The sequence below is a fragment of the Aurantimonas coralicida DSM 14790 genome, assembly GCF_000421645.1.
GTDB lineage: Bacteria > Pseudomonadota > Alphaproteobacteria > Rhizobiales > Rhizobiaceae > Aurantimonas > Aurantimonas coralicida.
This window is the reverse complement of sequence record NZ_ATXK01000002.1, coordinates 57,080-114,277: the sequence shown is the minus strand read 5'-3', so window position 1 is coordinate 114,277 and position 57,198 is coordinate 57,080. Positions and strand designations below refer to the sequence as shown.

Here is a 57,198-nt window from a genome sequence, read left to right as displayed (position 1 = left end):
TCCGCCGGCGACCTCATTGCGGCGACCTTTCCGGGCGGCTCGATCACCGGCGCGCCGAAAATCCGGGCCATGGACATCATCACCGAGATCGAGAACACCGCCCGTGGCCCCTATTGCGGCGCCATCGGCTATCTCGGCTTCGACGGGGCGATGGACCTCAACATCGCCATCCGCACCGTCAGCTTCGAGGCCGGCACGGCGCGGCTGTCGGCCGGTGGCGGCATCACCGTCCTGTCGGACCCTGCGGCCGAATACGAGGAGACCTTCACCAAGGCGACCCGCGTCTTCGCGGCCTTCGACGCGGACGACGGGAACGGTGCGAAGGACAATCCGCGATGATCCTCGTCGTCGACAATTACGACAGCTTCGTCTTCAACGTCGCCCGCTATCTCGAACGGCTGGGCGGCGCCATCGAGGTCGTGCGCAACGATGCCGTCACACTGCCGGAGATCGACGCGCTCGCGCCATCGGCGGTGATCATCTCGCCAGGGCCCTGTTCGCCGCGCGAGGCCGGCATCTCGCTCGACCTGGTGCGGCAATTGTCCGGCCGCGTGCCGATCCTCGGCGTCTGCCTCGGCCATCAGGTCATCGGCGAGGCCTTTGGCGGCACCGTGACCCGGGCCCTCAAGCCCATGCACGGCCGCGCCTCGCGGATCGCCCATGACGCGGCGAACCTCTTCGACGGATTGCCACAACCGACCATGGTCGGGCGCTATCATTCGCTGATCGTCGAGGAAACGCCGGCGATGCGCGATCACCTCGCCATCGACGCCCGTTCGGACGAGGGCGAGATCATGGCCCTGTCGCACCACACGCACCCGACCTGGGGCATCCAGTTCCACCCCGAATCCGTTTTGACCGATCGCGGCGAGCGGATCTTCGAGAATTTCCTGTCCCTGGCGGAGCGTTGGCGTGGACGAGATCTGGATTGACGGCGGCTTTGCGCCGGCCCCCGGTGCCGTTGCCGCGAACGACCGCGGCCTGACCCTTGCCGACGGGGTGTTCGACACGTCGCTGGTTCTCGGCGGCAGGGTGTTTCGCCAACAGGCTCATCTCGACCGGCTGATGGCCGCAGCGGCCAGCCTCGCCATTCCGGCGGACCGCGCGGCGCTTGAACTGGCGATGACGGCGCTGGCCGAGCGACGCGGCGACGGGGCGATCCGCCTGACGCTGACCCGCGGCCCCGGCGCACGCGGCCTCGCCTTTCCCGCCGATCCGCAGCCGACGCTGATCGGCACCACGGCGCCGCTCGCCGCCGCGATGATGTTCGCGCCGCTGCGGCTTCAGGTCTCTGATATCCGCCGCAACGAGACCTCGCCGACGGCGCGGGTCAAATCGCTGGCCTATCTCGACAGCGTCCTTGCCAACCATGCCGCAAGGCAGGCCGGCGCCGACGAGGCGCTGTTCCTCAACGGGGCGGCCCGTGTCGCCTGTTCGGCGCTGGCGAATGTCTTCGTCCTGGCGGGGACCGAGATCGTCACGCCGCCACGCGACGACGGCGTCCTCGACGGCATCGTGCGGGGCTGGATCCTCGACAATGCCGGCGCGTTCGGCATGTCGGCGGTCGAAAGGCCCCTGACGCTCCCCGATCTCGCGGCGGGTCAGATCGTCCTCACCAACAGCCTGCGCCTCGTCGCGCCGGCCAGCCTCGATGGGCCGGCGCCGGCCATGCCGGCCCCGATATTGCGCGCGCTGATGGAAGGGCTCTGCGCTGCCATCGCGGAGGAATGCGGCGTCGATCCGCGCGAGCGCGGAGCGGTGCTGCCCGGCTGAACCGAGCCGCCCGCCTCAGCGCTGCGTGGTACCGCCGGCCAGGAGCCAGGCCGGATCGAACCAGGTATCGGCCTCGCCGTCATAGGGCAGCGTGTTGATGTCCCAGTGGCGCACATAGCGCGCATAGACGTCCCAGACCGCCGGGCCGCCGCCGATATAGACCACCCGCTCGCCGAAGCTCTCCAGTACCGTCTGGGGATCGTCGGCCGAGCGGATTTCCACGATGGTGCGGTCCTTGCGGGCGAAGTCCGGGAAGGAGGCAACGGTCTTCGGCCCGGCGATCAGCACATGACCGCGGGTGATCTCGAAAAAGCGCTCGACATCCTCGGTGTAGACGCGCTCGGGACGCCCCTCCCACGGCATGCCGCCATCGAGGCCGAGTTGTCCGCTCCGGCCGATCGCGCAGATGACCCTGACGTCGGGCATGCGTCCCGCTCCTCTGTGCCGCACGTCGACCGACGACGCGCTCCGGTTGTGGACTGATGCCCGATTCGGCGTGGCGAGACCATTGTTCACCGGGAACCGATCGCGGAATTTCTCGTTCGAGAAACACCGCGGACCCCGCGTCAGCAACGTTCGGGCCGTGCCGGCCGCCCGTCGCGCGCCACGAACTGCCAGCCTTGCGGATACTATGTATGGCTGTCTTTTTCGTGCGAAGAATATAGCAGTTTAAGGACCGGCCCTCGGCTAACGGTTAACCGGGATCATGGATACGAACACACAGACAACAGCATCGGTCCACACCGATCCTTCGACGATGATGACGCCGGTGATCGTGCCGTCGCTCCTGTCGATCGCCAAGTCCACCCGGGCCTTTCTCGCCCTGCTTCTTGCCGATATCGGACTGCACCCCGGCCAGGACCAGCTCCTCGACCGTCTCGATCCCCTTGCCCCGGTCAGCGTGTCGGCGCTGGCCGAACAGCTTTCGGTGCGACCCTCGACGGTGTCCAAGATGCTGGACCGGTTGATCGAGAAGGGGCTCGTCGCCCGCTCGGCCAACAGTGCCGATGCGCGCCGCACGATGGTGCAGCTGACCCCGGATGGCGAGCGGGTGCAGGCGACCGTACGGAACGTCTGGCAGCGGCTCGAGATCGACCTCGCCCAGTCCCTGACGCAGGACGAGTTGCAGGTGCTGCAGAGTTCCTTGACGCGCACCGGCGATATCCTCACCCAGAAGCTGCGACGCCTGCGCTAGGCGCGCGGCTGCCACGCGGGCGCTCGATTGACGCGCGCCCCGGCACTGCCTATTCCGCGATCGCCGGCTTGCGGCAGCGGAGGGGACAATGCCGATGAGCGAGTTCGTGACGATTGCCGGCGGCGGCCTCAGCGCCGAGATCGCGACAGCCGGCGCAGCGGTCCGGGCCGTTCACCTCGACGGATTTGCCCATTCGCTGGTCGTCGGCGCCGCCGACCCCGAGCATTACACCGCCGGCAACCGCGAATATCTCGGCGCCACCATCGGCCGCTTCGCCAATCGGATCGGCGAAGGTCGCTTCACCATTGACGGCCGGGGCTCCCAGCTTGCCCGCAACGACCCGCCCAATCATCTGCATGGCGGTCCGAAGGGCTTCTCGACGCGCATCTGGACCATCGTCGAGCGCGCCCCGGACGCGCTGACCCTGAGCCTCGTGTCGGCCGATGGCGACGAGGGCTATCCCGGGACCGTCGACATCACCGCCCGCTTCGCGATCCTGCCGGACCAGACGCTGTCGGTGAGCTACGAGGCGACCAGCGATCGCCCGACCCCGGTGAATCTGACGACGCATTTCTACTTCAATCTCGACGGCAGCGACGACATTCGCGGCCACCGGCTGACGCTGACGGCGGATCGCTATCTGCCGATCGACGCCGCGGCGCTTCCAACCGGGGCGATTGCACCGGTGGCGGACACACCGTTCGACTTCGGCGCGGGCCGGCTGGTGGGCGAGGCCCCCGATCCGCTCGACCACAATTTCTGCCTGGCCGATGCGCCGGAGGCCGCGCCGCGCCTTGCCGCCCGGCTCGCGGGCGCGGCGAGCGGCATCACCCTGGCGCTCTCTACCACCGAGCCCGGCCTGCAGGTCTATGACGGCGCCAAGCTGGATGGCTCGATCATGGGCCATGGCGGGGTGCCGATCGGCAGCCGCTCGGCCCTGGCGCTGGAGCCGCAGGGCTGGCCGGATTCGCCCAATCGGCCCGAGTTTCCCCAGACGATCCTGCGGCCGAGCGAGACCTATCGCCATCACAGCCTCTACCGTTTTTCCGCCGGCTGACACACGCCCTGCCCTCGTCAGGAAGCGTTCATCATCCGGGCCTACAAGCCTGTGCGCGGCGGCTATGTAATCGCCGCAATTGTGCCTATGCTCACGCCTTCGTGTCTGTTCTCAAACTCACAAGCAGCCCGTGAATCACAAGAGTTTTGCGTCCCGCCGTACCGCGCTGAAGACAGGTGTGGCCCTCACCCTCGCAGCGCTTCTGCCCCGTCCGGGCTTTGCCCAGGAGACGGAGGCTCCCACGCCGCCGGCCCGCCAGCCGGCAACCGTCGGCGCGCCCGATGCGCCGTTCACCTTCGATGAGCTGGCCGCGCGCATGCAGCAGCGCGCCGGGGAATCCTACAGCGCGCCGGCCAACGAGCTGCCGCAGGAAATCCTCGACCTCAATTACGACGAGCACCGGGCGATCCGCTTCCGGCCGGACCACGCCCTGTGGCGCGCCGAGCCGGTGGAGTTCCACCTGCAGGCCTTCTATCCAGGCTGGGTGTTCAAGGAGACAACCAAGGTCTTCGTCGGGCAGAATGGCGTCTACAATCGCCACGATTTCGCGCCGTCGGACTTCGAATACCGGCCGCCGCTGGATCCCTCGAAATTCCAGGACCTGCCGCTGGACGGCGTCGCCGGGTTCCGGATCCATGCGCCGATCGAACGGCCGGACTATTTCGACGAGCTGGTGACCTTCCTGGGCGCGAGCTATTTCCGCGCGCTGGGCACCGGCACCCGCTACGGGCTGTCGGCGCGCGGCCTCGCCATCAACACGGCGACCAGCGAGACCGAGGAATTCCCGCGTTTCAGCGCCTTCTACATCGACGCGCCGAAGCCGGGCGATTCGCGCATCCGGCTGATGGCGGAGCTCGACAGCCCGAGCCTCACCGGCGCCTATTCCTTCCTGATCACGCCGGGCCCGCAGACCACCATCGACGTGACCACCCGGCTGTTCTTCCGCACCGACGTCAACCGCGTCGGCATCGCGCCGCTGACATCCATGTACACTTTCGGCGAGAACGACCGCTTCGGTCGCGACGACTTCCGCCCCGAGGTCCATGACAGCGACGGCCTGTGCATTCGCCGGGCCGATGGCGAGAAGCTGTGGCGGCCGCTGAAGAACCCCGAAAACCTGGCGATGTCCTATTTCCAGGAGACCAGTCCGCGCGGCTTCGGCCTCCTGCAGCGCGATCGCGACTTCTCCCATTACGAGGACATCGAGGCCCGGTACGAACTGCGGCCGTCGCTGATGATCGAGCCGCTGGGCGACTGGGGCAAGGGTACCGTCGAGCTCGTCGAGATCCCGACGGATTCGGAAGCCAACGACAACATCGTCGCCTTCTGGGTGCCCGAGGCCAAGGCCGAAGCCGGCGGCGCGATGGAGTTCAGCTACCGGATGCACTGGGGCCTCGACGTCGAGCCCGAGGACAACCAGGCCAAGGTCACCGGCACCTTCATCGGCGTCGGCGGCAACGCGGCGGATGCCGACCTGTCGACCCATCGCATCGCCATCAATTTCGAGGGCGGCAGCATTGCCAAGCTGCCCGCTGATGCCCAGATCGAGCCCCTGATCGACGTGCCGGACAACACCCGGCTGATCCATTCGGGAATCGCGCGGCTGCCCAATGGCGGCTGGCGCGTCGCCCTGGAACTCGAGAAGACCGATTCACAGCCTGCTGAACTTCGCGTGAAACTTTCGATGCTGCAGCGCATTGTCAGTGAGACGTGGCTCTATCAATGGACGAACAGGACATGACCGTTTTTGCAACGGAAGACCGCCGCTCCATGCAGGAGACCAATGCCGGCCGGCTGATCGGCCGGGCCGATCTGGACGACGATGTCGTACTGGACGCCGTGCGCACGCGCCTTGCCGCGAGCGGACGCGCCGACGATGCCGAACGCGTGCTGGCCGCTGCCATGCAGGGCGATGCGGCGTCGCTGGCCTTCGTGCGCACGGTCGCCGTCCCGCCGCCCGTGGCGCGGCTGACAATGCCGATCCAGCCGCTGACTGGCCGGCCGCTGCGCTTCCCGACGATCTCGCTCGGCCGCCTTTCCGCCGACCGCAATTGATCACCATGCCTGAACGGCCCGGTGTGATCCGGGCCGTGGCACCATCTCACCGACGGACACCGCGTTGATCACGGCTCAGCGTCTTCTCTTCGCCCTGGCCTCCGTCGTGCTGGCGGCGATCGCAGCTTCGCTGTTCTTCATCGTCGTGACGGTGAACGGGGTGACCTATCTGCACATCGTGCAGATCAGCCTGCTCGTGCTGTGCTGCCTCTGGCTCGCCTGGGGCTTCAACATGGCGCTGGCCGGCATCATGTCGTCCGGCGCGCCGCCGCGCCGCCGGGCGCTGCCCGGCCATGTCAGCCGCACCGCCATCCTTGTTCCCGTCTACAACGAGGACGCGGAGGCTGTGCTGGCGCGCGTCGGTGCCATGTATGAGGGCCTGCGCAGCATCGGCGGGCTCGATGCCTTCGACTTCTACATCCTCAGCGATTCCACCCGGGCCGAGAACGTCGCCGCCGAACGGCGCGGCGTCGATATGCTGCTATCCGAACTCGGCGCGGCCGGCCGCCTCTACTACCGCAACCGCGAGAAGAATGTCGGCCGCAAGGCCGGCAACATCGCCGACTTCGTCACCACCAGCGGCGGCGCCTACGACTACATGCTGGTGCTCGACGCCGACAGCCTGATGCGGCCGGAGACCATGGTGGAGATGGCCGCCCGGATGGATGGCGACCCCGAACTCGGCCTGTTGCAGACCCAGCCGCTGATCATCGGCCGGCGCACCCTGTTCGGCCGTGCGCTACAGTTTTCCGCAGCCCTGTTCTCGCCGGTCTTCTCGCGCGGCATCGCGGTGCTGCAGGGCCGCGAGGGGCCGTTCTGGGGCCACAACGCCATCCTGCGCGTGCGTGCCTTCGCGGCGTCATGCGGCCTGCCCGACCTGCACGGCCGTCCGCCCTTCGGCGGCCATATCCTTAGCCATGATTCCGTCGAGGCGGCGCTCTTGGCGCGGGCCGGCTACAAGGTGCAGGTCGATCCGGACCTCGAAGGCTCCTACGAGGAAGCCCCGGCCAACATCATCGAATATGCCAAGCGCGACCGCCGCTGGTGCCAGGGCAATCTGCAGCACGGCAAGCTCCTCGCCGCGCCGGGGCTGAAGCTGTGGAGCTGTGTCTCCCTCGCCAGCGGGATCATGGCCTATGCCGCCTCGCCGATCTGGCTGATGTTCCTGATCGTCAGCCTGCTCGACCCGATCCTGGCGCCGGAGCCGAACTATTTCCCGGCCGATTCCCTGTTCCCGGTGTTCCCGCGGCCCGAGACCGGCAAGGCGCTGCTCCTGCTCTTCGGCATCTTCGTGCTGCTGCTTCTGCCCAAGACGCTGATCGCGGTCGGCAGCGCCTTCACCGCCCGGCGCCGGCGGTTCGGCGGGACGCTCGCTGTGCTGGCCGGCGCGACGGCGGAGCTGGTGATGACCAGCATCCTCGCCCCGGTGATGATGATGTTCCAGTCGAAGGCCGTGGCCGAGATCCTGATCGGCGCCGATGCCGGCTGGCCCTCGACCGAGCGCGCTGACGGCAGCCTGCCGCTCGACGCCGCCTTCAAGGCGAGCTGGTGGATGGTGCTGGCCGGCGGCCTCGTGCTCTTCGCCACGATCAACTACGCCCCGAACCTCGTCCTGTGGACCCTGCCGATCGCGCTGCCGCTCGTCGCGGCCCCGGTCCTGATCAGCGCCACCGGCAATCCGGCGCTGGGCGACTGGGTGCGTCGCCAGCGCCTGTTCGAGACCCCCTTCGAGTCCGATCCCGAGCCGGTGATCCGCAGCTATGCCCTCTGGCAGGAGCGGCTGGCCCGTCTTTCGGCCGGCGGCGACCTTGAGAAAGCCACAGTGTCGGTGGCACCGGTGCTGCCCGATCCCGCATGAGGCTGCCCCCGAGACGATGACCGCTGTCACCCGTACTGCCTTGAAGTCACCCCGCGATTACCGGGTGGACTTCTGGCGCGGCATCGCGCTCGCGATGATCTTCGTCAACCACATCCCGGGCAATGTCTGGGAGAACTTCACCTCCCGCAATTTCGGCTTCTCCGACGCGGCCGAACTGTTCGTCTTTCTGGCGGGCTTCGCCTCGGCCTATGCCTATGCCCCGCTGTTCCTGGCGGGCGAACGGGTCGCGGCGACGCTGAAGGCGTGGCGCCGGGCGGGCGTGCTCTACCTCGTCCACATCACCCTGACCGTGGCTGCCATCGGCATCTTCTCCTGGGCGGCGCTGGCGCTCGGCTATGGCGACATGATGCGCACGATCGGGCTGCGCTCCTTCATCACCATGCCGATGGAGACGATGATCGGCGTTGCCGGCCTCGGCCACCAGCTCGGCTATGTGAACATCCTGCCGATGTATTGCGTGCTCCTGCTGATGCTGCCGCTGCATCTGGCGCTGGCGCAGATCAGCCGCGGCGCGATGCTCGCCGGCGCCGTCCTGATGTGGATCGTGGCCTATGTCTGGGCGATTGACGTGCCGGCCTTCCCGCTGCCCGGCGGCTGGTTCTTCAATCCGTTCTCCTGGCAGCTGATCTTCGCCTTCGGCCTTTATTGCGGCCTGAACCGCCGCGAGACCGGTGTCGCCGTGCCGTACCGGCCGTGGCTCTACGCGCTGGCGCTCGCCTATGCGCTGCTGGCCTTCCTGACCATCCGCTTCGGCCTGTGGTGGATCTGGGGCCAGAGCCCGCTGCCGGTGCTGATCACCGGCTTCGACAAGACCTATGTCAGCCTGACCCGGCTCCTGCACGTGATGGCGATCTGCTACCTCTTCGCCAATGCCGCGGCGACCTCGCCCTTCGCCAACATCTCGCGCGACAACATCTTCACCATGCTGGGGCGCCATTCGCTGCCGGTCTTCGCCGTCGGCACCGTTCTGTCACTGTGCGGCCAGGTGCTGAAGCATGGTTCGGAACCGTCGATCTGGTTCGACACGCCCATGGTGCTGGCCGGTCTCGCGATCCTCTTCGGCCTCGCGCGCTATCTCGACTGGTGGCGCGTTGCCCAGAAGGTCACGGTGCGCAGCAGCGAGGCGGCCGCCGAGAGCGCACGCGGCGCCATGGCCACGCCGGACGAGCCGCTGACGCCGATCCTCAAGACACGCCGCCCGGTCTGACAGTCTTTCCCGACATGCGAAAACGGGCGCCGATGGCGCCCGTTCTGCATTCTGTCGTCTGGATCGGTCCTTACCGCATGACCGGCATGGCGAACTCGGCACCGTCCTTGATGCCCGACGGCCAGCGGCTCGTGACCGTCTTGGTGCGGGTGTAGAAGCGGAAGGCGTCCGGGCCGTGCTGGTTGAGGTCGCCGAAGCCCGAGGCCTTCCAGCCGCCGAAGGTGTAGTAGGCCAGCGGCACCGGGATCGGCACGTTGACGCCAACCATGCCGATATTGATGCGGCTGGCGAAGTCGCGGGCGGCGTCGCCGTCACGGGTGTAGATCGAGACGCCATTGCCGTATTCGTGGCTCATCGGCAGGTCGATCGCTTCCTCATAGTCCTTGGCGCGCACCACCGACAGGACCGGGCCGAAGATCTCGGTCTTGTAGATGTCCATGTCCTTGGTGACGTCGTCGAACAGGCAGGCGCCGACGAAGAAGCCGTTCTCGTAGCCCTGCATCTTGAAGCCGCGGCCGTCGACGGCAAGCTTGGCGCCCTCCTCGACACCCCGGTCGATGAGTCCCAGCACGCGCTGCTGCGCCTCGCGGGTGACCAGCGGTCCCATGTCGACGTCGTCGCCGGCCGTATAGGGCGCGATCTTCAGCGCCTCGACCCGCGGGATCAGCTTCTCCATCAGGCGGTCGGCGGTCTCCTTGCCGACCGGAACGGCCACGGACACGGCCATGCAGCGCTCGCCGGCCGCGCCGTAGCCGGCACCGATCAGGGCGTCGGCCGCCTTGTCGATGTCGGCGTCCGGCATGATGATCATGTGGTTCTTGGCGCCGCCGAAACACTGGACGCGCTTGCCGTTCGCGCAACCGCGCGAATAGATGTACTGGGCGATCGGCGTCGAGCCGACGAAGCCGATGGCCTGGATGTCCGGATCGTCGAGGATCGCGTCCACCGCGCCCTTGTCGCCGTTGACAACGTTGAGGATGCCTTCCGGCAGGCCGGCCTCAATCATCAGCTCGGCCAGCATGATCGGCACCGACGGGTCACGCTCGGACGGCTTCAGGATGAAGGCGTTGCCGGCGGCGATCGCCGGGGCGAACTTCCACATCGGGATCATCGCCGGGAAGTTGAACGGCGTGATGCCGGCCACGACGCCCAGCGCCTGGCGGATCGAATAGAGGTCGATGCCGGGGCCGGCACCCTCGCTGAACTCGCCCTTCAGGAGATGCGGCGCGCCGATGCAGAACTCGGCGACCTCCAGGCCGCGCTGCACGTCGCCCTTGGCGTCGGGAATGGTCTTGCCGTGCTCGCGCGACAGCACCTCGGCCAGCTTGTCCATGTCGCGGTTCAGAAGCTCGACGAACTTCATCATCACGCGGGCGCGGCGCTGCGGGTTGGTCGCCGCCCAGGCCGGCTGCGCCGCCTTGGCATTCGCGACCGCCGCGGTCAGCTCGTCGGCGCTTGCCAGCGCGACCTGGGCCTGGACCTCGCCGGTAGCCGGATTGAAGACGTCGGCCGTGCGGCCGCTCGTGCCGGCGACGCGCTTGCCGCCGATGAAATGTCCGATCTGTTCCATCCGGTTTCCTCCTGTTGCGGGTATTGCCCTCAGTCTTCGCGCAGGCGGCAGTGAAAGCCAATCCTTCGCTTTGCGCATCCGTTGTGCGTAGATTGAAGTCCTGGGCGCGGATTGGAGAGGAACGGACGTGAACTGGGACGATGTCAGGCTGTTTCTCGCGGTGGCGCGGGCCGGCCAGATCCTGGCAGCCGCGCGGCGGCTGGAACTCAATCACGCGACCGTTGGCCGGCGGCTGACGGCGCTCGAAACGGCCCTCGGCGCCCGGCTTCTCGACCGGCGTCCGAATGGCTGCGAGCTGACGCCCACCGGCCGCGACTTCCTCGAACAGGCCGAGCGCATGGAAGCGGTCATGCTGGCGGCGCGTGCCGATATCGGCGCCACCGAACTGGCGCTTTCCGGCACCGTGCGGGTGGGAACGCCCGACGGTTTCGGCACGGCGTTCCTCGCCCCCCGCCTCTGGCGGCTGACCGAACGCCATCCCGACCTCACCGTCCAGCTCGTGCCGGTGCCGCGCGCCTTCTCGATCTCGCGCCGCGAAGCCGACATCGCGATCACCGTCGCCCGCCCCGAGGCCGGGCGGCTCGTCGCCGGCAAGCTCACCGACTATGCGCTCGGTCTCTATGCCTCACGCGGCTACATCGCTGCCCATGGCGCCCCGGCCTCGCTGGCCGAGCTCGGCCGGCACCGTCTCGTCGGCGCGGTGGAGGACCTCCTCTACAGCCCACGGCTCGCCTACCACACCGACATCGTCGCCCACTGGCCGGCGCATTACGAGGTGTCGAGCGCGATCGGCCAGACCGAGGCCGTGGCGGCCGGCGCCGGGATCGGCATCCTGCACGGCTTCATGGCCGCCGACCGCCCCCAGCTCACGCGCATCCTGCCGGAGGAGACGATCCATCGCAGCTACTGGCTGGTCTATCACGAGAGCGTCCGCGACATCCGGCGGATCGCCGCCGTCGCCGACTTCATCCGCGACTGTGTCAGCGCCGAGCGGGCCGCCTTCGCCGCCGGCTGACAGAGCCATCGTCCCCGAGGGTTCGACGCGACGGCCGAGGGTCTTATGTGACCTTGGACCAGCGGACGCACGTCCGGGTCATCGCGAGCACCCGGACGGACACTTGATCGCCGTCAATCCTTCGGCCGCCGCGCCATGCGCATATCGGTCGGAGCCCGAACGCGAAGGAGACCGCCATGTATGCCAGGATCATGATCCCCGTGGACCTCACCCATGTCGACAAGCTCGACAAGGCGCTGAAGACGGCCGCCGGTCTCGCCAGCCTCTACAATATCCCCGTGCACTATGTCGGCGTGACCTCCAACGCGCCGTCCGGCGTCGCCCATACGCCGGAGGAATATGCCGGCAAGCTGGAGGCCTTCGCGGCGGGCCAGGCCCGCGACCACGGCGTCGAGCAGACGTCGAAGGCCTATGTCCGCCACGATCCGAGCGTCGAGCTGGGCCGCACCCTTCTGGACGCGATCGACGAATGCGGCGCGGATCTCGTGGTCATGGCCTCGCATGTTCCGGGGCTGCCGGACCATCTCTTCACATCCCATGCGGGCCATCTGGCCACGCACACCTCCGCATCCGTCTTCGTGGTGCGCTGACCGGGGCGACCTGGGCGCCGCATCCGCTGCAAGCCGCCGCCGCAGTTTTGTGCAGTGGCCGCGCGTCGCACCGCCGATGCCGACACGTTCAGGGAAGAGTTCCGGGCGCCGGCCGGCACGACGGCCATCGCGCCTGACCACCTGTCATTACTGTCAATTTTACATTTCCTTCACGGAAGGGAGGGCAAAGTCCGGCCGTCTTAGTTTCAGCGTCGTGATCGGTTTGCCGATCCAAACGGCCGGATATCGGCGACAGGTGTTTCCTTGGCCGCATTTGGGCAGAACTTTCTCGTCGACCATTCCCTTGGTTTCGTCGCGACGGCACTCGTCGTCTGCGCCATCATGGCCGCGATCGTCCTGACCATTCTCGACCGCGCCAGTTCGGTCGAAGGCGGCCGGCGCTACAAATGGATGGCGGTGAGCGCCGCGGTCGCCGGCCTCGGCGTCTGGACGACCCATTTCGTGGCGATGCTCGGCTTCCGGCCCGACGTCATTCTCGGCTACGATCCCATGGTCACGATCGTGTCGGTGTTCGTCGGCATCCTGTTCGTCGGCCTGCCCCTGGCGGCGACCGTCCTCGTGCATTCGCGGGCCGCCCGGATGGCGCTCGGCGCAATCGCCGGCCTCGGGGTCGGTGCCATGCACTTCACCGGCATGAGCGCGTTGCAGGGGTGCCTCGCCGCCTACGATCCACTGGTCACGCTGATCTCGCTCTTCGCCGGCGCCGGGTTCTTTGCCGCGGCGATGTCGATGCCGCCCCGTGGCAAGCAGCGCCTCGCCGTCGCCACGCTGATGGTGCTGGGCGTCTGCTTCCTGCATTTCATCGCGATTGCGGGCCTGACCCTCAGCGCCGCCCCGGCCGCCGAGGTCTGGATCGTCGAACCGGTGACGCTGTCGGCCTTCGTCGCGCTCGCTGCGCTGATGATCTTCATCACCGCCTTCATCCTGGCCGTGAACGGCGAGAAGCTGGACGCCTCCTCGCGGGCGGCGGCAGCTGACGCGGCGGAGCATCTGCGCGTCCTGTCGGCGGCGCTCCAGAACATGTCGAACGGCCTCGTCATGGTCGGGCCGGACGGGATCATCACGTTGCACAACGAGCGCGCCTACGAGCTGCTCGGCATCGGCCCGAACGAATTGCGCTCAGGGCTGGCCCTGTCGTCCTTCCTCGACAATTTCGGCCACAAGGCGGGCTGGGACGCCGCGCGGATCGACCGAGTGATCGACAACCACACCGTCTGGATGCGCCGCTCCACCATCACCCGGGTCGAACACCACCTCGCCGACGGCCGGGTCATCGGGGTGGCCTGCTGCCCGATGGCCGACGGCGGCGCGATCCTGACCTATGACGACATGACAGAGGCCCGGCAGGTCCAGGCCACGATCACGCACATGGCCTATCACGATGCGCTGACCGGACTGCCGAACCGCCGCAGCTTCCAGGACGAGCTGAAGGCGCGCTTCGATTCGGCCAAGCCGACCACCATCGTGATGATCGACCTCGATCGCTTCAAGGCGGTCAACGACACGCTCGGCCATCCGGTCGGCGACGCGCTGCTCATCCAGGTCGCGGACCGGCTGCGGGCCTGCTGCGATCCGAACGATCTGATCTTCCGCCTCGGTGGCGACGAGCTGGCGATCCTGCCGGGCGACGACGAACACAGCGATACGCTGGCGCGCCGCGTGGTCGAGGGCTTCGAGCGCCCCTTCACGGCCGACAAGCACCGCATCAGCATCGGCTGCAGCGTCGGCCTCGCCACGGCCGACGACGTGGACGACCCGGACCTGGTCGTCCGTCAGGCGGATCTTGCCCTCTACAAGGCCAAGAAGAACGGCCGCAACCGCATCGAGCGCTACGAAAGCGGCATGATGGAGGATGCGGTCAAGCGCCGGGACCTGGAAATGGACATGGTCCGGGCGCTGAAGGAGGGCCAGTTCTCGCTGAATTATCAGCCGCTGTTCAACCTGCCGACGCGCGAACTCGTCGGCTTCGAAGCGCTGATCCGCTGGACCCATCCGACCCTCGGCCTGATCTCGCCCGTCGACTTCATCCCCTTGGCCGAGGAGACCGGGCTGATCACCGAGATCGGCGAATGGGTGCTGAACGAAGCCTGCCGCGAGGCCAGTCGCTGGCCCGGCGAACTCTACGTGTCCGTCAACGTCTCCCCGGTCCAGCTGCACAAGACCGACATGCTGCGGCAGGTGACGAGGGCGCTGGCCGAGCACGGCCTGACGGCGCAGCGCCTGGAGCTGGAGCTGACCGAGACGGCCATGGTCGACGACGGCCGCCGGATCAATGCGACCCTGACCGCCCTGCGCAGCCTCGGCGTGCGCATCGCGATGGACGATTTCGGCACCGGCTATTCGTCGCTGGCGCATCTGCGCGAATTCGATCTCGACCGGATCAAGATCGACCGCAGCTTCATCGATTCCGCGCCCGACGATGTCAGTTCGCTGGCGGTGCTGCGGGCCGTCACCATGATGGCGAAAGACCTGTCGATCGCCACCACCGGCGAAGGCGTGGAAAGCGAGGAGCAGCTGGCCCGCCTGCTCGACCTCGGCTGCGGAACGGCCCAGGGCTATCTCCTCGGCCGCCCCATGACGGCCGAGGCCGCCCGGGCTCTCATGCAAACCAGCGACGCCATACAACAGGCCGTCGCCGGGATCGGCCCCGGCGAGCTGGCGCGCGCCTAGACCCGGTTCGAGACCGCCGCCTGCTCGAAGGTCGCCATGCCGGAATGGCATTCCGCCGCCGCCTTGACGATGCCGGCGGCCAGCGCCGCCCCGGTGCCCTCTCCGAGCCGCATGCCGAGGGCGAGCAGCGGCACCTTGTTCATGGTCTCCAGCGCCCGGATATGTCCCGGCTCGGCCGAGACATGGCCGAACAGGCAATGATCGAGGGCCTGCGGGTCCATGGCGTGGAGCACCGCCGCCGCCGCCGTCGAGACGAAACCGTCGACGATCACCGGCACCTTCTGCATGCGCGCGGCGAGGATCGCACCGGCCATCGCAGCGATCTCGCGTCCGCCGAGGCGCCGCAGCACCTCCAGCGGATCCGACAGATGCCCCGCGTGGCATGCCAGGGCCCGGGCCACGACCTCGGCCTTCTTTTCCACCCCGGCCGAATCCTGTCCCGCGCCGGGGCCGACCCAATCGCGCGGTTCGCCGCCGAACAGCGCCGTGAAGATCGCCGCCGCGACGGTGGTGTTGCCGATGCCCATCTCGCCGATGCACAGGAGGTCGGGCTCGCCGGCCAGCACCTCCATGCCGAAGGCCATGGTGGCGGCGCAGGTGCGCTCGTCCATCGCCGCCTCTTCGGTGATGTCCTTCGTCGGCACTTCCAGCGCCAGGTCGAAGACCTTCAGGCCGAGATCGTAGGCCGCGCAGATCTGGTTGATCGCCGCGCCGCCGGCCGCGAAGTTCGACACCATCTGGGCCGTCACCTCGGGCGGGAAGGGCGACACGCCCTGCCGGGTGACGCCGTGATTGCCGGCAAAGACCGCGACCAGCGGGCGCCGCACCGCCGGCTGGCGCCCCTGCCAGGCGGCCAGCCACTCCGACAGCTCCTCCATGCGGCCGAGCGCGCCGGCCGGCTTGGTCAATTGCGCCTCGCGCTCGCGCTTGGCGTTCACCGCAGCCACGTCGGGGCCGGGCATACGGCGCACCAGATCGCGAATGTCGTCGAAGGGCAGTCCGGTGGTGGACATGGAGCGAATCCTCTAGGTTCCGGAACGTTGACGGCGCGCGGCGCCGCTCGGGAATGGAAAGCGTTGCCGCCGCAATGGCGCAGCCGCGCGCGGGGAGCAAGGGCCGCCATGGAGCGATATGTCGCCGCGACGCTGCGCAGCCTCGCTTTCCTCACCCGCATGCCGCCGGTCCCATGGGCCTTCACCGGCCATCATCCCCTCGGCGACGACACCCACGCCTTTCCCGTGGCGGGCGTCATCGCCGCGCTGCCGGCGGCTGTGGTTCTGATGCTTGCCGCCGCGCTCGGCCTGTCGCCGCTGGTCGCCGCAACGCTCGCCGTCGCCGCGCTGGTGTTCACCACCGGCGCCCTGCACGAGGACGGGCTGGGCGACGTGGCCGACGGGCTCGGCGGCCATCACGAGCGCGAACGCGCACTGGCGATCATGAAGGACAGCCGGGTCGGCAGCTATGGCGCGCTGGCTCTCGTCCTGTCGGTTGTCCTGCGCATCGCCCTCTTCGCCGAACTCGCCGGCACCTACGGAGCCCCCAGCGCGGCGCTGGCGCTCGTCGCCGTCGCGGCGGTCAGTCGCGGCGCCATGGCCTGGCTGTGGTCGTCGCTCGTCTCGGCCGATCCCGGCGGCCTCGCCGACCGCGTCGGCCGCCCCGACACCCGCACCGGCCGGCTGTCGCTCGTGATTGGCACGATCCTCTATCTGGGCGGCGGTCTCATCGCCTGTGGCATCGGGACGACACTGGCCGGCTACGTCTTCGGGGCGTTGACCCTTTTCGGCTTCCGTCGTTTCATCACACGCCGGCTCGGCGGCCAGACCGGCGATTGCCTCGGCGCCGCGCAGCAGCTCGTCGAGCTTTCGGCGCTGACGGGCCTTGCGATCTCCATCGGCTGACAGGCTCACAGGCCAAGGGTCCAGGCTGCGAGCGCGAGGATCGCTGCGATCGACAGGAGAAGATTGGCCATCCCGCCGAACAGGCCGATCGCCGCCGCGATGTCCGTCACATTTGCGGCGCGCCGTCCCGCCGGATTGAGCATCGGCGCATCGACCACGAGTTCGCCGTAGCTTCGCGGGCCGCCCAGCGACAGATCGAGGGAAGCCGCGACCGCCGCCTCGGGCCAGCCGGCATTGGGCGAGCGATGCCGCGGCGCGTCGCGCCGGGCAATCGCCATGACCGATCCGACGAGAGACAGGCTGCGGGCATGAAATGCGGCGACAAGGGCGAAGAGCAGCGCCGTGAGCCGCGCCGCCGGCCAGTTCATGGCGTCGTCGAGCTTCGCCGAGGCGAAACCGAAGGCGCGGTAGCGGGCATTCATGTGGCCGATCATCGAATCGGCAGTGTTGACCGCCTTGTAGGCCAGCAGCCCCGGCAGGCCGAAGACCAGATACCAGAGGAACGGCGCCACCACCCCGTCCGAGGCGTTTTCGGCAAGACTTTCGATGGCCGCCCGGCAGACGCCGGCCTCGTCGAGCGCATCGGGATCGCGGCCGACGATCATCGCCACCGCCCGCCGACCTCCGGCGAGCCCCTCCCCCTCCAGCGCGTCGGCGACGGCGCGCACATGGTCGACAAGGCTCTTCTGGGCGAGAAACACCGCCAGAACGAGGATTTCCAGCACCCAGCCGAGCGGACCCGCCATGGCGAAGACGCGTGACAGAGCGAAGCCGATCGCGGCCGCTCCGACGACGAGGATCGCAGCGGCGACAAAGCCGTTCCGTCGCCGGCGGGCCTGGGAATAGCCCTCGCGGTTGAGCCTCGCATCCAGCGCATCGACGGCCTTGCCGAACAGCACCACCGGATGCGGCAGACGGCGCCAGAGCCAATCCGGGTCGCCCACCAGCCGGTCCAGCCCCGTCCCGGCAAGAAGCAGGGCGAAATGCAGGCTCATGGCGCGCCGTCGATTTCGGCGAGCGCCGCGCGCAACGCCGTTTCGAGACGCGCGGCCTCTGCTCCATCCGCCGGATTGCCGAAGCGTAGCCAGTCGCCGGGCGTCTGGAACGGACGGGTGAGAATGCGGCGCCGACAGAGTGCAGCAAAGAGATCGTGGGCGCGCGGATGCGCGACGGTGGCGAACAGGCCGGTGCCGCCCACCAGGGGCAGGCCGACGGCGCCGAGCGTGGCCCTCAGGAGCCCTTGCTGCCGCAGGATGCCGGCCCGCGTCTCTGCCACCAGTGCGTCATCGCCCAGCAGCGCCGCGCCGATGGCAAGCGCCGGTCCGGAGACGGCCCAGGTGCCGAGCCTCTCCCCGAGCTGCGCTTCCAGGGTCGGCGTCGTCAGGGCGAAACCGAGGCGCAGCCCCGCCAGACCGAAGAACTTGCCAAAGGAGCGATAGACAAGCAGCCCGTCGCGACCCGTGCAGGGCGCGAGCGAGCGGGCCCCATCGACATCGGCAAAGGCTTCGTCGACGATCAGAAGGCCGTCCCGCGCCGCCAGCCGATCGGCGAGGACAAGTAGCTCCGCCGGCTCGAAGACACGGCCATCGGGATTGTTCGGGTTCACGACCACCACGATCCGCGCCTCGACCGACACCGCCTCCAGCCCCGCGAAGCGGGTGACCCGGTGGCCAGCGGCGGCGAAGGTCAGGGCGTGCTCGGAATAGGTCGGCGCGAGGATCGCGACATCCGTCGGCGCGAAGAGATGCGGAAGCGCCGCAATCAGCGCCTGCGTCCCTGGGGCGGCGACGACGCCGGCCATGTCGGGCGCGCCGTAGCAGCGTCGCGCCGCCGCCAACGCGGCGCGCTCGAGCCCGGCCTCGGGGAGCCGCTGCCAGAGCTCCGGATCGAGTTCCGGCAGGCGGGGCGGCGTCGGATTGATGCCGGTCGACAGGTCGAGCCAGTCGGCCCGCGCGCCGCCATGGCGTGCGATCGCTGCATCCAGTGCCCCGCCATGCTGGAGCGCCTTCGGATCAGGCGACGCCATCACGCCTCCCCGTCGATGAGATGAAGGAAGGAGCCGAAGACGCTTCCCCGCCGCAGGCCGTAATCGCCCAGTGCCTCGCCGCGCGCATCCTCGGCGGTGAACAGCGGGTCGCCCGGCCCTTCCGAGACGATGGCCGTGTAGTGAAACTCATGCGCCCGCAGCGGTCCGGCCCAGGGACCCGGGCCGCACGGCGTCAGGCGCCGATAGCCGAGATGCAGCCGGCGCTCGCGAAAGCTCGTGCGCAGCGGCAGGAGGCCGAGCATCGGATGGGTGTCGCCCTCCGCATCGGTCAGCGCCTCGCCCAGCACCATGTAGCCGCCGCACTCGCCATAGATCGCAACGCCCCTTGCCGCCGCCGCCGCCAGCAGGGCCGCCTTGAAGCGGCCGGCCCCGGCGATCTGTCCGGCATGGAGCTCCGGATAACCGCCCGGCAGATAGATCGCGTCGGCCCGGTCGTCGGGCGCCTCGTCGGCCAGCGGCGAGAAGAAGGACAGCGCGGCCCCGGCCCGGCGCCAGCTATCCAAGAGATGCGGATAGGCAAAGGCGAAGGCCGCGTCGCGGGCGATCGCCATATGGCGGCCGAGCGGGGCGAGCGGTGTCGCCGCAACAAGGCTGCGCTCCGGATCGTCGCCGCCGGCCAGAGCGGCAAGGGCCGGCACGTCGCAACCGGCTTCGATCCAGTCGGAGGCCCGGTCGAGAAACGCGTCGAGATCGGCGTGCTCGCCCGCCTGCACCAGCCCCAGATGGCGCTCGGGCAGGGCAAGATCGTCCTGTCGCGGCAGCACGCCCAGCACCGGAATGCGAAGCGGTGCCAGCGCCTCGGTCAGCAGCGCGGCATGACGCGGCGAGCCGACACGGTTGAGGATCAGGCCCGCGATCCGGATATCCCCGCGATGGCTGGCGAAGCCCCGCACCAGCGCCGCCACCGAATGGGACTGGCGGGCGCAATCGACGACCAGCACGATCTTCAGGTCGAGCCCTGCGGCGAGATCGGCGGCCGAACCACTGCCGTCGGCCGCGCCATCGAAGAGGCCCATCATCGCCTCGACGACAAGACCGCCCGTCGCGCGGGCCTCTGCTGCCAGTCCGGCGAGCAGCGCCGGCCGCATCGCCCAGGGGTCGAGATTGACGCAGGGCGCGCCGCTGGCGGCGGCATGGAAGGCGGGGTCGATATAGTCCGGCCCGGCCTTGGCCGATCCGACCGAGATGGCGCGGCGCCGCAGTGCTCGCAGGAGCCCGAGGGTCACGCTGGTCTTGCCGGCGCCCGAATGGGGCGCGGCGATCATCAGTCCGCTCATCGCCCGGCCCCCGGCCCCGCATCGGCAACCGGACGCTTTCCGCCGGCCCCCGCCCCGCCTATAAGGCGCCGATGGGCTTCAATCTCGGCGACGACAGGACGGACGGGTCCCGCGACAAGGGCGAAAGCCTGCGCCGCGGCTGGACCACTGGCGCCTGCGCCACCGCAGCCACCAAGGCGGCCCTCACGGCGCTTCTGACCGGCGACTTCCCCGATCCGGTGACGATCACCCTGCCCAAGGGCGAGACGCCGGCCTTCGCGCTGAACCGTACCGAACTGACCGACGATCGCGCCGTGGCGGCGATCATCAAGGATGCCGGCGACGATCCCGACGTCACCCATCTCGCCGAGATCGTCGCGACGCTCCGCTTCGGCGCCCCCGGCTCCGGCATCGTCTTTCGCGCCGGGCCCGGCGTCGGCACGGTGACCCGCGAGGGCCTGCCCATCGCGGTCGGCGAAGCGGCGATCAATCCGGTGCCGCGGCAGATGATGCGCGACGTCGTTGCAGCGCTCTGCGGCGAACACGGCCGATCGGCGGATGTCGAGATCACCCTGTCGGTCACCGATGGCGAGGCGCTGGCGGCGAAAACCTGGAACCCGCGCCTCGGTATTCTCGGCGGCCTGTCGATCCTCGGCACGACCGGGATCGTCCACCCCTTCTCCTGCTCGGCCTGGATTCACTCCATCCACCGCGGCATCGACGTGGCGCGGGCGGCCGGGCTCGACCATGTCGTGGGCGCCACCGGCTCGGCCAGCGAGGATGCCGCGCGGGCGCTGTATCCGGAGCTGCCCGAGATTGCCTATCTCGACATGGGCGATTTCGCCGGCGGTCTGCTCAAATATCTGCGCGCCCATCCGGTGCCCCGCGTCACCATCGCCGGCGGCTTCGCCAAGCTGACCAAGCTGGCCCAGGGCGCGATGGATTTGCATTCGGGCCGCAGCCAGGTGGACTTCGCTTTCCTCGCCGGCCTGGCCGAGACGATCGCGCCCGGGCGCGGTGCCGCGCTGCGCGAGACGATCCTCGGCGCCAACACCGCCAAGGCCGTGCTGGACCTGTGCGCAGCCGAGAACATCGATCTTGCGGACGCGATCGCCGTGCGAGCGCAGGGCAACGCCGCCGCGATCCTGCGCGGCGCCCCCGTCACGCCGCACATCATCGTCGTCGACCGGGCCGGAGGCGTGGTTGCCCGCACCGGCTGAGACGATCCTGATCCTCGGCGGCACCGCAGAGGCGAACGCGCTGGTAAGCCGGCTCTGCGCGAGCGAGCCCGCGCTGCGGATCCTGCTGTCGCTCGCCGGCCGCACGGCCCGGCCGATCCTTCCTGCGGGCTGCGAGATCCGCATCGGCGGCTTCGGCGGCGCAGACGGGCTTGCAGCCTTCCTGCGTGAGTCTGGCGTGAGCTGGCTGGTGGATGCCACCCATCCCTTCGCCGCCGGCATCTCGCGCAACGCCGCCAGGGCCGCCGCGCTTGCCGGCGTCCAGCGGATCGCGTTCGTCCGCCCAGCCTGGGACAAGCAGGCGGACGACACCTGGATCGACGTCGATTGCCTTGGCTCTGCGCGGGACGCCCTGCCCATGGGCGCAAGGCCGTTCCTTGCGCTGGGGCGACAGCATCTCGCGCCCTTCGCCCATCGCCCGGACCTGACGCCCGTCGTGCGGATGATCGATCCGCCGGATCCGCCACTGGCGTTTGCCGCCGAGATCGTCCTCGGCCGGCCATCCTCCGACGCAGAGACCGAAGCCGCGCTGCTGCGCCGGCTCGGCGTCACCCATCTCGTCTGCCGCAATTCCGGTGGCGCGACGTCATACGCCAAGATCGAGGCGGCCCGCCGGTTGGGTCTGCCGGTGGTGATGATCGCGCGGCCCCCGGCCCCACCGCCGCCGCTGGCCGGCTCGCTCGGCGCGGTTCTCGCGCTCCTCGGCATCGCCGCCTAGACCGCGGCCTGCTTGCGCCTCGGCCGCAGCACATGGACATGGCCGGCGTCGTAGAGCTTGGAATCGATGAAGTCCTCGGCGCCCAGTGCCCGGCCCACGAAGATCAGCGCGGTGCGGGTCAGCTTGGCCTCGCGCGCCTTGCGGTGAATGTCGCCCAGCGTGCCGTGGATGAACGCCTCGTCGGGCCAGCCGACGCGATAGGCGATCACCGCCGGGCAATCCTCGCCATAGGCCGGCAGCGGCAGGAGCTCGCGCTGGATATGGGGGATATTGCGCACCGACAGGTGGATCGCCAGCGTCGCGCCGCTCTGGCCCAGCGTCGACAGCTCCTCGCCTTCCGGCATCTTCGACGATTTCATCGCCGTGCGCGTCAGGATCACCGTCTGGCAGATTTCCGGAACCGTGAGCTCCGTCTGCAGCGCTGCCGCGGCGGCGGCGAAGGCCGGCACGCCGGGGGTGATGTCGAAGGGAATATCGAGCGCCTTCAGGCGGCGGATCTGTTCGGCAATGGCGCCGTAGAGCGACGGGTCGCCGGAATGCACCCGGGCCACGTCCTCGCCGCGTTCATGCGCCGCCGCCATCTCGTCGACGATCTCGTCCAGCGTCATCGGCGCCGTGTCGAGCACCTTCGCCCCCTCGGGTGCGGCCTTGACCACCGCCTCGGGCACCAGCGAGCCGGCATAGAGGCAGACCGGGCAGGATTCGATCAGGCGCAGGCCGCGCACGGTGATCAGGTCGGGCGCGCCGGGTCCGGCTCCGATGAAATGGACGGTCATGCCGCGTTGTCCTTTCGAGGGCTTTCCGCCATGCCGGTACCGGCCTTCCCGGCATAGCCGCGGGGCGTGTAGACCCACTCCCGCCCGTCGCCGGTGGTGACGGTGCGCGTGTCGGACGAGCCGACGATCACCACGGTCAGCATGTCGACATCATCGACGTCGAGGGCGCTCAGCGGCACGACACTCAGGCGTTCGCCCGTGCGGCCGAGATTGGTGGCGAGGATCACGGGGGTGTCGGCGGGGCGATGCTTCAAGAGTTCGTCGCGGGCGAAGGCGAGCTGGGTGCGGCGCTTGCGCGAGACGGGATTGTAGAAGGCGATGACGAAGTCGCCCTCCCCCGCGGCGCGCACCCGGCGCTGGATGTCGTCCCAGGGCGTCAGCAGGTCGGAGAGGGAGATAGTGCAGAAATCGTGGCCGAGCGGCGCCCCGGCACGCGCCGCTGCGCCCTGCAGCGCCGAGATGCCCGGCGAGCATTCGATGGCGATGCGTTTGGCGTCAGCGGACACGCCGTCCTTGTCGAGGAGCTCGAAGACCAGCGTCGCCATGGCGTAGATGCCGGCATCGCCCGAGCAGACCAGCGCCACGTCGCGGCCCTCGCCGGCCAGTTCCATGGCGTGACGCACCCGCGCCTCCTCCTCGCCAAGGTCGAAATCGTGACGCGTCTTGCCGCCGGCCAGCGGACCGAGCAGGTCGAGATAGAGCGAATAGCCGACGAGATCGCTGGCCGCGGCGACCATGTCGCTGACCTCCGGCGAGCGCCATTCGGCGCCGCCCGGGCCGATGCCGACCACCGAGAGCCTGCCCCGCGCCCGGCCGATGCGGCCTGCGTCCAGCGGCCGTGGCGCCTCAGCGAGTGCGGCGGTGACCCGGCGGCTCTTGCGCTTGGCGAGCCGCAGGCGCCCGTTGGCGCCGACGGATGCCAGCGCCGCCCCTTCGGCGACGCCGTGGCAGCCGGTCTCGGCGAAGACGATGTCGGAGGGCGTGGCGAGGCGCGGCGCCTCGGCCTCTAGTGCGGCGGCCGTGAAGAACCGCGCGGGCACGCCGAAATGCGCGGCCACCGCATGAACCGCCGGTTCGTCAGCCTTCAGGTCGATGGAGGCGATGGCGGCCAACGCCAGCGGGCTGACGCCGGCTTCGGCAAGGGTCGCCTCGGCCAGCGCGATGGCCTCCTCGGCGGGCGCATGGCGCTCGCTGCCGATGCCGAGAACGAGGCTCTGCGGCCGATAGAGCAGTTCGCCGGCGTTCGGTCCCCCTGCTTCCATGCTGGCGCGCAGGCGCACCGCGCCGTCCGCGGCAAAGGGAATCCGCGAGGCGGTCAGCCAACCGGCAGCAGGCGCGGCTTCGCCGTCCAGCCTGGCATGGGCACCGGCCACGAGCGCCGCCATGGCGGGCTTGGCATCCTGCGGGTTGTCAAGCCGCCAGCCGGCCGGCGGCGCATCGAGCGCAACGCCGAAGCGCAGGTCGCCGGCGGTGGTGACGGCGGCGACGCCGCCGAGTTCGGCCGCGATCGCCCGGGCGAGATCATTGGCGCCGTGATGACCACCGAGCAGCGGCACGGCGGCCGAGCCGTCCTCGGCGACGGCGACGACGGGCGGCTCGGCGGATTTGTCCGACAGCAGCGGCGCGAGGATGCGGATCAGCGCGCCCGCCGCCATCACGGCAACGATCGGCCGCCCCTCCCGGAACAGCGCCTGCAGATGCGGACCGGCGGCCTCGAAGCGAACGGGCGCGTCAAGGCAGCGACCGGCAGCGGCGTGAATCTCACCGCCAAGATGCGTCGCCAAGCGATCCGCGAGCGGCCGGGCGGCATCGGACAGGATGATGATGGCCGGGTTCGTCATTGCGCGGTCTCCCGGCGCTGGATGACCGCGTCCCGAATGCCGGGCTCGGCACCGCGATAGCCGAGGATCATCGAGAAATAGGGGGTGTCGCCCGTCACGTCGGCCAGCGGCATGATGCGCTCCTCGGGCAGGGTCACGCGCTCGCAATAGGCGCAGCCGTCGGTCAGCTTCATCGCGCCGAGCAGCGCCTTCACGCGGCCGAAATGCCGCCCGAGCTTCATGATGGCGAAGGCGTCGGACGCCTCGATCCGCTGGCGCAGGGCGTCGTCGTCGAGGGGCCCGGGGATCACCGTCAGTATGTCGTTGCGGGCGGCCAGCGGGCGGCGCGACGCGGCGGTGGCGGCCATCACCGAGGAAACACCGGGTACGATCTCGACCGGAAAGCGGCCCGACAGGCGCTCGAAGAGATACATGAAGGAGCCGTAGAAGAACGGATCGCCCTCGCAGAACACCGCCACGTCCTGGCCACCGGCCAGCCGGTCGCCGATCCGTGCCGCGGCCTCGTCGTAGATGGCGGCGGCGGGAAAGCGCTCGGTGCGCATTGGCACGACGATGGCGATCTCTTCCTGCGCGCCGGTCAGATAGCCTTCGACGATGGCGCGGGCAAAGCTCGTGCCGTGATCGGGCGCGGGATAGGCGATCACCGGCGCGGCCTTCAGGATGCGCAGCGCCTTCAGCGTCAGGAGTTCGGGATCGCCCGGCCCGACGCCGAGCCCGTAGAGGGTACCGGGCGCGCTCACGGGCGGTCGCTCTTGGTCACATGCCAGTGGATGACCGGCATGGCCGGTCGGAAGCCGCGATAGGGGCCGACCTTCTCGGCCCGGTCGACCTGGATGCGCATCAGCTCGCCGCCAAGCCGCGCATGCAGGTCGAGAAGGATCGCTTCGGATTCGAGAGTGACAGCGTGGGCGACCATCCGCCCACCGAGCTTCAGCGCCTCCCAGGCAGCGTCGAACACGCCGTCGGTCAGACCGCCACCGATGAAGATCGCGTCCGGGGCCGGCAGATCGGCGTAGGCGTCCGGAGCGGTTCCCTCGACGATGCGGAGTTCGGGCACGCCCAGCGCGTCGGCATTCTCGCGGATCATGGCGAGACGGTCCTCGACCGGTTCGATGGCGATTGCCGCCATGCCGGGCGCCGTGCGCAGCCATTCCACCGAAATCGAGCCCGAGCCGGCGCCGACATCCCACAGGAGATGGCCCGGCAGCGGCTGCAATGCCGAGATGGCGAGGCCGCGCAGGACCCGCTTGGTCATCTTGCCGTCATTGACGAAAGCGTCGTCGGCAAGCCCCGGCACCAGCGGCCGCGGTTCGGCGGCCCGGCCGGCGACGCATTCCACCGCGACGGTGTTGAGGTCGGCGATGCCCGTCAGGTCGAAATCGGCCGCGACCGTCGCGCGAATGCGCTCGCGGGTGCCGCCCAGATGCTCGCAGACGACGATCCGGCTGGGCCCGTAGCCGCGCCCGGTGAGGAGCCGCGCAAGAGCCTGCGGCGAGCTCCCGTCCGCCGAATAGATCAGCAGCCGGGCGTCCGGCGCCAGATGCCGCGAGACGGTCTCAAGCGGGCGTCCGTGCACCGTCAGGCACTGGCAGTCGGCCAGCGGCCAGCAGAGGGCAGCGGCGGTCAGCTGGAAGGCCGAGGGCGACGGCAGCACCCGCATTTCGGCCGGGTCGACATGGCGCGTCAGCGTCGCGCCGACGCCGAACCACATCGGATCGCCGGTTGCCAGCACCACGGTCGGCGAGCCGGCACAGGCCTGCAGCGCGATCATGGAATCGCCGAAGGGCTTTTCCCAGGCGATCTGCTGGGCGCTGAAATCGTCCAGCATCGCCAGATGGCGCTCGCCGCCGAAGATCGTCCGGGCGGCGCGCAGCGCGTCCAGCGCTTCCGAGGACAGCGAGTCGAGCCCGCCATCGCCGATCCCCACCACCGTCAGCCAGGGCTGGGCCGCGTCGGTCATGGCCTATTCGAGCCCCTGTGCCAGCGCGTTGACCGCCGCGGCCGCCATGGCGCTGCCGCCGCGCCGGCCGGTCAGTGTCACGAAGGGAATGCCGCGCGGATCGCGCACCAGCTCGGCCTTGGATTCGGCCGCGCCGACGAAGCCGACTGGCAGGCCGACGATCAGCGCCGGCCGTGCCGCGCCCTCGTCGATGCGCTCCAGCAGGCGGAACAGCGCCGTCGGCGCGTTGCCGATGGCGACGATGGCGCCGTCCATGACGTCGTTCCACAGATCGACCTGCGCCGCCGACCGGGTCGTGCTCTCGCGCTCGGCGATGCGGCGCGTGCGCGGATCGTTGAGCCGGCAAACGATCTTGTTCTGCTGGCGCAGCCGCGACGAGATGATGCCGTGGGACACCATCTCGGCGTCGCAGAGGATCGGCGCGCCCCGGTCGAGCGCCGCGCGTCCGGCCTCGATCGCGTCCTCCGACAGGACGAGGTCGGAAACGATATCGGGCATGCCGCAGGCATGGATCAGCCGGATGGCCAGGTCGTGAGCGTTTTCCGGCAGGTTCGACAGGTCGGTCTCGGCGCGGATCTGCCGGAAGCTCTCGGCATAGATCGCGGCGGGATCGCGCAGATAGTTCAGCCGCGAGCCCGGCGCAACATAGGCGTCCGGCTCCTCGGCCGCCGTCTCGGCCAGCCGGTGGCCAAGCCCGGCGATCCAGCCTTCCTCGGTCAGGACGCTGCCGCGCTCGGCCTCGGAGAGGTCGGTCGGCGCCGCCAGGAGCTCGCCGAAGCGGCCCTCGGCGTCGAAGCGGGCGAAGATGTCCGCCAGCCCTTCCACCTGCGCCTCGTCGAGACAGGACTTCTCGCCCTTCTCGATCGCGGCGAGGCTCGGATAGATCTCGGCGAGCACGATCGGCGCGCCGAGATCGTCGGCAAAGCGCGTCTCGAAGGGCCAGACCGACACGTGCTCGGCAAATTCGGGATCGCGGCGCAGATGCTCGAGCCGGGCAATGCCGGTGATCGCCTGGCTGCCGACGCTGCCGGCGAAGGCCAGCTTCCAGACCGGCTGCGCCTTGACGGTCCGCTGTTCGGCGAGGCGCTTTTCGGGCAGCGCCGTCGGATAGGGCTCGGGTCGCGCGACCGGCAGGCCCGGCACCTCCTGGTGCATGGGACGGCCCCAGTACATCGGCGCGAAGGCCAGCGCCTCGCGGTTCAGCCGGCCGGTGACCTCGAAGCGGTTGGAGAAATTGTCGTCGCGGTCCTGCATCGCCTCAGCGAGGAAATGCCACAGAGCGCGCCAGTCCGGCGTGCCGGCGATCGCCGCGGCCGCGCCGGCGGGATAGCCGAAGGGGAAGTCGAAGCCGGCGAAGACGCGCTTGTTCTCGGCCAAGGAGTCCCGGAAGAACTGCCGCAGCATCGCCATCGCCGCCGAGCGGGTCGACGGGTTGGCCGTTTCCAGGAGACGCGTCTCGGCACCCTCGCGCTCGGCAAAGGCGATCCAGATGGAATCCTTGCCGGTGGTCGGCGTGTTCGATGCGGACCAGTCGACGATCGCGTAGCGGTCGAACAGCGGCGTCATCCGATCCTCGTGAAGCTGGAGTGCGGCACTCCGTCAGCCCTTGCGCATGGAGCGCGGGCCGAGCGGGTGGTCGGCATGGGGATAGGGGTGGTGATGGTGGTCGGCACCGCCATGACCATGCGAATGGCCGTGACCGTGCCCGTGAGCATGATCGTGCGCCGCGTGGTGATGGTGGCCGTGGGAATCGGCGTGGGAATGGTCATGCCCATGGCCGTGCCCGTGATCGGCGGCTGTTTTATGGTCATGCGCGTGGTCGTGGCCATGATCGTGGCCGTGGGCATGCCCCGCCCCCGAAGCCGCGGCGGCGGCGGTGCGGCAGGCGCCGGTGCAGACCGTGTCGCAGAGCGTGCAGTCGGCCGACGAGCCGACGCCCTCGACGTGATGGTGATGGCTCTCCTGCGCCAGGCCCACTTCCGCCTCGAAGCCCAGCACCTGCTCGCGGTACTTGCACATCTGGCAGTTCATGTTGTTGGTGCCCTCGAGGATCTCGCCGAGGCGGTCGACGAAGGTCTCCACCACCAGATCATGGGCGCCGAGATAGGGCGCCTTGAGGAAGCTGATCTCGGGATGGGCGGCGGCGACGATGTCGGTCTGGTCGTAGATCCGCCGCACCAGGACACCGGTGAACAGGAAATACGGGAAGACGACGATGCGGCTGTAGCCGAGGCGGCTCGCATGTTCGAGGCCCGGCTCAACCAGCGGGAAGGTGACGCCCGAATAGACCGTCTCGCCCCAGCCGAAGCCGAGGCCCTCCCACAGCATCCGCATGACCTTGGCGACGTTGGAATTGGCGTCGGGGTCCGAGGCGCCGCGGCCGACCACCACCAGCATGGTGTCGTGCAGCGGCTCGCCGTCCTGCCAGCCATCGGCGCGCAGGCATTCCTTGATGCGCTCGCCGGCGGCGCGGATCATCTTCAGGTCGACGCCGAGCTCGCGGCCATATTCGATGCGCAGGCCATTGGCCGCGGCATAGGTGTTGAGGACGGAGGGAATGTCGTTCTTGGCGTGGCCGGCGGCAAACAGCATGCCCGGCAGCGCCAGCACCGTCTCGGCGCCCGATGCCTTCAGCTTGTCGAGGCCGTCGCGGATGACCGGCTTGGCAAATTCCAGATAGCCATGCTCGACCGACCAGTCGGGCAGCCTTGTGCGCAGCTTCTCGGCGAGGCCGCCGAACTCGATCATGGCGCCCTGGTCGCGGCTGCCATGGCCGCACAGCATCAAAGCCTTCATCGCCCCCGTTCCTCTCATCTCGAAGCCGGAGGAGCCGCGGCGGCCGGAGCCGGTCTGCGGTTCGGTCCGACAGCTCCGTCTTGGCCCCCTGCTTGGGTCGGCCGCACCGGAATGATTTCAGCCCGTCACGCGGGCACCGTCAGTTCAAGCCATGGCCTAGACCGCAAGCCGCCCCGCCGTCAAACGAAGTGTTCGCGAGCCCGGGCGAAGGGCCCGGCAACGGTGCTTGGGTCGGCGGTCGCAGCAATGCTATTGCGGGGCAGAGACACAGCTTTCGTTCCTGCCGCCTGCCCGCCCTGCCAAGGATCTGCCGCATGCCCCGGACCCCCGCCATCATGCTCCAGGGCACCGGATCCGATGTTGGCAAGACCGTGCTGGTCGCCGGCCTCTGCCGGCTGTTTGCCCGGCGCGGCCTGAAGGTGCGGCCGTTCAAGCCGCAGAACATGTCGAACAATGCCGCCGTGGCGCTGATTCCGGAGAGCGGCGGCTTCGGCGAGATCGGCCGCGGGCAATGGCTGCAGGCCCTCGCCTGCGGCACGCCGCCGACGGTCGACATGAACCCGGTGCTCCTGAAGCCACAATCGGAGACCGGCAGCCAGATCGTCCTGCGGGGCCGGGTCGCCGGCGAGGCGAAGGGCCGCGACTACCAGCGGCTGAAGGCCGGCTTTCTCGACACGGTGCTCGACAGCTTCGCACGGCTTTCCGCCGATGCCGATCTCGTCATCGTGGAAGGGGCCGGGTCGCCGGCCGAGATCAATCTGCGCGCCAACGACATCGCGAATATGGGATTTGCCACCGCCGCCGACGTGCCGGTGATCCTCGTCGGCGACATCGACCGCGGCGGCGTCATCGCCTCGCTGGCCGGCACCCACGCCATCCTGCCCGAGGCCGACCGGCGGCAGATCGCCGGCTATCTGATCAACAAGTTTCGCGGCGACGTTTCGTTGTTCGACGACGGGCTCGCCGCCATCACCGATTTCACCGGCTGGCCAAGCCTCGGCGTGGTGCCGCATCTGGCGGCCGCGACGAAGCTCCCGGCCGAGGATTCGGTGGCGCTGGAACGGTTGTCGGCGCCAGGCGCCGGACGGAAGCTCACCGTCGCCGTGCCGCTGCTCGGCCGGATCGCCAATTTCGACGATCTGGACCCGCTGAAAGCCGAGCCGGATGTCGAAGTCGTCTTCGTGCGGCCCGGCGACCGGCTGCCGGAGCATGCCGCGCTGGTGCTGATCCCCGGCTCGAAATCCACCATCGGCGATCTGGCCGCCTTCCGGGCGAATGGCTGGGATCAGGATATTGCCGCCCATCACGCGCGCGGCGGCCATGTCGTGGGCCTGTGCGGCGGCTACCAGATGCTTGGCCGCACGGTGCGCGATCCGCATGGCATCGAGGGACCGGTGCGCGAGGCCGAGGGGCTGGGGCTGCTGGATGTCGAAACGGTCATGGAGCCGGAAAAGACCGTACGCGAGGCGCGGGTCACCGCCCCCGACGGGGCGCCGCTCGACGGCTACGAGATCCATCTCGGCCGCACCGCCGGTCCCGACTGCGCCCGGCCGGTCTGCCTCATCGACGGATCGCCGGACGGAGCGACATCGCTCGACGGCCGGGTCTTCGGCACCTATCTGCACGGGCTGTTCGGCGCCGATGGCTGGCGCCGCAGCTTCCTCGCCCGCTTCGGCCTCGAGGCCGCCGAAACCGGCTACCGGGCCGGGGTCGAAGCGGCGCTGGATGCGATCGCGGACGAGCTGGAGCAGTTGATCGCCGTCGATCGCCTGCTCGCCCTCGCCCGCAACCGCGAATGAACCCGGCGCCTTAGCGGCCCGCGGCCCAGGCCTTGAACTTCTCGGCCCAGTCGCTGTGCCAGCGCGACAGCGGCGGCCGGTTCTCGACGATGTCGCCCGCCGCCCAGGCGATGCGCTTCTCGTCCATCTCGCGGGTCACCTCGCCATCCGGGCAGAGGATGTAGAAATCCTCGGCGCCAAGCTTCTCCAGCATGAAGTCGGCGGTCTGTTCCGGCGTCCAGGCGCCGTCGGGCTTCTCGACCCGCTCGCCCCGCGTCAGCGGGGTGAAGACGAAGCCCGGGATCATCAGCCGCGCCTCGACCCGGCAGCCCTCGCGGTTGCGCAGATCGTGCTGCAGCGCCTCGGTGAAGGCCTTCAGCCCGGCCTTGGAGACGTTGTAGGCCGGGTCTCCCGGGGGCGTGGTGATGCCCTGCTTGGAGCCGCTGACGACGATCAGGCCAGGCTCGCCGCCGGCGACCATGCGCTCGCCGAAGATCTGGGCGACTTGAATGGCGCCGTGCAGATTGACCCGCAGCACCGCGTCCCAGTTGGCCTGCGGCCCGAAGATGCTGCTGCCCGGCTGGATGCCGGCATTGTCGAACAGAAGATGGATCGTGCCGAAGCGGCCGAAGAGGTTCTTGGCCAGCGCCTCGACCGCGGCGCGGTCGCCGACATCGGTGTTCGACGTCAGAACCGTGCCCGACGGGCTTTCGGCGGCCACGGCCTCCTTGGCGGCGGCGAGCCGCTCCTCGAGCCGGTCGACCAGGCAGACGGTCATGCCGGCGGCGGCAAAGCGCTTGGCGGCGGCAAGGCCGATGCCGGACGCGCCACCGGTGACGACGGCGACATTGCCGTCCGCAATGACGGGATGGGTCATTGTTGGTTCCTTCTCACGGGGCATGGCTTGTGGAAATGATCCGACGCCGGGGGCGTGCGACGGACTAACATCGGCATTTCACGTCGATCCGCAAGGGGTCGGCGCACCGCTCGCCGCCAAGGGAGAGCGACGGGCGGCGGGTTCAGCCGTGCAGCTTCAATGCGGGCCCGCGCGCCGGGCTGATCACGTCGGCGACGATCGCCACCGTGCCCCTGAGCGGCCCCAGCACCGCCCATTGATGCTGGCGCTGCAGGGCGTGATAGGCGGCGGTAGCGAACTGGCCGGCGACGTAGAAATCGTCCTTGCGGGCAAAGCCGATCAGGCCCACCGAACCGGCCCGGCCCAGCGACACCAGCTTTCCCTTGTCGCGGAAGACGAAGGGGCCCGGCGTTTCGCCGGCCAGTGCCTTCGGAATCGCCGAGGCGAGATAATCGGCCTGCTGGCTGGCGCATTGCGCCGTCGGCGGCAGCGGCATCGCGGCACCGGCCGGCGTATGGCTGGCCGCGTCACCCAAGACGTAGATCGCCGGATCGACGGTGGTGCGCAGCCGGTCGTCGACGACGATGCGGCCCTTGCGGTCCATCTCGAAGTCGGCGAGCCCCTTCAGGCAGGGATGGCCGACCAGCCCGGCCGCCCAGACGGCGATGTCGGCGGGCCAGCTCTTGCCGTCGGCGGAGCGGACCTCGCTAGCCATGACCGCCGCGACCCTGGCGCCGGTCTCGACCGAGACGTCGAGCGCCTTCAGCCGGTCGGCGACCCCGGTCCGCAGTTCGCCATTCGCCCCCGGCATCAGTTCGGGCGCCGCCTCCAAGATCGTCAGGTCGAGCAGCTTGCGGCGCGCGTGCTCGTCCTCGGGTTCGAAGAAGGCCTGTTCGGACAGGCGCAGATGGGCGGCCAGCTCGGTGCCGGTCGCGCCGGAGCCGATGATGACGATCCGCGCCGGATCGGCGCCCGCCCGCGCGGCGATCATCGCTGCGATGAACAATTCGCGGAATTCGTCGGCATCGGTCTTGGTGTCGAGCCGGATGGCGTGTTCGGCGACACCCTCGGTGCCGAAATCGGTGGTGACGCCGCCCAGCGCGACGACGCAGACATCGTAGGAGAGGTGGCGCGCCGGGGTCAGGAGCCGGCCGTCCTGGTCGTGCATGTCGCCGAGCCGCACCGTCTTCGCCGCCCGGTCGATCGCCTCCACCCGGCCCTGCTCGAAGCGGAAGCCGCGCATCTTGGCGAGCATGTAGAAGCTGATCTCGGCAAGCGTCGAATTCACCGTGCCGGCGGCGAATTCATGCAGCCGCGGCTTCCACAGATGGGTGCTGACCGCGTCGACCAGCGTCACGGCACAGCTCTTGTCGGCGGCGAGTTCCGCCGCCAGTTCCAGCCCGCCGGCACCGCCGCCGAGGATCAGGACGCGTTTGCGTTGCGCCTGCATGTCAGCCGGCCAGCCGGGCCAGCACATCCGGGAACAGCCCCGTCAGACCGATGAAGATCAGATAGAGCGCCACGATGATGTTCAGAAGCCGCGGGATGACGAGGATGAGAACCCCCGCGATCAGTGCGACGATCGGCTGGATACTGATGATTTCCATGATGCTGTCCCTTCCATGGCGGATGATCCGCGACGGGAGATAGGACCGGCATCGCGTCAGGCCATGTACCAGCCGTGGCTGGGGACAATCGACTGGCCGGTCAGCGCATTGGAGCGGAAACCGGCGAGGAACACCGCGATCTCGGCGACGTCCTCCAGGGTGGTGAATTCCTGGTCGACGGTGCCGCCCAGCATGACCCGGTCGACCACCTCCTTCTCGGAAATGCTCAGCCTGGCCGCCTGTTCGGGGATCTGCTTCTCGACCAGCGGCGTCTTCACGAAGCCGGGGCAGATCGTGTTGGCGCGCACGCCGTGCTTCGCGCCCTCCTTGGCCATTACCCGGGACAGGCCGAGAATGCCGTGCTTGGCGGCGACATAGGCCGATTTCAGCGCCGAGGCCTCATGGCTGTGCACCGAGCCCATATAGATCAGCGAGCCGGATTTCTGCGGATACATGTGCTTCACGCAGGCCTTTGTCAGCAGGAACGAGCCGTCGAGATGGATGGCCAGCACCCTGCGAAAATCGGCATAGGGAAAGTCCTCGATCGGATGCACGATCTGGATGCCGGCATTGGAGACCATGGTGTCGATCCGGCCGAAGCGGCGCGCCACCGCATCGACTCCGCTGTTCACCGCCTCCTCGCTGGTCACGTCCATCTCCACCGCCATCGCCTCGGCGCCGGCCTCTTCCAGTTCGCCGACGACGCGACCGGCAGCCACCGTGTCGATGTCGCAGATCGCCAGACGCGCGCCCTCGCGGGCGAAACTCAATGCGATCTGCCTGCCGATCCCCGATCCGGCGCCTGTGACGACCGCGACATTGCCCTGCATCTGCATGTGATCTCTCCACCGTTGTCGCGGCAGTTAAGAGAGGCAACGCGTGCAGTGCAACACAAACGATCGATCCGGCTTCGGGAACCGTTTCCGACGCCTGAACGCCAGAGCCCGAAGCAGTCTCCTGCCCCGGGCTCCGTCTGCGCGTTCATTATTTTCGGATCCGCTGTGGCGCGGCTCCGAATGGCGTCCCCTCGGGTCAGGCTGCGCGGCGGGGCGAAGCCGGACGACCTGCATGATGCATGCGGTCGTCCCACCGGGCGCCGGCATTGCCTGCACCGGTGCTGAACTTCGCCATGGCATGGGCCAGCTCGTCGGTCTCGTTGGCCAGCGTCTGGCTGGCCGCGGTGGCCTCTTCCACCATCGCGGCGTTCTGCTGGGTGACCTTGTCCATCTGGTCGGCGGCGCCCGAGACTTCCCGCAGGCTCGTCGCCTGTTCGCGGGCCGAGGAGGCAATGGTCGAGATGACCTCCGCCATGGCGCTGACTTCGGTGACGATCTCTTCCAGCGACTTGCCGGAGGCCGTGACCAGCTCGACGCCGGTGCCGACCTGTTCGCGGGAGGTCGCGATCAGGGTCTTGATCTCCTTGGCGGCTTCCGCCGAGCGCTGGGCGAGGCCGCGCACTTCCTGGGCGACGACCGCAAAGCCCTTGCCCGCTTCGCCGGCCCGTGCCGCCTCAACGCCGGCATTCAGCGCCAGGAGGTTGGTCTGGAAGGCGATCTCGTCGATGACCGAGATGATCGAGTTGATCTTCTCCGAGGACTGCTCGATCTGGCCCATGGCCGCGACCGCCTTGCCGACGACCTCGCCGCCCTTCTGGGCCTTCTCGCGGGCACCGGACGCGACCTGCTGGGCCCTGCCGGCGCCCTCGGCGGTCTCGTTGACGGCCTGGGTCACTTCACCCAAAGCCGCAACGGTTTCCTCGAGGCTGGCCGCCTGCTGCTCGGTGCGGTGGGCGAGATCGTTGGAGGCGGTGTTGATCTCGCCGAGACCGGTGCGGATCGAGGCGATGGAGGTCACGACGTGGCCGATGGCCTCTTCCAGCGAGGCGACGCTGGCATTGAACTTGGCGCGGATCGGCTCGAATTCCTCGGCCACCCTGTCCTGCATGCGCACGGTGAGGTCACCGGCCGACAGGCGCTCGAAGCCCACTTCGACGACGCCGACAAAGGCGCGCAGGTCCTCGGCCTTGGCATTGTCGAGTGCGGCGCGCCGGGCTTCCTTCTGGGCGTCGGCGTCGCGCAGTTCGGCCGCCTGCCGGTTCAGCCGCTCGGCCCGTTCCTGCTCCTCGCGGGCCGCGATGCTTGCGGCGGAGACCGCGGCGAACATGCCGCTCACCTTGATCGCCAGCCAGGTGAGGATGCCGGCCTCGACCAGGAGGATCACCGCATGCAGGCTGACCCGGCCGAGATCGGTGCCGCCGGGATAGATCGCCGCTGGAAGAAGGAAGTTCAGAAGGATGTGATGCAGCGCGGTGGCCACGGTCGCACCGGCGATCACCCGCCAGTCGAACAGGGCGCCGATCACCGCCAGGCCGGCGAAATAGGCCATGTGCATGTCGACCTGCAGATAGCTGCCCGACATGGTCGCTACGACGATGGAGATGTTGGCGACCAGCGCCACCGCGACCGCCATGCGGGCCGCTGCCGCAAATTCCGGCCGGGCCGACAGGACGAGGCAGACGATGCCGAGACCCGCCGACGTCAGCGCCGGAATGAAGGCCACACCGCTGCCCGAGGCCAGCGAAATCAGCAGCAGCAGCGGCGCAACGGCCAGCTGCACCAGCGCCAGGAGACGGACGAGACGGCTACGATGACGGTCGAGATCGACGAGGGCATCCATCAAAAACTCCTGTTGGGCGGTGGCGCGCAGCCGATCGTGGCGGCGTCGACGAGAAGGATCGCGCCGGCATTTCGCAGGCGGCGCGCAAGATCGGGGTCGGAAAAGGCGAACACGGCGACGGACGACCATCCGCCGACGTCGAGCAGGCTGCCGGCGGAGGCGGCTGTACGGATCACGCGGGCCTGCGACCACCAGGGCGGGAAGAAGGCCGCAACGCTCCGTGAGCCGGCGAAGCTCGGCTCCGGCAGGCTCGCCACGATGCCGGCCAGCGCGATGACCATCGCCCCGATCCAGACAGTGAGCTGAGAGTTGAGGACCACGACAATGCCCGATCAGGTGCGCGAGGGCCGTGGCGCGTTCGCCGATGACCGTTGCCGGGACTATGGTGGTGGTCGTTTACGAGACGGTTAAACTACGTGAACCATAGGGTTCACAGGGGCGTGAGACGGTCGCTTCCCGCGACCGGTTCGGGCCCCGGCGCGCTCCCGCAATGTCTCGATCCGGCCCCGATCGCGAGCGGACGAACGCCCCCCTCAAACAGACATGCCGGCCCGAAGGCCGGCATGAAGCATTTCAGCGGTGGAAGCCGGGATCAGAACTCTTCCCAGCTCTCCTCCTGGGCGCGCGGGGCGCGGGCCGCACCGCCCGCACCGGTCGGGCGAAGCTGGGTCACTGCGGCACTGCGACGCGGCGCCTGCGCAGGGCGGGCCGGGCTGCGATTCAGGTCGCCGGCACTGGTGCGGAACTGCGCCATGGCATGGGCCAGCTCGTCGGTCTCGTTGGCCAGCGTCTGGCTGGCCGCCGTCGCCTCTTCCACCATCGCGGCGTTCTGCTGGGTGATCTTGTCCATCTGGTCGGCGGCGCCGGACACTTCGCGCAGGCTGGTCGCCTGTTCGCGGGCCGAGGAGGCAATGGTCGAGATGACCTCGGCCATGGCGCTGACCTCGGTGACGATCTCTTCCAGCGACTTGCCGGACGCCGTGACCAGCTCGACGCCGGTGCCGACCTGTTCGCGGGAGGTGGCGATCAGCGTCTTGATCTCCTTCGCCGCTTCCGCCGAACGCTGGGCGAGGCCCCGCACTTCCTGGGCGACGACCGCAAAGCCCTTGCCTGCCTCGCCGGCCCGTGCCGCCTCGACACCGGCATTCAGCGCCAGCAGGTTGGTCTGGAAGGCGATCTCGTCGATGACCGAGATGATCGAGTTGATCTTCTCTGAGGACTGCTCGATCTGGCCCATGGCCGCGACCGCCTTGCCGACGACCTCGCCGCCCTTCTGGGCCTTCTCACGGGCCCCGGACGCCACCTGCTGCGCCTTGCCGGCGCCCTCGGCGGTCTCGTTGACGGCCTGGGTCACTTCGCCCAAAGCCGCGACGGTTTCCTCGAGGCTCGCCGCCTGCTGCTCGGTGCGGTGAGCGAGATCGTTCGACGCCGTGTTGATCTCGCCGAGACCGGTACGGATCGAGGCGATCGAGGTCACGACGCCGGAGAAGGCGGTCTCGAGCTTGGCGATGGCATCGTTGAAGAGGCCGCGGACGCCCTCGTAATCCTTGGTGAATTCCTGGTCGAGACGCGCGGTCAGGTCGCCGCTGGCCAGTCGCTCGAAGCCTTCGGTCATCTCGGCCATGAAGAATGCATGCGCCTTGACGTAGCCCTCGCCCAGCTCGGCCTGGCGGATCCGCTCGGCCTCCTCGTCGGCGGCAGCGGTGGCGGCCTGCTGCTTCAACTGATGCTGCTCGATGACCGCGTGTCGCAGATGCTCCACCGAATTGGCCATCCGGCCGATCTCGTCGGAGCGATCGAGCCCGACGACCTCGACGTCGGTCTTGCCGTCGGCCACTTCGGCGACGGTTTCGGTCAGCTTCTGCAGCGGTGCGAACATGCGCTTGGAGATCCACAGGACCGCCAGGCCGATCAGCACGGCGCCGATGACGGAGATGACGCCAAGCCGGATTTCCAGCGCCTTGACGGCGGTGAAGAACTCGGCCTCGGGCACGCCGACATAGAGGACGCCGATGGTCTTGCCGGCGGCATTCTTGATCGGGTCGTAGGCGGTGAAGAAGGAGGTGCCCAGAATGTCCGCCTGCCCGCGGAACGGCCGACCCTCGATGAACAGCGCATCATGCACCGGGCCACGGGCGAGAACCGTGCCAACGGCGCGGCCACCATCGGGCTTCATGACGTTGGTGGAGACGCGGGTGTCGTTCATGAACACGGTGGCGGTGCCGCCGACCAGCGCCTTGACCTTGTCCACCGGCTCGAAGAAATCGTTCAGCGGCTGGTTGCCGGCGTAAAGCGTGTCACCCTCGAGACGGAACTCGCCGCCATAATTGCGCAGAACCTCCCATGCGACCCGCATGTTGCTTTCCTGACGCTCGACCGCGCGCTGACGTCCTTCTTCCTGCAGGAGAACGACACCGGCGATGCCGAACATGGCGGTCAGGATCGCCAGGCAGGCGACCACCATCAGAGAGACTTTTGCTGGAAGGGACATTCGCGACAACATCGGCATCGAACCTTAGCTGGGATGCGTCGCCACCGCCGGGCGAACGCCAGTATCCGCGCAATCGGCGGGGTTTCGTGACGGACAGAGGGCCTTGTCGCGGAACGGTTTCCGGAAGGGCCAATCGGGCCGTCAGAAATTTCTAGCCGCGGCTGCTGAAATTTCCGTTACCGCGAAGTCCCTCGCGCCGGATAGTCCACGCCAAAGCTTGCGCGACGCCGGATCAGCACTTCTGCATGGCAGGCTTATTACTTCTCACGCATGTACAGCGGTATTCCGGCCAGTATCGCCGTCCGCACGGGATGCCGCGCGATACCTGCCAATGTCGTCCAGACCGACGCAGAACGGCCCGGGGCGGCATCCCGCCCCGGGCCGTTCTGATCATGCTGCTTCGCCGATTGCCGTGAGGGCGCCGGCGGGGCCGGTCAGAATTCTTCCCAACCATCTTCCTGTGCCTGCGGCGCGCGGGCGGCGCCGCCCGAACCGGTCGTGCGCATCTGCGTCACGCCGCGGGGCGGAGCATGGCGCTGCGGCTGCGCCCGGCCTTCGCTGCGCCGGGCACCGGCATTGCCGGCACTGGTGCTGAACTTGGCCATGGCATGGGCCAGTTCATCGGTCTCGTTGGCCAGCGTCTGGCTGGCCGCCGTCGCCTCTTCCACCATGGCGGCGTTCTGCTGGGTCACCTTGTCCATCTGGTCGGCGGCGCCCGAGACTTCCCGCAGGCTCGTCGCCTGTTCGCGAGCGCTCGAGGCAATGGTTGAGATGACCTCTGCCATGGCGCTGACTTCGGTGACGATCTCCTCCAGCGACTTGCCGGAGGCCGTGACCAGCTCGACGCCGGTGCCGACCTGTTCGCGGGACGTCGCGATCAGCGTCTTGATCTCCTTGGCCGCTTCCGCCGAGCGCTGGGCCAGCCCGCGCACTTCCTGGGCGACGACGGCGAAGCCCTTGCCCGCTTCGCCGGCCCGTGCCGCCTCGACACCGGCATTCAGGGCGAGGAGATTGGTCTGGAAGGCGATCTCGTCGATGACCGAGATGATCGAATTGATCTTCTCGGAGGACTGCTCGATCTGGCCCATCGCCGCGACCGCCTTGCCGACGACCTCTCCGCCCTTCTGGGCCTTCTCACGGGCACCGGACGCGACCTGCTGCGCCTTGCCGGCACCCTCGGCGGTCTCGTTGACCGCCTGGGTGACTTCGCCCAAAGCCGCGACGGTTTCCTCGAGGCTCGCCGCCTGCTGCTCGGTGCGGTGGGCCAGATCGTTCGACGCCGTGTTGATCTCGCCGAGACCGGTGCGGATCGACGCGATCGAGGTCACCACATGGCCGATCGCCTCTTCCAGCGAGGCGACGCTGGCGTTGAACTTGGCGCGGATCGGCTCGAACTCCTCGGCAACCTTGTCCTGCATGCGCACGGTCAGGTCACCGGCCGACAGACGCTCGAAGCCCACCTCGACGACACCGACAAAGGCGCGCAGGTCCTCGGCCTTGGCATTGTCGAGGGCGGCCTGGCGCTTCTTGGCCTCGTCCTGGCTGATACGGGTGGCTTCGGCTTCCTGAGCCAGCTCATCGCGCTCGATCGCGGCCTTCTTGAAGGCCTCGACGGCCCCGGCCATCTCGCCGATCTCGTCCTGGCGCCCGGCGCCGGGGATCGCCACGGTCTTGTCGCCGGCGGCGAGCGAACGCATGGCTGCGGTCATCTGGGTCAGCGGACGGGAGATGCTGCGGGCCAGCGGCCAGGCGCAGGCGATCAGCAGGCCGAGCAGCGGCAGCGACCAGGCCAGCGACTTGGCGACTTCGCTCATGAAGATCGCGTTGAGATCGTCGACATAGACGCCGGTACCGATCACCCAGCCCCACTGCGGCACGGAGGCCGAATAGCTCAGCTTGGCGATCGGCTCCTCGCCCTTGGTGCGCGGCCACAGATAGGGGGTGATGCCGCCGCCCTGGGCGGCCCTGGCGATGATTTCCTGGAACAGCGGGAAGCCGCTCGGGTCGCGGCTGTCCCAGAAGTTCTTGCCGACCAGCGCCGTGTTCGGGTGAACCAGCATGTTGGCCTTGGTATCGGTGACGAAGAAATAGTCGTCCTTGCCGTAACGCATGGACTCGACCACTGCCGCCGCCTGGGCGCGTGCCGCATCCTCGGTGAGGACGCCATCGGCGACCATCGTCTGGTAGCGCTCGACGATCGCGACGGCCGATTCCACCTGCGTCTTGATGAGTTCGCCGCGTTGGGCTTCCACGACGTTGCGCAGCGACAGGAGCTGCGCGCCGGTAACGACGAGGCAGATGACGATCGACAGCGCGATCAGCGCGGCCAGTTTCTTCGATATGGTCAGAGGCATGTGAACGATCCCAAAAACGTGATCGTTCGAATTGACACGAAATCCTTTAACGGAACCTATCCGTGTGCCGCACGTTCGCGATTTCGCGACATACGCGACCGATATACTTCCATTCCCCTGCCAGAGTTCCCGCCGCCGGCCCGGTGATCGCAAGGACCGGGCCGACGGCGATGGCGATTGCTGCGTAACTACCGCGGCTTAGGGCCGGCCGTAGCCGCCCGGCGTCGGCGTCGTGACGATCACCGCCTCGCCGGCCTGCAGCACGGTCTGGTCGCAACCTTCGAGCCGTTCGACGCTGCCATCCGCGCGGCGGATCTCGGTCTTCCCCATCTGGCCGTCGTCGCCGCCGGCGATGCCCCGTGGCGGCAGGGTCCGGTGCGAGGACAGGATGGCGCAGTCCATCTCCTGCAGGAAGCGGATGGTGCGTTCGGTGCCGTCGCCGCCGGCCTTCTCGCCGCCGCCGCCGGAACCGGCACGGATATGGAAATCCTCCAGCACGACCGGATAGCGCATCTCCAGGATTTCCGGATCGGTGAGGCGCGAATTGGTCATGTGGACATGGACGCCCGACGTGCCGGCAAAGCTGGTGCCGTCATTCATGCGGCCGGCCGGCGAGCCCGAGCAGATGGTCTCGTAATACTGGTAGCGCGCATCCCCGAAGGTCAGATTGTTCATCGTGCCCTCCGAGTTCGACAGCGCGCCGAAGGCGCCGAACAGCGCATTGGTGACATGCTGCGAGGTCTCGACATTGCCGGCGACGACGGCGGCCGGATAGACCGGCTTGAGCATCGAACCGTCCGGCACGACGATGCGGATCGGGCGCAGGCACCCGGCATTCATCGGGATCGGCTTTTCCACCATCACGCGGAAGACGTAGAGGACCGCGGCCCGCGTCACCGGCTCGGGCGCATTGAAATTGTTGGCCATGGACGGCGAGGTGCCGGTGAAGTCGACGGTCGCCTCGCGGGCCTCCCGGTCGATGGTGATCGCCACCTTGATGATCTGGCCGGAATCGGTTGGATATTCGTAGGAACAATCCTCCAGCCCGTCGATGAGCTGGCGCACCGCCTCGGCGGCGTTGTCCTGGACGAAGCCCATATAGGCGCGGGCGGTGTCGAGGCCGAAGGTCTCGACCATCTTGCGCAATTCGGCGACGCCCTTCTCGTTGGCCGCGATCTGCGCCTTCAGATCGGCGACGTTCTGGTCGGGATTGCGGGCCGGATAGGGATGGTCGGTCAGCACCCGGCGCAGCTCCTCCTCCTGGAAGATTCCGCCATCGACGAGGCGCAGATTGTCGATGAGGACGCCCTCCTCGTCGACCCTGGTGGCGCGCGGGGTCATCGAGCCCGGGGCGATGCCGCCGACATCGGCATGGTGGCCGCGCGAGGCGACGTAGAAGAGGATCGTCCGCTTCGCGTCGTCGAAGACCGGGGTGACGACGGTGATGTCCGGCAGATGGGTGCCGCCATTATAGGGGGCGTTCAGGGCGAAGACGTCGCCCGGCCGGATCGCGTCCTTGTTCAGCGCGATGATCGTCTCGACCGAGCGGTCCATGGAGCCCAGATGCACCGGCATGTGCGGCGCGTTGGCGACGAGCGCGCCGGTGGCGTCGAAGACTGCGCAGGAGAAGTCCAGCCGCTCCTTGATGTTCACCGAGGAGGCGGTGTTCTGCAGCGTCACGCCCATCTGTTCGGCGATCGACATGAACAGGTTGTTGAACACCTCCAGCAGCACCGGATCGGCGCCGGCCTCGCCGGAGCCGGCCCTCGCCGTGCCGAGCGCGGCATGGCGGGCCTTCTTCTCGGTGCGGGTCAGGAGGACGTCGTTGTGGACGGTGATCCCCGCCGACCAGCCCGGCTCGACGACGATGGTCTGGTTCGGCTCGACGATCAGCGCCGGTCCGGCGATGCGGGCGCCCAGTTCCAGCGCCTCGCGGCGGAAGATACCGGCCTCGCGCTCGGCCCCGCCGGTGTAGATGCGGCCGGTCTCGGAGGCTTCGGCGTCATAAGCCGCGACATTGCCCTCGCTCGCGTCGACGACCGTCTCGCGGCGCTCGGCGCCCTCGACCGAGACGTTCTCGACAACGATCGGGCGATCCTCGTAGACGAAGCCGAACTGCGCCCGGTGGGCGTCCTCGAAGGCCGTGCGCGCGGCCGCGAAATCGCCGGTATGGACGACCGGCAGCGTCGTGTCGGTGCCGTCGTAGCGCAGCTGCAGCAGCAGCGTCGTGTCAACGCTCTCGTCGGCGACGCCCTGGGCCGCGAGTTCGCCGGCCACGGCCTTTCCGAGCTCCGCCGCCAGCGCGTCGATGGCATCGCGGGACGCCTCTTCCAACGGCGCGACCAGCGCCTGGCTGCGCGAGGAGAACAGCGAGGACAGGCCGATGCCGTAGGCCGACAGGAGGCCGGACATGGGGTGGATCAGCACCCGCTCCATGGACAGGGCATCGGCGACGAGGCAGGCATGCTGGCCGCCGGCACCGCCGAAGGAATTCAGAAGGTAGCGCGAGACGTCGTAGCCGCGCTGCACCGAGATCTTCTTGATGGCATTGGCCATGTTCTCGACGGCGATGGTCAGGAAGCCCTCGGCCATCTGCCGCGGATCGCGATCCTCGCCGAGCGTCGCCGCCATGGCCTTGAACTTCTCGGCGACGATGCCGGCGTCCAGCGGCTGGTCGCGGCCCGGCCCGAACACGGCCGGGAACAGCTCCGGCTTCAGCTTGCCGAGCATGACGTTGGCGTCGGTCACCGTCAGCGGCCCACCCTTGCCGTAGGCCGCCGGCCCCGGATGCGCGCCGGCCGAATCCGGGCCGACCTGGAAGCGGCCCTGGTCGAGATGCAGGATCGAGCCGCCGCCGGCAGCCACCGTGTGGATGCGCATCATTGGCGCGCGAATGCGCACGCCCGCGACTTCCGAATCCAGCGCCCGCTCGTAGGAGCCGGCATAGTGGGTCACGTCGGTCGAGGTGCCGCCCATGTCGAAGCCGATGACCTTTTCCTCGCCGGCCAGCCGAGCGGTTTCGGCCATGCCGACGACGCCGCCGGCGGGGCCCGACAGGATCGCATCCTTGCCCTGGAAGAGATCGGCGGCGGTGAGCCCACCCGACGACATCATGAACTGCAGGGACGGCGCGGCGGCATCCTGCGTACTGGCGCCGAGCGCGCCGGCGACGCGGCTGACATAGCGCGACAGGATCGGCGTCAGATAGGCGTCGACCACCGTGGTGTCGCCGCGCCCGACGATCTTGACCAGCGGTGAGACCTCGTGGCTGACCGAGATCTGCGAGAAACCGGCTTCCTCTGCCAAAGCGCGCGCGCGCTGCTCGTGGGCCGGATAGCGCCAGGAATGCATGAAGACGATGGCGACGGCGTCGATGCCGTCGGCCCTGGCGGTCGCCAGCGCGTCGCGGGTGCCGGCCTCGTCCAGTTCGCGCTCCAGCGTGCCGTCGGCCAGCACCCGCTCGCCGACTTCCGCCACCCGCTCGTAGAGCTGCTCGGGCAGGATGATCTCCTTGGCGAAGATGTCGGGCCGGGCCTGGTAGGCGATCTTCAGCGCGTCGCGGAAACCTCGGGTAATGAGCAGCAGCGTGCGGTCGCCCTTGCGCTCGAGCAGCGCATTGGTCGCCACCGTCGTGCCCATGCGCACCGTGCCAACGCGGTCCGAGACGATCGGCGCGTCGCTGGCGAGGCCCAGGAGGTCGCGGATGCCTTCGAGGGCGGCGTCCTCGTAAACGCCGGGATTTTCGGAGAGCAGCTTGCGCGGATGCAGGCCCCCGTCGGGATCGCGGCCGATGATGTCGGTGAAGGTGCCGCCCCGGTCGATCCAGAAGTCCCACTTGCCGCTGTTGACTGCACTCATCTTCGGCACTCCGCTCAAGATTTCATCTTTATCGGCGATTTATCGACAGATTATCAGTGTGTTTGACGGAGGGCAATTTTCGTGGAAGTCTTTCTTCCGGAAACAGCCATGGAGACTGCGATGAAGCATCTGTCGACGATTACGCTTGCCGCCACTCTGGTTCTGCCGGGCGCGGCCCTTGCCCAGACGGCCTGGGACATGCCGACCCCCTATGCGGAAGGCAATTTCCACGAAAAAAACATCGCCACCTTCATCGAGGAGGTGAACGGCGCCGCCGGCGATGCGGTCCAGATCACCCAGCACCCGAACCAGTCGCTGATCAAGCATCCTGACATCAAGAACTCGGTCCGTGACGGCATCGTGCCGATCGGCGAGCTGCTGGTCTCGCGGCTCGAGAACGAGAACCCGATCTACGGCGCCGATTCCGTGCCGTTCCTGGCCACCAGCTACGACGAGGCGAAGAAACTCTACGACGCCCAGAAGCCGATGATGGAAGAGGCGCTGGCCAAGGACGGCCTGAAGCTTCTGTTCTCGGTGCCTTGGCCGCCGCAGGGCCTCTACACCAAGCAGGCGGTGGATTCCGTCGCCGAGCTCGGCGGCAAGTCGTTCCGTGCCTACAACACCTCGACCGAGGCGATCGCCAACGAGGCCGGCATGGTGCCGACCCAGATCGAGGCCTCGGACGTGCCGACGGCATTCTCGACCGGCCGCGTCGAGGCGATGATGACCTCGCCCTCCACCGGTGTCGACACCAAGGCCTGGGACTTCCTGTCGAACTACTACGTCCTCAACGCCTGGCTGCCGCGCAACATGGTGATCGTCAACCAGGCCGCCTTCGACGCCCTGCCGCCGGAGGCCCAGACCGCCATCACCGAGGCGGCGGCGGCCGCCGAGACCCGCGGCTGGGAGGCCTCGGTGGCCGAGACCGAAAGCGCCACCAAGACGCTGTCGGAGAACGGCATCACGGTCGAAGAGCCGTCCGAGCAGATGAAGGCGGACTTCCAGAAGATCGGCGAGACGCTGACCGAATCCTGGAAGCAGTCGGCGGGCGAGGCCGGCGCGGCCCTGATCGAGGCCTATCGCAACTGATCATCGCTCCCATGAGACGGGCGGCGGCCATCGCCGCCCGTCGTCTGCCCCGAGCCTGCCCGTCAACCCGCCCGGAGCACCGATGCGTCGCGTTCTCGATACGATCTACAGCGTGGCCGGCGGCATCGCCGCCCTCTGCCTCGTCGCCATTCTCGTCCTCGTCGCGCTGCAGGTGGGCGCCCGGCTCCTCGATTTCCTGCTGATCAGCCTCGGGGCGACGCCGACCCGCTTCGCCGTGCCCTCGCTCGCCGAGATCGCCGGCTTCCTCCTGGCGGGCGCCACCTTCCTGGCGCTGGCCGACACGCTGGCCAGGAACGTCCACATCCGCGTCGACCTCGTCACCCAGCGCCTGCCCGAGCGGGCACGCCAGAATGTCGACGGCATCGTCGCGCTGCTCGGCGCCGGGATCGCCCTGTTCGGCGCCTATGCCACCGGCGGACTGGCGCTGAAGAGCTTCAGCTACGGCGACGTCTCCTACGGCATGATCGCCGTGCCGCTCGCTTTGCCGCAGGCGACGCTGGCGCTGGGCCTGTTCATCCTCGCCATCGCCCTCGTCGACGAAGCCGTGCTGGCCTTTCGCGGCATGGATCGCATCGCCGGCAGCGGAGGCAGCGTCTGATGGGCGTGTTCGAAGTCTCGCTGCTGCTCGTCGTCGTCCTCTTCGGCGCGCTGGCCTCGGGCCTGTGGGTCGCACTTGCGCTGACGCTGACGGCACTCGCGGCGCTGCTCACCCGGCCGGCACTGCCCGACGCGCAGATCCTCGCCACCTCCTTCTGGTCGGCCTCGACGTCCTGGGACCTCACCGCCCTGCCGATGTTCATCTGGATGGGCGAGATCCTGTTCCGCTCGAAACTGTCGGAGGACCTCTTTGCCGGGCTTGCGCCGCTGATGCGTCGGCTGCCGGGCCGGCTGATCCACGTCAACATCGTCGGCTGCGCCATCTTCGCGGCGATCTCCGGCTCCTCGGCCGCCACCACCCAGACCATCGGCAAGATCTCGCTGCCGGAACTGAAGGAGCGGGGCTATGACGAGCGCATCGCCATGGGCTCTCTGGCCGGCTCGGGCACGCTCGGCCTGCTGATCCCGCCCTCGATCATCCTCATCGTCTATGGCGCGGCGGTGGAGGAATCGATCGCCCGACTGTTCATCGCCGGCGTCGTGCCGGGCATCGTGCTGGCGCTGTTGTTCATGGGCTATGTGGCGCTCATCACCACGCTGAAGCCCTCGCTGATCCCGGCCGCGGCCGACGTCATCGTCGAGGAAAGCGCCTTCCGCTCGCTCGGCCGCATCCTGCCGACCATCCTGCTGATCGCCGGCGTCATCGGCTCGATCTATGGCGGCATCGCCTCGCCGACCGAGGCGGCGGTGATCGGCGTCATCCTGGCGCTGGTCATCGCAAGGGCCCAGAATGCACTGAACTGGCAGAGCTTCCGCGAGGGCCTGATGGCGGCGACGCGGGTGTCGGCAATGATCGCCTTCATCCTCGCCGGCGCGGCGGTGGTCACCACCGCCATGGGCTTCACCGGCCTGCCGCGGGAACTCGCCACCTGGATCGGCTCGCTCGACCTGTCCCCCTTCGCGCTGCTGGCGGCGCTGACGGTGTTCTTCATGGTGCTCGGCTGCTTCCTCGACGGCATCTCCATGGTGGTGCTGACCACTTCGGTGATCATGCCGCTGGTGACCCAGGCCGGCTTCGACCTCGTATGGTTCGGCATTTATCTCGTCATCGTCGTGGAGATGGCGCAGATCACGCCGCCGGTCGGCTTCAACCTCTTCGTCATCCAGGGCCTGACGGGACAGAACATCTTCAGGATCGCCGCCGCCACGGCGCCCTTCTTCGGCCTTCTGGCGCTGATGGTGGTGCTGCTGGCGGTGTTCCCCGATCTTGCGCTCTACCTGCCCCGCACGATGTTCTCCGGAGGCTGAGCATGGCCGGCGGGACCGACGACACCAACCCCGAAGCCCGACCGCCCGCAGGACCGGGAGGCTTCGGCCCCATCGTCTCCTCGGCGCATCTGGCCGACGGCGCCATGCCGGCGCTGTCGGAGGTCGAGTTCGGGATGATCCTCGCCAACCATGCCTTCGAGCGCTGGATGATCCGCTGCATGACGGCGGCCGGACAGCCCGGCCTGACGGCGACGGAGATCCTCGTCCTCCATACGGTGACCCATCGCGGCAAGCCCAAGCGCCTCGCCGACATCTGCCTCGTGCTGGGCATCGAGGACACGCATCTGGCGACCTATGCGATCCGCAAGCTGGAGGCGAAGGGGCTGGTGGCGCGTGAGAAATCCGGCAAGGAACGGCTGATCGCGATCACCTCCGAGGGCGAGACCGCCTGTCGCCTCTACAAGGACCTGCGCGAACGCATCCTCGTCTCCGGCGCCGAGGAACTCGGCATATCGCCTGAGGCCATGACCAACGTCGCCCGCCTCCTGCGCGTCCTGTCGGGCCATTACGACCAGGCGGCCCGCACCGCGGCGAGTTTGTAGAAGGACCGAAGACCGGTCTCGGCTCGGCGTTCACCGCTTGCCAATGCGATAGACATCGCCGCCGGACTGGACTGCTCGCGCCGCACCGCGGGACGCGTGCAGCGATGCGGGCCTTTTCCCATCGCTGCCTTCTGCCATAAGAGACCCTGACGGCACCGCGGACAGGAAGGATACGGCACCATGGCCGAAGCACGGCGGATCGACGGCAAGGCGCGCGCGGCGCGGATCATCGAGGAGGTCACGGCGGCAACGACGTCCCTGACCGCCGAGACGGGCCTTCAGCCCGGACTGGCCGTGGTGATCGTCGGCGAGGACCCGGCCAGCCAGGTCTATGTCGGCTCCAAGGCCAAGCGCGCGGTCGAATGCGGCTTCAAGTCGGTCAAGCACGTGCTCGATACCGACACGTCCGAAGCGGCGCTGCTCGAGCTGATCGCCGAGCTCAACGCCGATCCCGAGATCCACGGCATTCTCGTGCAGCTGCCGCTGCCGCAGCAGATCGACGAGGGCAAGGTGATCCAGGCCATCGACGCCGACAAGGACGTCGACGGTTTCCACCTCGTCAATGTCGGGCGGCTGTCCACCGGCGCGATCGACGAGGCCTTCGTGCCCTGCACGCCGGCCGGCTCGATGATCCTGATCCGCGACGTTCTCGGCGACGATCTGTCGGGCCTCAACGTGGTGATCGTCGGCCGCTCCAACATCGTCGGCAAGCCGATGGCGCAGCTTCTCCTCGCCGCCAACGCCACCGTGACCATCGCCCATTCGCGCACGAAGGACCTGCCCGCCCTTTGCCGGAACGCGGATATCCTGGTCGCAGCCGTCGGCCGGCCCGAGATGATCGGCGCGGACTATGTGAAGGAGGGTGCCGTGGTCATCGATGTCGGCATCAACCGGATTGATGCCCCCGAGAAGGGCAACAATCCGGACGGCTCGGCGAAGACCCGGCTGGTGGGCGATGTGGCGTTCGAGGCCGCCTCGCAGAAGGCCGCGGCGATCACGCCGGTGCCGGGCGGCGTCGGGCCGATGACCATCGCCATGCTGATGGCCAACACGCTGGTGGCGGCCTGCCGCGCCGCCGGTCGCACGCCGCCGCGCTTCTGAGCCGGGCCACCAGGATCAGGCGCGACGCCCTGTCCTGTCAGAAATTGGCGGCCGGTCAGCGGGCGCCGACAGCCTGATAGACGGTCGGACCGCCTTCGCCGCCGAAGCCGTAGACGTCGTAGCGGGCATCCGGATCGTCGCCCATGCCGGGCGAGCCCATCGGCATGCCCGGCGCCGACAGGCCGGCCAGGGCGGGACGCTCGGCGAGGAGCCGGTCGATCGCATCCATCGGCACATGGCCCTCGATGACATAGCCGTCGATCCTGGCCGTGTGGCACCCTTCCATCGCCGCCGGTACCTTCGCCGCACGCTTGATCGGGGTCAGTTCGTCGGTGTTCGTGACGGTAACGTCGAAGCCATGGGCGCGGGCAATGTCCGTCCAGGCCTCGCAGCAGCCGCAGCTCGGCGACTTCCAGACCGACATATGCCGATCGGCGTGATCGGCCTTGGCCGCCAGCGTGCCGAGCACGAGCAGTCCGGCCGAAACCGCGAGCGGGAGGATCGTCTTCGTCATAAGTCGCCTGTTCTTGCCTGGCATCCGTATCGCGAACTGGTCCCCGCGATACGGAAAAGCGTCGGCGGGCTTTGTGGCGATCAGATGGTGTCGCCGGCGTCCTGCGGGGCGGCGTCCGCCTCGGCCTTGGCGGCAGAGGCCTTCGGCCCGCCCTTGGAGACGCCGACCATGGCCGGGCGCAGCACGCGCTCGCCAATGGCATAGCCCGCCTGCACGACCTGCAGGACGGTGCCGTTCGGCACTTCGGTGTTCGGAATCTCGAACATCGCCTGATGGAAATTCGGGTCGAAGCGCTGGCCTTCCGGGTCGAGCTTCTTGACGCCGTGCTTCTCCAGCGTGCTGAGCAGCGACCGCTCGGTCACCTCGACGCCGTCGATGAGACCGGCCAGACCACCCTCGCCATCGGCCTTGGCTTCGGCCGGCACGGCTTCCAGCGCGCGGCGCAGATTGTCGGCGACCGACAGGATCTCGCGGGCAAAGCCGGTCACCGCATAGGTGCGCGCATCCTTGACCTCGCGCTCGGTCCGCCGGCGCAGGTTTTCCATGTCGGCGGCCAGCCGCAGCAGGCGATCCTTGACGTCGGCGTTCTCGGCTTCCAGCGCGGCGATGCGTTCGGCATCGGCGCTGGCGGCCGCATCGGCGTCGGCAAAGCCGCTGGCGGCGTCCGCATAGCCGCTGCCCTCGGCATTGGCATTGGCCGCCGCGCGCCGCGCCTCGGCCTCGCTCGCCGGGTCGGCGCGATCGCGGGCGGCCGGGTCAGCCGCCCGGTTGCGGGCTTCGTCGTGTTCGCGCTTGCCGGTATCGCTCATGCGTCATCACCTCGTGTCGGGGCCTGGCTGCGCAAGTCCGGCGGTGGGAGTTCCCACGCGAACCGCGCAGCGCGGCGGAAAATCGTTGTCGCGCCGCATATCGAATTGACGGGACGGAAAATCAAGCCTCGCGGGCAGCCGCGCCCGAGGTCAGAAGCCGCGATACGATGCGCGCGGTATAGTCCACCATCGGCACGATCCGCTTGTAGTTGAGCCGGGTCGGACCGATCACGCCCACCGCGCCGATGACGCTCTCGCCGCCGCCCTGATAGGGGGCGACCACCAGCGAGGATCCGGACAGCGAGAAAAGCTTGTTCTCCGATCCGATGAAGATCCGCACGCCATTGCCCTTCTCGGCAAGGCCCAGAAGCTCGATGATGCCGCTCTTGGTTTCGAGGTCGTCGAAAAGCAGGCGCAGCCGCTCGATGTCCTCGGAGGCGGTGACATTTTCCAGGAGGTTGGCCCGGCCGCGCACGATCAGCCGCGCCGGCTGGTCGGCCGAGGCGCCGGACCAGACCGCGAGCCCCTTTTCGACGAGCTGGCGCGACAGGAGATCGAGGGCGCTGGAGGTGTCGTCCTTCAGCCGGGCGATCTCCTCGCTCGCCTCGCCCAGCGTACGGCCGACGATATGGGCGTTGAGGAAGTTTCCGGCCTCGACGAGCTGCGAGGCGGTGACACCGGCCGGCAGGTCGAGAATGCGATTCTCCACCTCGCCATTGGCGCCGACCAGCACCGCCAGCGCCCGCGTCGGCTCCAGACGGATGAACTCGATATGCTTGAGGCGCAGATCGGCCTTGGAGGTGAGCACGATGCCGGCGCCGCGAGAGAGGCCGGACAGGAGCTGGCTCGCCTCGGTCAGAAGCGATTCGAACGGGCGGCCGTCGCCCGACACGCGCACCTTTTCCTCGATCTCCTCGCGCTCGGAGGAGCCGAGATCGCCGACTTCCAGAAAGGCGTCGACGAAGAAGCGCAGGCCCAGTTCAGTCGGCATGCGTCCGGCGCTGACATGCGGCGCATAGATCAGGCCGAGCGCTTCCAGATCGCTCATCACATTGCGGATCGAGGCCGGCGAAAGCGCGTTGGTCAGGAGCCGCGACAGCATGCGCGAGCCCACCGGCTCGCCGATGTCGAGATAGCTTTCGACGATCAGCCGGAAGATCTCCCGCGAGCGCTCGTCCAGCGGCAGTGCTCCGGAAGCCAAATCGCTGACAGGCAAACGGAATTCAGTCATGGCGTCGCATCGTTTCCCGCATGACCGGACTATAGGGAATGCTCGGGCCCTCGCCAAGCCGTCCGGCCGCGATAGCCCTCGCCGCAAGCACCTTTCCGGCCGATCTTCTGCCATCGCGCGGCGCCCCGCCATGACGGCGACGCGAAAATCTTTGATCCGTCGGGTCATCGCCGATACAAGCCCGGCGCAACCCGAAGCATCTATTCCCTTCTCCAGGACCGATTGTCAGGACCTCATCATGCGGCCATCCAAACGCGCCTTCGACGAATTGCGGCCCGTCAGCCTCGAGCGGAACTACTCCCGTCACGCCGAAGGCTCGTGCCTCGTCCGGTTCGGCGACACCCATGTCCTGTGCACGGCGAGCCTTGAAGAGCGCGTGCCGGGCTGGCTGAAAAATTCCGGCAAGGGCTGGGTGACGGCCGAATACGGCATGCTGCCGCGCGCCACGGGCGACCGGATGCGCCGCGAGGCGGCGTCCGGCAAGCAGTCGGGCCGCACCCAGGAAATCCAGCGCCTCGTCGGTCGCAGCCTGCGCGCCGTTGTCGACCTGCAGGCGCTGGGCGAGCGCCAGATCACCGTGGATTGCGACGTCATCCAGGCCGATGGCGGCACCCGCACGGCGGCGATCACCGGCGGCTACGTGGCACTGGCCGACTGCCTCGCCTGGATGGGCCAGCGCGCCATGGTCGACCCGGCCAAGGTGCTGAAGGACCATGTCGCGGCGATCTCCTGCGGCATCTACAAGGGCGAGCCGGTGCTCGACCTCGACTACCCGGAGGATTCCGCCGCCGAGACCGACGCCAATTTCGTCATGACAGGCTCCGGCGGCATCGTCGAGATCCAGGGCACCGCCGAGGGCACGCCGTTCTCGCAGGACGAGTTCCTCAAGCTCCTTGATCTCGCCCGCAAGGGGATCAACGATCTCGTCGGCATGCAGCGCCAAGCCATCGAGGCCGCGCCATGAAACGTCTCGACCCGAAGGACGGCCCGCTTCTGGTCGCCAGCCACAACATCGGAAAGATCTGGGAAATCCGCGAGCTGATGGAGCCCTTCGGCTTCGAGGTGACCTCGGCGAAGGACAAGGGCCTCGAGGATCCCGAGGAGACCGGCACGACCTTCGAGGCCAATGCCGAGCTCAAGGCGCTGGCCGCCATGCGCGCCACCGGCCTCGTGTCGCTGTCGGACGATTCCGGCATCGCCATCGACGCGCTGAACGGCGATCCCGGCATCTATTCGGCGCGCTGGGGCGGTCCGGATCGCGATTTCGCCATGGCGATGCGCAATGTCGAGGAAAAGCTGCAGGCGGCCGGCGCCACGACGCCGGAGCAGCGCCGGGCGAAATTCGTCGCGGTTCTGTGCCTTGCGGATCCGGCCGGCGGCACGCATCTCTTCCGGGGCGAGGTCGAGGGGACCATCGTCTGGCCGCCGCGCGGCGAACTCGGCTTCGGCTACGATCCGATCTTCCTGCCCGACGGCAGCGACCGGACCTTCGGCGAGATGATGTCGGCGGAAAAACACGCCTGGAAGCCCGGCCAGCCGACCGCCATGTCGCATCGGGCGCGGGCCTTCCAGAAATTCGCGCGCGACGCACTCGGAGTCGAATGACGATCCATTCCCGCCCAGGCCGCGACGTCCTCGCCTTCGAGCCGCAATCGCGCGCGCCGGGGTTCGGCGTCTATGTGCATTGGCCGTTCTGCGCGGCCAAATGCCCGTATTGCGACTTCAACAGCCATGTCCGCCACAAGCCGGTGGACCAGGAGCGCTATGCGGCGGCCTTCGAGCGGGAACTGGCCGAGATGGCCCGCCGCTCGGCGGGTGAAACGGTCACCTCGGTCTTCTTGGGCGGTGGTACGCCGTCGCTGATGGAGCCAGCGACTGTCGGCCGGATCCTCGATGCCGTGGCCGCCAACTGGACGATCGCCGACGGCGCCGAGATCACGCTGGAGGCCAATCCCTCAAGCGTCGAGGCGGAGCGGTTCCGCGGCTATCGCGAGGCCGGCGTCAACCGCGTGTCGCTCGGCGTTCAGGCCTTGAACGACCGCGACCTTCGGCTTCTCGGCCGGCTGCACAGCGTCGACCAGGCGCTGCACGCCATCGGCCTTGCCCGCGAAATCTTCCCGCGCCTGTCCTTCGACCTGATCTATGCCCGGCCCGACCAGACCGTCGCCGCCTGGGAGAGCGAACTGAACCAGGCGATCGATCTGGCCGCCGACCATCTGTCGCTCTACCAGCTGACCATCGAGGAAGGCACGCCCTTCTACGCGCTGCACAAGGCGGGCAAGCTGATCGTGCCGGATGGCGACCTGTCTGCCGATCTCTACGAATCCACCCAGCGGATCACCGCCGAACGCGGCCTGCCGGCCTACGAGATCTCCAACCACGCCGTCCCTGGCGCCGAATCCCGTCACAACCTGACCTACTGGCGCTACGGGCTTTATGCCGGTGTCGGCCCCGGCGCCCATGGCCGGCTGATGGGGCCGGGCGGCCGCCACGCCATCTCCAACGAGCCGCTGCCGGAAACCTGGCTGAAGATGGTCGAATCCTGGGACAGCGGGGCGGTGGTCGATGAATTGCTGAGCCCGACCGAGCAGGCGGACGAATTGCTGCTGATGGGCCTGCGCCTGACCGAGGGCATCGACCTGAAGCGCTGGCGCAAGCTGACCGGCCGCGATCTCGATCCGGTCAGCGAGGCCGACCTGATGGCTCACGGCATGGTGGAACGCCTCGGGCCCGACCGGCTGCGGGCGACGCCCGCCGGCATGCTCGTCCTCGACGCGGTGGTCGCCGACCTCGCCTGAGACGGATTTCGTCGACGCCCCCGGCGCCCTATATAGTGGATGGCGACCGTCACGTGCCGGAGCCGTCGCGCATTGGATTTCGACCCCGCCAAGGATGCCGCGAATATCGCCAAGCACGGCGTCTCTTTGGCAAGAGCGGCGGATATGGATCTGCGGCTGGTCATCAGGGATGACCGCCACGACTATGGTGAGGCGCGGTTTCGTGGTTTCGGCTTCATCGACGGCCAGCCTTTCTGTGTTGCCTTCACCGTCCGCGCCGGCTCAGTGCGTCCGATCAGTCTCCGCCGCGCCCATCGAAAGGAGTTCGAACGCTATGTCGGACAATAGCCAAGACCCTGTCATCGACAGCGACAATCCCGAATGGACGCAGGCAGATTTTCGCGAGGCCCGGGCGGCGGACGCGACGCTTCCGCCCGAAATTCTTGCGCAGTTCGGCCAAAGTGGCCGCCAGTCCCGAACCTCGCCGTCCGGAAAGATTCCGGTCGCGCTCGAGCTCAGCCCCGAGGTCCTTTCCCATTTCAAGGCAACAGGGCCCGGCTGGCAGGAACGGATCGACGAAGCGCTGAAGCGGTCGATCGCCAAGTGATGCCCGAAGAGTTGCAGGCGCAGAAAGACGAGCAGGCCACCGCCCGCCGCTATCGCATTCGGGATGTGGCGCACACGGCGCCGAAGCCGGAGCCGGGCCTCTATCTGGTGGCGACGCCCATCGGCAATCTCGGCGACGTGACCCTGCGCGGGCTGGAGCTCATCGCCGGGGCCGATCGCCTCGCCTGCGAGGATACGCGCGTCACCGCCAAGCTGCTGCATCGCTTCGGCATCGAGCGGCGAATGTTCGCCTATCACGAGCACAATGCCGAAAATGCCGGCGCTGCGCTCCTCGCCGATCTCAAGGCCGGCCTGTCGGTGGCGCTGGTCTCGGACGCCGGGACTCCGCTGGTGTCGGACCCCGGCTACCGGATCGTGCAGGAGGCGATCGCGGCCGGGATTCCAGTGGTGCCGATCCCCGGCGCCTCGGCGGCCCTCGCCGCGCTGCTCGCCTCGGGCCTGCCGTCGGACGCCTTCTTCTTTGCCGGCTTCCTGCCGCAGAAGGAGCAGGCGCGCGCGCAGCGGCTGGAGGAACTCGCCCGCATTCCCGGCACGCTGGTCTTCTTCGAGGCGCCGCACCGGATCGCCGACAGTCTCGCGGCCATGGACCAGGCTCTCGGCGCGCGTCAGGCGGCCGTCTGCCGCGAACTGACCAAGGCGTACGAGACGATCTATCGCGGCACGCTTGGCGATCTTGCCGCCCAGTTCGCCGCCATGGAACGGGTGCGCGGCGAGATCGTCGTCTGCATCGCGCCGCCCGATGCGCCGCCGGTCGCGAGCGAGGCCGACGCCGACGCGATCCTGTCGGGTCTGCTGGCGGAGATGAAGCCCACCAAAGCGGCGCAGGAAGCGGCCCGGCTGACCGGCCTCGGGCGACGCGACCTCTATCAGCGCGCCCTTGCCCTCAAGGACCGACAGTGACCTCTGCGGACGCGGCCCGCGCCCGGCGGCGGCAGGGCTTTCGCAAGGGCCATCGCGGCGAGTGGCTGGCGGCCATGGCGCTGCGGCTGAAGGGCTACCGCATCCTCGCCGTCCGGCACCGCACGAAAGCCGGCGAAATCGACCTGATCGCCCGCCGCGGCGATCTCGTCGCTTTCGTCGAGGTCAAGGGCCGCGCGACGCTCGCCGAGGCGATGGATGCGGTCGGCCCGCAGACCCAGCGCCGGATCGAGGCCGCGGCCGATCTGTGGATCGGGCGCCGGGCCGATTTCGCCCGGCTCTCGCGCCGCTTCGACATCGTCGCCGTGCTGCCATGGCGCTGGCCGGTCCATGTCACCGGCGCGTGGCAGGGTCGCGGCTAGGCTCCGAGGCATCCCGACCGTTGCCGATCGGCCAGTGCCGGCGGATTTCCGACGCGGCGCCCGCCCGGCCCCGATAGGCACCGGACGCATGAGCCTCTA

The 57,198-nt window shown here is 68.6% G+C and carries 51 protein-coding genes and 1 pseudogene (1 of these 52 running past the window's edge); 28 read left to right on the top strand and 24 right to left on the bottom strand.

Features of this window, described 5'->3' with window-relative positions:
- The 3 genes in view from pabB to H536_RS0105085 are tightly spaced (each overlapping or abutting the next) and all read left to right on the top strand, a layout consistent with a single transcriptional unit that may run on beyond the window.
- A protein-coding gene (gene pabB, locus H536_RS0105095) for an aminodeoxychorismate synthase component I (RefSeq protein WP_024349441.1) crosses the window boundary here: on the top strand, positions 1-339 show its final stretch. Its footprint begins 1,065 nt before the window's first position; 339 of the gene's 1,404 nt are visible here — the last part of the coding sequence; the start codon falls outside the window, past its left edge; its stop codon occupies positions 337-339.
- On the top strand, positions 336-932 hold the full coding sequence (locus H536_RS0105090; protein ID WP_024349440.1) for an anthranilate synthase component II: 597 nt from the start codon (positions 336-338) through the stop codon (positions 930-932). Before pabB ends, H536_RS0105090 begins: the two co-directional genes overlap by 4 nt.
- Positions 913-1,773: an aminotransferase class IV gene (locus H536_RS0105085; protein ID WP_024349439.1), complete on the top strand. Its 861-nt coding sequence runs from the start codon at positions 913-915 to the stop codon at positions 1,771-1,773. The genes H536_RS0105090 and H536_RS0105085 overlap by 20 nt, the downstream gene beginning before the upstream one ends.
- Before the next feature lie 15 nt (positions 1,774-1,788).
- On the opposite strand, the gene H536_RS0105080 is transcribed toward H536_RS0105085, so the two are convergent.
- On the bottom strand, positions 1,789-2,199 hold the full coding sequence (locus H536_RS0105080; protein WP_024349438.1) for a dihydrofolate reductase: 411 nt from the start codon (positions 2,197-2,199) through the stop codon (positions 1,789-1,791).
- 280 nt (positions 2,200-2,479) lie between these two features.
- Here H536_RS0105080 and H536_RS0105075 point away from each other — a divergent pair, with 280 nt between their 5' ends.
- The 6 genes from H536_RS0105075 (at position 2,480) to H536_RS0105050 (ending at position 9,166) form a co-directional block, all read left to right on the top strand.
- The gene (locus H536_RS0105075; protein ID WP_029702777.1) at positions 2,480-2,968 is read left to right on the top strand and encodes a MarR family winged helix-turn-helix transcriptional regulator; all 489 of its coding nucleotides are present in this window, start codon (positions 2,480-2,482) and stop codon (positions 2,966-2,968) included.
- A 94-nt stretch (positions 2,969-3,062) separates the two neighbouring features.
- Complete coding sequence (locus H536_RS0105070; RefSeq protein ID WP_162142648.1) at positions 3,063-4,025, top strand: aldose epimerase family protein; 963 nt, start codon at positions 3,063-3,065, stop codon at positions 4,023-4,025.
- A 178-nt stretch (positions 4,026-4,203) separates the two neighbouring features.
- Positions 4,204-5,766 (top strand): OpgD/OpgG family glucan biosynthesis protein, encoded by a 1,563-nt coding sequence (locus H536_RS0105065; RefSeq protein WP_024349435.1) that lies wholly within the window; start codon positions 4,204-4,206, stop codon positions 5,764-5,766.
- Complete coding sequence (locus tag H536_RS0105060) at positions 5,763-6,080, top strand: hypothetical protein (protein ID WP_024349434.1); 318 nt, start codon at positions 5,763-5,765, stop codon at positions 6,078-6,080. The genes H536_RS0105065 and H536_RS0105060 overlap by 4 nt, the downstream gene beginning before the upstream one ends.
- A 64-nt stretch (positions 6,081-6,144) precedes the next feature.
- Positions 6,145-7,938, top strand: coding sequence for a glucans biosynthesis glucosyltransferase MdoH (gene mdoH, locus H536_RS0105055; RefSeq protein ID WP_024349433.1), 1,794 nt, complete (start codon positions 6,145-6,147; stop codon positions 7,936-7,938).
- Positions 7,939-7,978: 40 nt separating this feature from the next.
- Positions 7,979-9,166: an OpgC family protein gene (locus H536_RS0105050; RefSeq protein ID WP_244495359.1), complete on the top strand. Its 1,188-nt coding sequence runs from the start codon at positions 7,979-7,981 to the stop codon at positions 9,164-9,166.
- Positions 9,167-9,236: 70 nt separating this feature from the next.
- Here the strand turns inward: H536_RS0105050 and H536_RS0105045 are convergent, their stop codons facing one another.
- On the bottom strand, positions 9,237-10,736 hold the full coding sequence (locus tag H536_RS0105045) for a CoA-acylating methylmalonate-semialdehyde dehydrogenase (protein WP_024349431.1): 1,500 nt from the start codon (positions 10,734-10,736) through the stop codon (positions 9,237-9,239).
- A 127-nt stretch (positions 10,737-10,863) separates the two neighbouring features.
- Between H536_RS0105045 and H536_RS0105040 the strand changes: the two genes are divergently transcribed.
- The 3 genes from H536_RS0105040 (at position 10,864) to H536_RS0105030 (ending at position 15,032) form a co-directional block, all read left to right on the top strand.
- Entirely contained in the window at positions 10,864-11,751 is an 888-nt protein-coding gene (locus H536_RS0105040) for a LysR family transcriptional regulator (protein ID WP_024349430.1), read from the top strand.
- A 176-nt stretch (positions 11,752-11,927) separates the two neighbouring features.
- A complete protein-coding gene (locus H536_RS0105035) occupies positions 11,928-12,341 on the top strand; it encodes a universal stress protein (RefSeq protein ID WP_024349429.1) in 414 nt (137 codons plus the stop codon).
- A 264-nt stretch (positions 12,342-12,605) separates the two neighbouring features.
- Complete coding sequence (locus tag H536_RS0105030; protein WP_024349428.1) at positions 12,606-15,032, top strand: EAL domain-containing protein; 2,427 nt, start codon at positions 12,606-12,608, stop codon at positions 15,030-15,032.
- Here H536_RS0105030 and cobT read toward each other — a convergent pair.
- Entirely contained in the window at positions 15,029-16,045 is a 1,017-nt protein-coding gene (gene cobT, locus H536_RS0105025; RefSeq protein ID WP_024349427.1) for a nicotinate-nucleotide--dimethylbenzimidazole phosphoribosyltransferase, read from the bottom strand. The genes H536_RS0105030 and cobT overlap by 4 nt on opposite strands.
- A gap of 108 nt (positions 16,046-16,153) precedes the next feature.
- Between cobT and H536_RS0105020 the strand changes: the two genes are divergently transcribed.
- Positions 16,154-16,930 carry an adenosylcobinamide-GDP ribazoletransferase gene (locus H536_RS0105020; protein WP_024349426.1) on the top strand — a complete coding sequence of 259 codons (777 nt, stop codon included), beginning with the start codon at positions 16,154-16,156 and terminating at the stop codon, positions 16,928-16,930.
- A gap of 5 nt (positions 16,931-16,935) precedes the next feature.
- On the opposite strand, the gene cbiB is transcribed toward H536_RS0105020, so the two are convergent.
- Genes cbiB through H536_RS0105005 form a run of 3 tightly spaced genes read right to left on the bottom strand, consistent with a single transcriptional unit; the run spans position 16,936 to position 20,254 of the window.
- The gene (gene cbiB / locus H536_RS0105015) at positions 16,936-17,925 is read right to left on the bottom strand and encodes an adenosylcobinamide-phosphate synthase CbiB (protein ID WP_024349425.1); all 990 of its coding nucleotides are present in this window, start codon (positions 17,923-17,925) and stop codon (positions 16,936-16,938) included.
- Positions 17,922-18,956: a threonine-phosphate decarboxylase CobD gene (cobD, locus tag H536_RS0105010; RefSeq protein ID WP_029702771.1), complete on the bottom strand. Its 1,035-nt coding sequence runs from the start codon at positions 18,954-18,956 to the stop codon at positions 17,922-17,924. The genes cbiB and cobD overlap by 4 nt, the downstream gene beginning before the upstream one ends.
- Positions 18,956-20,254, bottom strand: coding sequence for a cobyrinic acid a,c-diamide synthase CobB (locus tag H536_RS0105005; protein ID WP_024349423.1), 1,299 nt, complete (start codon positions 20,252-20,254; stop codon positions 18,956-18,958). Before H536_RS0105005 ends, cobD begins: the two co-directional genes overlap by 1 nt.
- 71 nt (positions 20,255-20,325) lie before the next feature.
- On the opposite strand from H536_RS0105005, the gene H536_RS0105000 reads away from it, so the two are divergent.
- Positions 20,326-21,453, top strand: coding sequence for a cobalt-precorrin-5B (C(1))-methyltransferase (locus tag H536_RS0105000; RefSeq protein WP_024349422.1), 1,128 nt, complete (start codon positions 20,326-20,328; stop codon positions 21,451-21,453).
- The gene (locus tag H536_RS0104995; RefSeq protein ID WP_024349421.1) at positions 21,437-22,189 is read left to right on the top strand and encodes a cobalt-precorrin-6A reductase; all 753 of its coding nucleotides are present in this window, start codon (positions 21,437-21,439) and stop codon (positions 22,187-22,189) included. The genes H536_RS0105000 and H536_RS0104995 overlap by 17 nt, the downstream gene beginning before the upstream one ends.
- Here H536_RS0104995 and cobM read toward each other — a convergent pair.
- From cobM to H536_RS0104965, 6 genes are read right to left on the bottom strand one after another with little or no spacing between them, the layout of a single operon-like run.
- Positions 22,186-22,965, bottom strand: coding sequence for a precorrin-4 C(11)-methyltransferase (gene cobM / locus H536_RS0104990; RefSeq protein ID WP_024349420.1), 780 nt, complete (start codon positions 22,963-22,965; stop codon positions 22,186-22,188). The two genes, H536_RS0104995 and cobM, sit on opposite strands and share 4 nt — an antisense overlap.
- Positions 22,962-24,806, bottom strand: a complete 1,845-nt coding sequence (cobJ, locus tag H536_RS0104985) for a precorrin-3B C(17)-methyltransferase (RefSeq protein WP_024349419.1) — start codon at positions 24,804-24,806, stop codon at positions 22,962-22,964. The genes cobM and cobJ overlap by 4 nt, the downstream gene beginning before the upstream one ends.
- Complete coding sequence (gene cobI, locus H536_RS0104980) at positions 24,803-25,546, bottom strand: precorrin-2 C(20)-methyltransferase (RefSeq protein WP_024349418.1); 744 nt, start codon at positions 25,544-25,546, stop codon at positions 24,803-24,805. The genes cobJ and cobI overlap by 4 nt, the downstream gene beginning before the upstream one ends.
- Positions 25,543-26,766 (bottom strand): bifunctional cobalt-precorrin-7 (C(5))-methyltransferase/cobalt-precorrin-6B (C(15))-methyltransferase, encoded by a 1,224-nt coding sequence (locus H536_RS0104975; protein ID WP_024349417.1) that lies wholly within the window; start codon positions 26,764-26,766, stop codon positions 25,543-25,545. Before H536_RS0104975 ends, cobI begins: the two co-directional genes overlap by 4 nt.
- A gap of 3 nt (positions 26,767-26,769) precedes the next feature.
- Positions 26,770-28,332, bottom strand: coding sequence for a precorrin-8X methylmutase (locus H536_RS25430; RefSeq protein WP_306302713.1), 1,563 nt, complete (start codon positions 28,330-28,332; stop codon positions 26,770-26,772).
- A 33-nt stretch (positions 28,333-28,365) separates the two neighbouring features.
- Positions 28,366-29,562 (bottom strand): sirohydrochlorin chelatase, encoded by a 1,197-nt coding sequence (locus tag H536_RS0104965; protein ID WP_244495358.1) that lies wholly within the window; start codon positions 29,560-29,562, stop codon positions 28,366-28,368.
- 314 nt (positions 29,563-29,876) lie between these two features.
- Here H536_RS0104965 and H536_RS0104960 point away from each other — a divergent pair, with 314 nt between their 5' ends.
- Positions 29,877-31,361, top strand: coding sequence for a cobyric acid synthase (locus H536_RS0104960; protein ID WP_024349414.1), 1,485 nt, complete (start codon positions 29,877-29,879; stop codon positions 31,359-31,361).
- A gap of 10 nt (positions 31,362-31,371) precedes the next feature.
- Here the strand turns inward: H536_RS0104960 and H536_RS0104955 are convergent, their stop codons facing one another.
- The 9 genes and pseudogenes from H536_RS0104955 to H536_RS0104915 all read right to left on the bottom strand — a co-directional run bounded on the left by H536_RS0104955 (position 31,372) and on the right by H536_RS0104915 (position 45,182).
- Entirely contained in the window at positions 31,372-32,217 is an 846-nt protein-coding gene (locus H536_RS0104955; RefSeq protein ID WP_024349413.1) for an SDR family NAD(P)-dependent oxidoreductase, read from the bottom strand.
- A 142-nt stretch (positions 32,218-32,359) separates the two neighbouring features.
- Entirely contained in the window at positions 32,360-33,646 is a 1,287-nt protein-coding gene (locus H536_RS0104950; protein ID WP_024349412.1) for an NAD(P)/FAD-dependent oxidoreductase, read from the bottom strand.
- Between the two features lies 1 nt (position 33,647).
- Positions 33,648-33,803 carry a DUF3096 domain-containing protein gene (locus H536_RS23615; protein WP_081651826.1) on the bottom strand — a complete coding sequence of 52 codons (156 nt, stop codon included), beginning with the start codon at positions 33,801-33,803 and terminating at the stop codon, positions 33,648-33,650.
- 56 nt (positions 33,804-33,859) lie between these two features.
- Complete coding sequence (locus H536_RS0104940) at positions 33,860-34,639, bottom strand: 3-hydroxybutyrate dehydrogenase (protein ID WP_024349411.1); 780 nt, start codon at positions 34,637-34,639, stop codon at positions 33,860-33,862.
- Between the two features lie 196 nt (positions 34,640-34,835).
- Positions 34,836-35,966, bottom strand: a pseudogene (locus H536_RS23610) (methyl-accepting chemotaxis protein); the annotation flags it as partial.
- Between the two features lie 512 nt (positions 35,967-36,478).
- Positions 36,479-36,799, bottom strand: coding sequence for a hypothetical protein (locus H536_RS24270; protein ID WP_155898396.1), 321 nt, complete (start codon positions 36,797-36,799; stop codon positions 36,479-36,481).
- 272 nt (positions 36,800-37,071) lie between these two features.
- On the bottom strand, positions 37,072-38,943 hold the full coding sequence (locus H536_RS0104925) for a methyl-accepting chemotaxis protein (RefSeq protein ID WP_024349410.1): 1,872 nt from the start codon (positions 38,941-38,943) through the stop codon (positions 37,072-37,074).
- A 461-nt stretch (positions 38,944-39,404) separates the two neighbouring features.
- Positions 39,405-41,324, bottom strand: a complete 1,920-nt coding sequence (locus H536_RS0104920; RefSeq protein ID WP_051141515.1) for a methyl-accepting chemotaxis protein — start codon at positions 41,322-41,324, stop codon at positions 39,405-39,407.
- Positions 41,325-41,522: 198 nt separating this feature from the next.
- Positions 41,523-45,182, bottom strand: a complete 3,660-nt coding sequence (locus tag H536_RS0104915) for a hydantoinase B/oxoprolinase family protein (RefSeq protein WP_029702765.1) — start codon at positions 45,180-45,182, stop codon at positions 41,523-41,525.
- Between the two features lie 108 nt (positions 45,183-45,290).
- On the opposite strand from H536_RS0104915, the gene H536_RS0104910 reads away from it, so the two are divergent.
- The 5 genes from H536_RS0104910 (at position 45,291) to folD (ending at position 49,861) form a co-directional block, all read left to right on the top strand.
- Entirely contained in the window at positions 45,291-46,271 is a 981-nt protein-coding gene (locus H536_RS0104910) for a TRAP transporter substrate-binding protein (protein WP_051141514.1), read from the top strand.
- Positions 46,272-46,353: 82 nt separating this feature from the next.
- Complete coding sequence (locus H536_RS0104905) at positions 46,354-46,890, top strand: TRAP transporter small permease (RefSeq protein ID WP_024349406.1); 537 nt, start codon at positions 46,354-46,356, stop codon at positions 46,888-46,890.
- Positions 46,890-48,197 (top strand): TRAP transporter large permease, encoded by a 1,308-nt coding sequence (locus H536_RS0104900; RefSeq protein ID WP_024349405.1) that lies wholly within the window; start codon positions 46,890-46,892, stop codon positions 48,195-48,197. The genes H536_RS0104905 and H536_RS0104900 overlap by 1 nt, the downstream gene beginning before the upstream one ends.
- A 2-nt stretch (positions 48,198-48,199) precedes the next feature.
- Positions 48,200-48,760 carry a winged helix DNA-binding protein gene (locus H536_RS0104895; RefSeq protein ID WP_024349404.1) on the top strand — a complete coding sequence of 187 codons (561 nt, stop codon included), beginning with the start codon at positions 48,200-48,202 and terminating at the stop codon, positions 48,758-48,760.
- A gap of 180 nt (positions 48,761-48,940) precedes the next feature.
- Positions 48,941-49,861: a bifunctional methylenetetrahydrofolate dehydrogenase/methenyltetrahydrofolate cyclohydrolase FolD gene (folD, locus tag H536_RS0104890; RefSeq protein ID WP_024349403.1), complete on the top strand. Its 921-nt coding sequence runs from the start codon at positions 48,941-48,943 to the stop codon at positions 49,859-49,861.
- Between the two features lie 55 nt (positions 49,862-49,916).
- Here folD and H536_RS0104885 read toward each other — a convergent pair whose 3' ends face one another.
- From H536_RS0104885 to hrcA, 3 genes are all read right to left on the bottom strand, one after another.
- Positions 49,917-50,375 carry a DUF411 domain-containing protein gene (locus tag H536_RS0104885; RefSeq protein ID WP_024349402.1) on the bottom strand — a complete coding sequence of 153 codons (459 nt, stop codon included), beginning with the start codon at positions 50,373-50,375 and terminating at the stop codon, positions 49,917-49,919.
- Positions 50,376-50,455: 80 nt separating this feature from the next.
- Positions 50,456-51,184, bottom strand: a complete 729-nt coding sequence (grpE, locus tag H536_RS0104880; protein ID WP_024349401.1) for a nucleotide exchange factor GrpE — start codon at positions 51,182-51,184, stop codon at positions 50,456-50,458.
- Positions 51,185-51,305: 121 nt separating this feature from the next.
- Positions 51,306-52,415, bottom strand: a complete 1,110-nt coding sequence (gene hrcA, locus H536_RS0104875; RefSeq protein WP_024349400.1) for a heat-inducible transcriptional repressor HrcA — start codon at positions 52,413-52,415, stop codon at positions 51,306-51,308.
- 238 nt (positions 52,416-52,653) lie between these two features.
- Here hrcA and rph point away from each other — a divergent pair, with 238 nt between their 5' ends.
- From rph to H536_RS0104840, 7 genes are all read left to right on the top strand, one after another.
- A complete protein-coding gene (gene rph / locus H536_RS0104870; protein WP_024349399.1) occupies positions 52,654-53,379 on the top strand; it encodes a ribonuclease PH in 726 nt (241 codons plus the stop codon).
- Positions 53,376-54,020 (top strand): RdgB/HAM1 family non-canonical purine NTP pyrophosphatase, encoded by a 645-nt coding sequence (gene rdgB / locus H536_RS0104865; RefSeq protein ID WP_024349398.1) that lies wholly within the window; start codon positions 53,376-53,378, stop codon positions 54,018-54,020. The genes rph and rdgB overlap by 4 nt, the downstream gene beginning before the upstream one ends.
- Complete coding sequence (gene hemW / locus H536_RS0104860) at positions 54,017-55,213, top strand: radical SAM family heme chaperone HemW (protein ID WP_024349397.1); 1,197 nt, start codon at positions 54,017-54,019, stop codon at positions 55,211-55,213. Before rdgB ends, hemW begins: the two co-directional genes overlap by 4 nt.
- A gap of 72 nt (positions 55,214-55,285) precedes the next feature.
- Positions 55,286-55,540, top strand: a complete 255-nt coding sequence (locus H536_RS0104855) for a BrnT family toxin (protein ID WP_024349396.1) — start codon at positions 55,286-55,288, stop codon at positions 55,538-55,540.
- The gene (locus H536_RS0104850; RefSeq protein ID WP_024349395.1) at positions 55,527-55,799 is read left to right on the top strand and encodes a BrnA antitoxin family protein; all 273 of its coding nucleotides are present in this window, start codon (positions 55,527-55,529) and stop codon (positions 55,797-55,799) included. The genes H536_RS0104855 and H536_RS0104850 overlap by 14 nt, the downstream gene beginning before the upstream one ends.
- Positions 55,799-56,719: a 16S rRNA (cytidine(1402)-2'-O)-methyltransferase gene (rsmI, locus tag H536_RS0104845; RefSeq protein ID WP_024349394.1), complete on the top strand. Its 921-nt coding sequence runs from the start codon at positions 55,799-55,801 to the stop codon at positions 56,717-56,719. Before H536_RS0104850 ends, rsmI begins: the two co-directional genes overlap by 1 nt.
- Complete coding sequence (locus tag H536_RS0104840; protein ID WP_024349393.1) at positions 56,716-57,099, top strand: YraN family protein; 384 nt, start codon at positions 56,716-56,718, stop codon at positions 57,097-57,099. Before rsmI ends, H536_RS0104840 begins: the two co-directional genes overlap by 4 nt.
- Positions 57,100-57,198: the final 99 nt, after the last annotated feature.

Coding starts and splice junctions, on each gene's coding strand:
- H536_RS0104900 (WP_024349405.1), top strand. CDS start 46,890: ATGGGCGTGTTCGAAGTCTCGCTGCTGCTCGTCGTCGTCCTCTTCGGC.
- hemW (WP_024349397.1), top strand. CDS start 54,017: ATGACGATCCATTCCCGCCCAGGCCGCGACGTCCTCGCCTTCGAGCCG.
- H536_RS0104915 (WP_029702765.1), bottom strand. CDS start 45,182: ATGAGTGCAGTCAACAGCGGCAAGTGGGACTTCTGGATCGACCGGGGC.
- H536_RS0105000 (WP_024349422.1), top strand. CDS start 20,326: ATGGGCTTCAATCTCGGCGACGACAGGACGGACGGGTCCCGCGACAAG.
- H536_RS0104905 (WP_024349406.1), top strand. CDS start 46,354: ATGCGTCGCGTTCTCGATACGATCTACAGCGTGGCCGGCGGCATCGCC.
- H536_RS0104975 (WP_024349417.1), bottom strand. CDS start 26,766: ATGACCGACGCGGCCCAGCCCTGGCTGACGGTGGTGGGGATCGGCGAT.
- rsmI (WP_024349394.1), top strand. CDS start 55,799: ATGCCCGAAGAGTTGCAGGCGCAGAAAGACGAGCAGGCCACCGCCCGC.
- H536_RS0105090 (WP_024349440.1), top strand. CDS start 336: ATGATCCTCGTCGTCGACAATTACGACAGCTTCGTCTTCAACGTCGCC.
- H536_RS0105020 (WP_024349426.1), top strand. CDS start 16,154: ATGGAGCGATATGTCGCCGCGACGCTGCGCAGCCTCGCTTTCCTCACC.
- H536_RS0105035 (WP_024349429.1), top strand. CDS start 11,928: ATGTATGCCAGGATCATGATCCCCGTGGACCTCACCCATGTCGACAAG.
- hrcA (WP_024349400.1), bottom strand. CDS start 52,415: ATGACTGAATTCCGTTTGCCTGTCAGCGATTTGGCTTCCGGAGCACTG.
- H536_RS0104955 (WP_024349413.1), bottom strand. CDS start 32,217: ATGACCCATCCCGTCATTGCGGACGGCAATGTCGCCGTCGTCACCGGT.
- H536_RS0104925 (WP_024349410.1), bottom strand. CDS start 38,943: ATGGTGGTCGCCTGCCTGGCGATCCTGACCGCCATGTTCGGCATCGCC.
- cobT (WP_024349427.1), bottom strand. CDS start 16,045: ATGTCCACCACCGGACTGCCCTTCGACGACATTCGCGATCTGGTGCGC.
- H536_RS0104910 (WP_051141514.1), top strand. CDS start 45,291: ATGGAGACTGCGATGAAGCATCTGTCGACGATTACGCTTGCCGCCACT.
- H536_RS0105075 (WP_029702777.1), top strand. CDS start 2,480: ATGGATACGAACACACAGACAACAGCATCGGTCCACACCGATCCTTCG.
- H536_RS0105060 (WP_024349434.1), top strand. CDS start 5,763: ATGACCGTTTTTGCAACGGAAGACCGCCGCTCCATGCAGGAGACCAAT.
- H536_RS0104960 (WP_024349414.1), top strand. CDS start 29,877: ATGCCCCGGACCCCCGCCATCATGCTCCAGGGCACCGGATCCGATGTT.
- cbiB (WP_024349425.1), bottom strand. CDS start 17,925: ATGAGCCTGCATTTCGCCCTGCTTCTTGCCGGGACGGGGCTGGACCGG.
- cobD (WP_029702771.1), bottom strand. CDS start 18,956: ATGGCGTCGCCTGATCCGAAGGCGCTCCAGCATGGCGGGGCACTGGAT.
- folD (WP_024349403.1), top strand. CDS start 48,941: ATGGCCGAAGCACGGCGGATCGACGGCAAGGCGCGCGCGGCGCGGATC.
- H536_RS0105005 (WP_024349423.1), bottom strand. CDS start 20,254: ATGAGCGGACTGATGATCGCCGCGCCCCATTCGGGCGCCGGCAAGACC.
- H536_RS0104895 (WP_024349404.1), top strand. CDS start 48,200: ATGGCCGGCGGGACCGACGACACCAACCCCGAAGCCCGACCGCCCGCA.
- cobJ (WP_024349419.1), bottom strand. CDS start 24,806: ATGACGAACCCGGCCATCATCATCCTGTCCGATGCCGCCCGGCCGCTC.
- H536_RS0104850 (WP_024349395.1), top strand. CDS start 55,527: ATGTCGGACAATAGCCAAGACCCTGTCATCGACAGCGACAATCCCGAA.
- H536_RS0105045 (WP_024349431.1), bottom strand. CDS start 10,736: ATGGAACAGATCGGACATTTCATCGGCGGCAAGCGCGTCGCCGGCACG.
- H536_RS0104965 (WP_244495358.1), bottom strand. CDS start 29,562: ATGAAGGCTTTGATGCTGTGCGGCCATGGCAGCCGCGACCAGGGCGCC.
- H536_RS25430 (WP_306302713.1), bottom strand. CDS start 28,332: ATGACGCCGCTGTTCGACCGCTACGCGATCGTCGACTGGTCCGCATCG.
- H536_RS0104950 (WP_024349412.1), bottom strand. CDS start 33,646: ATGCAGGCGCAACGCAAACGCGTCCTGATCCTCGGCGGCGGTGCCGGC.
- cobM (WP_024349420.1), bottom strand. CDS start 22,965: ATGACCGTCCATTTCATCGGAGCCGGACCCGGCGCGCCCGACCTGATC.
- H536_RS0104885 (WP_024349402.1), bottom strand. CDS start 50,375: ATGACGAAGACGATCCTCCCGCTCGCGGTTTCGGCCGGACTGCTCGTG.
- grpE (WP_024349401.1), bottom strand. CDS start 51,184: ATGAGCGATACCGGCAAGCGCGAACACGACGAAGCCCGCAACCGGGCG.
- H536_RS23615 (WP_081651826.1), bottom strand. CDS start 33,803: ATGGAAATCATCAGTATCCAGCCGATCGTCGCACTGATCGCGGGGGTT.
- H536_RS0104940 (WP_024349411.1), bottom strand. CDS start 34,639: ATGCAGATGCAGGGCAATGTCGCGGTCGTCACAGGCGCCGGATCGGGG.
- H536_RS0104920 (WP_051141515.1), bottom strand. CDS start 41,324: ATGCCTCTGACCATATCGAAGAAACTGGCCGCGCTGATCGCGCTGTCG.
- H536_RS0105080 (WP_024349438.1), bottom strand. CDS start 2,199: ATGCCCGACGTCAGGGTCATCTGCGCGATCGGCCGGAGCGGACAACTC.
- rph (WP_024349399.1), top strand. CDS start 52,654: ATGCGGCCATCCAAACGCGCCTTCGACGAATTGCGGCCCGTCAGCCTC.
- rdgB (WP_024349398.1), top strand. CDS start 53,376: ATGAAACGTCTCGACCCGAAGGACGGCCCGCTTCTGGTCGCCAGCCAC.
- H536_RS0105070 (WP_162142648.1), top strand. CDS start 3,063: ATGAGCGAGTTCGTGACGATTGCCGGCGGCGGCCTCAGCGCCGAGATC.